The sequence below is a fragment of the Sedimenticola selenatireducens genome, assembly GCF_007625115.1.
GTDB classification, from domain to species: domain Bacteria; phylum Pseudomonadota; class Gammaproteobacteria; order Chromatiales; family Chromatiaceae; genus Sedimenticola; species Sedimenticola selenatireducens_A.
Window position 1 is genome coordinate 1 of the sequence record NZ_VMNH01000006.1, and the last position, 57,671, is coordinate 57,671.

Here is a 57,671-nt window from a genome sequence, read left to right on the forward strand (position 1 = left end):
CATTCGCTGGTACAACGAAAAACGGATCAAAATCTCCCTTGGTTATCTCAGTCCCATCGAGTACCGTGAAGGCTTGGGGTTAGTGACGTAAATCTGTCCAAGAAATTAGCCGCATCCCCCCTGGGTCAGTTTTAAATGCAAATCAACATTCAAGATTAGTCTTCCCCACGCCCGTGGGGGTGTTTCCAGAGAAAAGGGGAAAAAAGATGCCTTTGTTAAGTCTTCCCCACGCCCGTGGGGGTGTTTCTAATGAAGCGCGATGATATACACCCAGAGGATAGTCTTCCCCACGCCCGTGGGGGTGTTTCCGCGCCCGTACCAGTGATAGTGCCGGGGATATAGTCTTCCCCACGCCCGTGGGGGTGTTTCCCTTCAGAGACAGGATTATCTGGTGGAGCGCCAGTCTTCCCCACGCCTGTGGGGGTGTTTCCCGAGCGACTGTCTGGGCTGAAGGCTGAGGTGCGTCTTCCCCACGCCCGTGGGGGTGTTTCTGGAGATCCATTTTTGATAGCTTGCGCCTTCCCGTCTTCCCCACGCCCGTGGGGGGTGTTTCTACCGCCTTTTGTTAAACATGACCATATCTTGTGTCTTCCCCACGCCCGTGGGGGTGTTTCCATGGCGTTTTTAGATTAGCGGCGAGAATAAACGTCTTCCCCACGCCCGTGGGGGTGTTTCCGAGATCCAGAGGGCGAAGCAGTACACCAATCAGTCTTCCCCACGCCCGTGGGGGTGTTTCTGGCTCGATAGACAAAGGGCTATGAGAGAGGCGGTCTTCCCCACGCCCGTGGGGGTGTTTCCGCATCGGGTCGACATCCTGTGAAGCGAAACGCGTCTTCCCCGCACCTGCGGGGATGAACCTAAGCAAGGTATCGAGGGCATTTATTGATGAAAATGTGCTTATTGTATTCAAGGGCCCTCACTCCCAACAGCCTGGGCGGGCGGGTCATTGGTACTATTGTGGGGCTGTCACAGTGCCTTGACCGAATCTAAACTTTAGCTGATTACAGATATTGCAGGCAAGATGGCCAGCTACTTAACTTAATAGGTAGTAGATGAACTTAACACTCGCTATGAACATGAGTGTGATGACCAAGCCCCAGGCGAGTGGATGCATGGTGAGCAGGGTAGGGAATGAAGCAAAAAGCAGAAGATTGGTTTTATTCATGACATGATTGTAGTTGATGGTCTGTATTGAATCGATGTTCAGATCACCGTTGTTGTTTTAAAGTAAAAAAACCGGACGATGGTGGTCGTCCGGTTTTTTTTTGTTTGCCTCAATTCTAATCTGTTTAGTCGGCTTTCTGACCCGCCATGAAGAGCCAGGTATCAATTACCGTGTCGGGATTCAGCGAGACACTGCTGATACCCTGCTCGAGCAGCCACTTGGCCAGATCAGGATGATCGGAAGGGCCCTGGCCACAGATGCCAACGTACTTGCCTTTGGCGCGACAGGTGGAGATGGCCATGCTCAGCATTTTCATCACAGCTGGATCCCGCTCATCAAAGCTGTGGGCAATGAGGCTGGAGTCGCGATCCAGACCGAGTGTCAGCTGGGTCATGTCATTGGAGCCGATGGAGAATCCGTCAAAATATTCGAGGAACTCTTCTGCCAGTACAGCATTGGAGGGGAGTTCGCACATCATGATCAGGCGCAGGCCGTTTTCACCGCGTTTCAGTCCATTGGCTTCCAGTGCTTCAACGACGCCCCGTGCTTCGTCCAGTGTGCGCACGAAGGGGATCATGATCTCGACATTGGTGAACCCCATCTCTTCACGCACATACTTCAGCGCTTTGCACTCCATCTCCCAACAAGGGGCGAAGCTTTTTGATATGTATCGAGCGGCACCGCGGAAGCCGATCATCGGATTCTCTTCTTCTGGCTCATAGCGGGTGCCACCGATCAGGTTGGCGTATTCATTGGACTTGAAGTCAGACATGCGCACAATGACCGGACCTGGGAAGGCTGCAGCCAGGGTCGATACGCCCTCAACAATCTTACTGATATAGAAATCCGTTGGGCTCTTGTAGGCAGCAATATAGGGTTCAATCTCCGCTTTAAGCTCCAGTGGCAGGTTGTCATATTCCAGCAGCGCCTGGGGATGAATCCCAATCATATTGTTGATCACAAACTCAAGGCGGGCGAGACCGATTCCGGCGTTAGGAATGCCGGCAAAGTCAAAGGCACGGTCCGGGTTGCCCACGTTCATCATGATCTTGGTGGGGATCTCTGGCATCGCATCCAGTTCGATGGTTTTATACTCGAAGTCGAGCTTTCCATCGTAGATGAAGCCGGTATCGCCTTCTGCACAAGAGACGGTAACCTCTTGGCCATCTTTGATATGTTGCGTGGCATCGTTACAACCCACCACGGCCGGTACGCCCAGTTCACGGGCAATGATGGCGGCATGACAGGTGCGTCCACCGCGATTGGTGACAATGGCTGCCGCCCGTTTCATGATCGGTTCCCAGTCCGGATCGGTCATGTCGGTGACCAGTACGTCACCGGGTTGTACCTTGTCCATGTCGTCCAGACTCATGATGACTTTGGCTGTTCCGGCGCCAATGCGTGAACCAATGGATCGACCCTCGGTTAGAATGGGACCCTTGGTCTTCAGTTCATAGCGTTCCATAACATTGCCGGTGCGGCTTTGAACGGTCTCTGGCCGCGCCTGAACAATATAGATACGTCCATCCAGGCCGTCACGGGCCCACTCGATATCCATGGGGCGCTGATAGTGCTTCTCAATGGTCACCGCCTGACGAGCCAACTCTTCCGCCTCGGCATCGGTAATGGAGAATAGGTGGCGCTGGTCTTCATCCACATCGATGATCTTAACCGGGCTCTCGCCCCCTGGGTTATAGACCATCTTGATTGCTTTGCCGCCAACATTTCGACGAATAACGGCAGGGCGGCCTGCTTCCAGGGTGGGTTTGTGGACATAAAATTCATCGGGGTTAACGGCGCCCTGAACGACCATTTCACCCAGGCCGTAGCTGGATGTGATGAATACAGCATCACGGAAGCCGGATTCGGTATCCAGTGTGAACATCACGCCAGAGGCGCCAATGTCAGAACGGATCATTTTTTGAATGCCGGCGGAGAGCGCAACGAGCGAATGCTCAAAGCCCTGGTGTTCGCGATAGGCAATGGCCCGATCGTTGAACAGCGATGCAAACACCTCATGGATCTGGCGCTTGATGTTATCCAGTCCTGAAACATTGAGGAAGGTTTCCTGTTGTCCTGCAAAGGAGGCGTCCGGCAGATCTTCAGCAGTTGCAGAGGAGCGTACCGCCCAGGTCACCTCTTCGCCATACTCTTTGATCAGTGCTGTATAGGCTTCATCTATGGCTTCGTTCAGTGCGGGCTGGAAGGGTGTTTCCATGATCCAACTGCGAATTTTTGCACCGGTCTCAGCGAGAGCCTTGACGTCGTCCACATCAAGGCTGGCCAGCGCGGTATTGATCCGATCGGCTAGGCCATCGGTAGCGAGGTACTCACGATAGGCATAGGCGGTTGTGGCAAAACCACCCGGTACCTGTACACCCAAATTGGACAGGTTTTGGATCATCTCGCCCAGGGAGGCATTTTTTCCGCCGACATGCTCGACGTCACCCATCCCCAGTTCACTCAGCCATTGGACATAGTTGTTCATGATCTTCCTCGGTATATTGCTGCAAACATAATTCATTTAAAACGTCGATGTGCGAACGCTGATATCCTTGACCCAAACGAGTTCGCAGGCACCATTGCCACTGTCTTCCCGTGTCAGTGAGCTGACCCAGTGCCAACCATCTTTGGCATCGGCGCGCACCAGGTAACCCTCCAGTTCCACGATGTCTCCCTCGCGCAAGCGTTTGAGCTTTTGCTTGATGCGCGAGTCAGCCGGAACCATGTGCATGTTGGCCGAATGACGGGTAATTTCTTGCACTGGCAACGGCGGCGTCCTGTAAGACCAATGATAGAAACGGCCACTTTGACTGATGGAGAGCTCAGAGAGCACGCTACTGTCAGACATGGGCCCCCAGCCCAGCGCCAGATCAATGGGTGAGAGATCGGCCTCTCTGCCTAAACTGTAGCGTTCAGTGCCCAATATTCGGGCCTCCAAATTGAACTCAGCCAGTGGTGTTAACCGATAGCCATTGTGATCAAAAGGAGGGGCATTAGCTAAATTATTTTGACTTGGGATGGTCTCTACAAGTACCCCCGGAGCATGATCAATAGAGCGAGCCGTGTACGACACATAGGCGCCATATGCAATGATGGCGACGAAGATCAGGCGCTTGAGCATGGCGTTCCGGATCGGGCTGATATTTTGGGTTCAGTACCGTGCTTTAGTAAATTGGTGCCGTGCGTGGACTTTTGGGCGAATTCAAGAACTCTCCTGTATGCCACGCGACTTGCTTCAGGTGGGGCTGAAGTGTACGGATTTTGGCATGTTTTGCAAACAAAAAGGGCCTATGTGGTGAGGGTTGGCACTGAATGGTTGCTCATATTTTCTTTATATATGTATAAATATGTTTAATTTAAAGTGAATATTGATACTAAATTTCGCCAGATCTTGAAATTGGCCCGTTAACCCTCAATATCAGCCAATGGCCGATTACCCCAGATTTCATTAGGTATTTTGGCGACAGGTTTTTGATCGTATTCGTTCAGTTATATGGAGGCAGCTACACCATGACAGTCGATGGGCATAAAGAGACATTGGAATTTCAGGCAGAGGTGAGCCAGGTACTCAATCTGGTTATTCGTTCTCTGTACAGTAATAAGGAGATCTTTTTACGTGAGTTGATTTCCAATGCATCGGATGCAGCCGAAAAGCTTCGCTTTGAGGCACTGACTGATGATGCACTGTACGAAGAAGACCCCAGTCTTAATATCAGGGTCTCTTTTGATAAGGAAAAGAAAACAGTCACCATTGAAGATAATGGTATTGGTATGAGTCGTCAGGAGGTAACTGAGACCATTGGTACCATTGCCAGCTCAGGGACGAAAAAATTCCTCGAAGCACTGGGCAACAAAGGTGATGATTCCGCAGCCAGTCAGAGTCAGTTGATTGGTCAGTTTGGAGTCGGCTTCTATTCCGCCTTTATTGTGGCTGACAAGGTGACCCTGCAAACCCGCAGGGCCGGTCTTGGCAAAGAGCATGGTGTTCGCTGGGAGTCCACAGGGGAGGGTGCCTATACCATTGAAACGACGGAAAAAGCCGGGCGAGGGACTTCAATAACCCTGCACCTGCGTGAGGATGAGGGTGAGTTTCTTGAAGGATATCGACTGCGCAGTATCATCAGCAAGTTTTCCGATCATATCTCCATCCCTATCGAGATGCTGAAGGAGCACTACGCTACTGAAGAGGATGACAAGGAAGAGGAGAAAGCACCTGAGTGGGAACAGGTGAATAAAGGGACTGCACTCTGGATGCGGAATAAATCAGATATCACCGACGAAGAGTACAACGAATTTTACAAACATATTGCCCATGACTTCGAAGACCCGCTGGATCAGGTGCATAACCGGGTTGAGGGTACCAATGAATATACCGCATTGATGTATATCCCCAGTCGCGCCCCCTTTGATCTCTGGGAACGTGATCAGAAACATGGTGTAAAACTCTATGTGCGGCGTGTGTTTATCATGGATGAGGCCGAGAAGCTGATGCCTCACTACCTGCGCTTCGTGAAAGGTGTGGTTGATTCAGATGCGCTGCCCCTTAACGTCTCCCGTGAGATCCTGCAGCACGACAAGAAGATTGACAGCATTCGCACGGCCAGTACCAAACGTATACTCGGTCTGTTGGAGAAGATCGCCAAGAATGATGGTGAGAAGTACCAGAAATTCTGGAAAGAGTTCGGTCGGGTAATGAAAGAGGGACCCGCAGAGGACTACGCCAACAAGGAGAAGATCGCTGGGCTGCTGCGTTTTGCCACGACCAAGTCCGAAGGCAAAGAGGAGACGGTATCACTGGATCAATATATTGAGCGGATGCAGGAGAAGCAGGATAAGATTTATTACATTACGGCTGACAGCTATGCCGCCGCCCGTCATAGTCCGCACCTGGAGGTATTCAACACCAAGGATGTTGAGGTGTTGTTATTAACCGATCGCGTGGATGAGTGGCTGGTTTCCCATCTGCATGAATACAAGGGTAAGTCACTGCAATCCGTTGCCAAGGGTCAGCTTGACCTGGGTGATATCGAGGATAAAGAGGCGCTGGAGAAAGTCGCTGAGGAGCACAAGGGATTGCTTGATCGGGTCAAGGCCGTCCTGGGCGATGATGTTAAAGAGGTTCGGGTCAGTAGTCGTCTTACCGAGTCGCCGGCTTGCCTGGTTGCAGACGAGCATGATATGGGCGCGAATCTTCAACGCATGTTGAAGCAGTTAGGACAGGAAGCGCCTACTACTAAGCCAATTTTCGAGCTGAACTTGAAACACCCACTGGTTGAGAAAATGGATCAGGAGCCAGATGAGGATCGTTTTGCCGATCTCTCTCGTGTGCTGCTGGATCAAGCCACGCTTGCAGAGGGCGGACAACTGGAAGATCCAGCTGCCTTTGTTCATCGTCTTAATAAACTGATGCTGAGTCTCTCTGCCTGAACTCTGAAAAATAGCGGCAAAGGACAAAGAATAACCCGTAGTGGCTTGGCCACTGCGGGTTTTTTAATGAGCTGGAATTGCTTTTGTAGCAAAGGTTTATGCAATCTATGTGCAACTGCAACATAAGTCATTTATATTCCTATATTGACATACTCGAGTGGTGATTAGTGCTGCCCTGTGGCAGACTTCGGGCCAATGAAAAATGTTAATATCATCTGACTGAAGGAGTATTTGAATGCGAGTGATTCTGCTAGGAGGTCCCGGCGCGGGAAAAGGTACCCAGGCAAACTACATCAAAGAGCGGTACAACATTCCGCAGATCTCCACTGGCGATATGCTGCGCGCTCATGTGAAATCGGGTAGTGAACTGGGTAAGGCCGCCAAGAAGATCATGGATGAAGGTGGTCTGGTTTCTGATGACATCATAATGGGCATGGTGAAACAGCGCATTACCGAAGATGATTGCAAGAACGGCTTTCTGTTTGACGGTTTTCCTCGCACCATTCCCCAGGCTGAAGCCCTCAGAGATGTGGGCGTCATGGTGGATGCTGTTGTCGAAATTGACGTGCCGGACGAAGAGATCATCAAACGTATGTCTGGACGTCGGGTGCATCTCGCTTCAGGTCGTACCTATCACGTGACATTCAATCCACCGAAAGAAGAAGGGAAGGATGATGTGACGGGTGAACCCCTGATCCAACGTGATGATGATCAGGAAGATACGGTAAAGGCTCGTCTCAAGGTCTATCACGACCAGACTGAACCTCTGATTGACTTCTATTCGTCCTGGGCTTCAAGTGGTCAAAGTGGAGCACCTGTCCACCATAAGATTGCTGGTGTGGGTGGGGTGAATGATATCCGCGACAGTATTTTCAAGGCGCTTGGCTAATTTTCAAATCTGCCGATAAAAAAGCCGGGGATTCCCTGGCTTTTTTTATGCAAGGACAAAAATAGTATACATTAGAAATTAATGATATTATGCATAGATGATGAATTTGGTTGAGAGGATCTGCCTGTGGCTGTTATAGAACTGACGAAAGACAATTTTGAAGAGACCGTGACCGGTAACGACTTTGTTGTTGTTGATTTTTGGGCGCCCTGGTGTGGTCCTTGCCGCTCATTTGCACCAACCTATGAGAAAGTTTCAGAAGATCATCCGAATGTGGTGTTTGCCAAGGTCAACACCGAGGAAGAGCAGGAGATTGCCGGTCATTTTCAGATCCGGTCCATTCCTACCCTAATGATTTTCCGTGAGAAGGTGATCATCTTCAGTCAGGCGGGTGCGTTGCCTGAGAGTGGTTTCCGCGATTTGATCCAGAAAGCTTCTGAACTGGATATGGTTGAAGTGCATCAACAGATGGAGCAGGAGAAGGCGGGATAGGTTAATTATCCATGATCTCTCCAAAGGCCGGCAATTTGCCGGCCTTTTTCGTGCAAAAGAAAAAGCGATGCAGACCTGTTTGCTATAGTGTCAGAGAGGGCTGTGATTCAATCGAGCATGAAAAATCACGCATACAAGCACGTTTTTTAATTGCCCCAGAGGGTGCTATATGGTGTGACGGTATCGAACGAGGTTGGGACATTGGGTTAGTAAAAAAGTAAAAGATTATTTAAAACCTCTGTTTCAATACCTATTCGATTCGATAGTAGCCGAGCATACCGACTAAAAAGTCGTCTTCAGTATGCTGTGATCAAGTCGATACAGGTAATAGGGCCAAGAGGCGTGAGCTATAACGGATCAAAACAAGACTTCAACAGGTGCGGCCGACCAGAGCGGGAAGGGGGGCCATCGAGTTGTCGTATTGGCGAGACTAGCAATCCAGCCAACTCGTTTTCTGGAGAAGTAGGATCAACAGCTTCAGGCGGGTTTGGTAAAGTCTGATTTGATTCATTGAATGTGGTTGTTTAAATGCAGATAAATGATTATTTTTTACGATCTTGTTACCCCTGGAGCTTAAGGGCACTGATTTCAGGTAAACCGACAGTCGGGTGGGTAATGGATCTCTCCGAACAAAACTACCGCCATCTTATGCGCTTAGCCCCTGATATGCGGAAATTGCAGGGTACCTATCTGTCACGCTTGGACGGCACCATGGATCTTTATTTAGAGGTGCTGGAGCAGACTCCTTACACAAGCCTATTACATTTGACCTATTATTTTGCGCATGAAACCGGTCAACTTCCGGACCCGGACGCGACAATTCGGATCTATCACGATTCTCAACAGGCTGAAGTGCTCACTCTTAAGCAGAGTAGTCTGCCTCTGAATCGTGGTTTTATAAGACCGGCTCTGGTTCAGAAGTGGAAAGTGGGGTTGTTTCTCTCCAAGTGGCTCTCATACTGTGTCCACCAGGGGCACTGTTTTAGACCTGAGCACACGCACGTTTCCTCCAATAAAGAACCCTTGACCCCTGCCTGATGTAACTTCTTGACAATTTACCCATTTCTACTGAATAGCCAGATTCCCTCTGTTTTACACAGTTAACAGTTTTTAACAATTCTTGTAACAGTTTGTTAAATATAAGAATTATGTTAATTGTTCGGGGGATGTTGCATTGTTACATTGAAACCAACCCAATAACTGTTGACAATTTCCTTAGGAAAATGATAGTTTTTAAACCTAGTAAATAACTAGGTAATTATCTACCGGGCGAGATGAGACTATGAGACTATCAACCAAAGGGCGTTACGCCGTAACCGCAATGCTGGATCTTACTCTTAATGGGAGTGATGGTCCGGTGACACTGGCCGAGATTTCTGAAACCCAGGGCATCTCACTCTCCTATCTGGAGCAACTGTTTGCAGCGTTAAGAAGTAAACAGCTGGTGAAGGGTGTGCGCGGACCTGGTGGTGGATACTATCTAGGTCGCGAAGCTGATGAAATATCGATTGCAGACATTATCTGCGCCGTTGACGAGTGGGTGGAGTTTACCCGTTGCGGTGGAAATCGCGATTGTCAGGATGGCAAGCGTTGTCTTACCCATAATCTATGGGATGATTTAAGTAATGAAATTTTCTCATTTCTACAAAGCATCACACTGGCCGAACTGGTAGAGCGTGGTGGGCTTAAGGAGCATGGCTGCAGAAAAGAGAAAGAGCGCGAGAGCATTATGCCGCGGGCGGATACGGCTGCTGCATAATCTAATCGCTGTATGTCTCACGCTACTAAGGTCGCCACAATGGCGACCTTTTTTATGCCTGGGGAAGTTGCAGGGTAATCGTGGTGCCCTGTTTCTGAGTAGAAGTGATTTCAATATCGCCACCATGACCATCGACAATGCGTTTTACAATGCTTAAACCAAGACCTGTACCATTGGTTTTGGTGGTGAAGAATGGGTCGAATAATTTTTCCAGATGATCATTGGGAATCGGTTCGCCCCTGTTATTAACTGATATCACGATAGAACGTGATAGCGGCTCTCTGGTTAAATGCCAGTGAATTGTGCTTCCTTCTGGGGCGGCATCACAGGCATTTCGAGCAAGATTCAGGAACACTTGAGTCAGCCTGTCTGGATCGGCGAGTATGTTCAACTCATCATCTGTTGCTGCGCACTCAAAATGTTGCTGCTTCTGTTGAGGAATCTCTTGGTGCGTTTCGAAGAGTTGCAGTAACAGTTGCTTAAGATCGAGGAGTTGCAGTTGAAGTTGTAGCGGTTTGGCGTAGAGCAGGATCTCTTCCAAGAGCCGAGCCATGCGCTCGGCTTCCTTATGAGCCAGATTGGCCCGTTTACTGGCGGCCCCCGGCAGTTCTGAACTTCTAAAATAATCCAGCGCCATGCTGATAGTAGAGAGTGGGCTGCGAATCTCGTGGGCAATTCCGGATGCAAAACTGCCAATCGCCGCGAGTCTACTATGCTCTGCAAGGCGTACTGTTTTTCCAAAGCTGTGAGTAATCAACCCTGCGATATTGGCCAGCAGTTCCAGGTGTTCAGGGGTATAGGCATTTTCTTGACGGGTGGCAAAAGCCAAGACACCCGGAATTGGACTTAAATCCTTTATGGGTAAAAAGATGGCGTCCTTTAATCCCGCATTGATCAAATAATTAAGAAATTGAAAATCCGCATTTTCATTACCGGTGGCTGGCATGTTCGGTATATGCAGCGGCTCACCGGATTCAAGTGCCTTTAGCAGTAATGTATTGCGCAATGGATAGCGTGTGCGCTGGGCTACCTCAGGTTTTCCGTTTCGGTAACTTCCTTCCAGAACAATAGTGTTGTTGTCACAGGTGACGAATAGTCCCCCGACCCAATCCAGTGGAAGCAGAGCAGAAAATTCTTCAGCGACAAATCCCAGCGTCTCATTGAGATCTGAGCCTTGTTGAATTTTATCAATCAGCCGAAAGATTGCATACAGTCTGATGGATAGGGCGTTAAATGAGTGCGTCATTATAGCCAACTCATTTTCGCTGGCTATGGGGACTTGATAGCCAAAGTCACCTTGAGCAACTTTTTGGAAACCGCTCACTGCATTTTTCAAGGGTTTCAATACCACAAGATAAAACCATCCAAATACACCCAAAGTGATGATGACGGCGGTAAATAACAGGGCCAGGTGTACTTGGTATACTTGGTTTAATTGTTGTTCTGTTTGTTGCTGAATCTTAGTCAGCAGTATATCGATCGAGGCAGCAAGCGGGGCGTGAAAACGGGCGATATACTCTGCGGCTGTATCAAGCCTGGGCATTCCGTTGTTGTTGCCAAGGGCATCAATAATACCTTCCCTGAAACTTTTCCAGATCTCCTCAACGGCTAACACCGCTTGCTGTGCAGCGGGTGTCAGGTGGGGGTGATAAGGGTCACCCGCGTTGGTGAGAGCAGGGGAAAACTCATTTGTCATGAAGCTGTTTGTGATGTCATCAATCATCTCTATCTGACCGAGCATCGCGCGATAGTAGAGTTTTACATCCCGATCATAGCTACTGCTGTCCTGGGGAACATTCATGGCGTAGTTCATGCCAAGCGTGACCAGGTTTTGTGCGGTTTGCTCAAGACGAGTGGTGATGTTGAGTAGGAGGTTGTAGCTCTGTTGTTCATTCAGTGCCACCATGCTCAATGTAAAGATAGTTCCAAATAACAGCATGATCAGTACGAGCGCCGCCGCAATTTGGGTTTTTAACATTTTCAGCAATTTCATTGAATGATGCTGGCCTGGTCTGTATGGATGAACACCAGACTACAGATTACAGAAGGGGGTTGGCTATTGAAAGCCTGACAAGGACTCAGTTGCCTTCTAGTAACTCTTCGATTGCGCTAATCTCTTTCTCCGCTTCATTAATAATGGATATCGAGAGTAGCGGATTGAGTTTGCCACCGGCAATCTTGTGAAAGGCAGGTGAAAGATCGGGTGGTGGGAGATTTTGCATCTCATGGGTGCCAACATACGAGAATAGTTGGGCAACAATAATCAGGTCTGTGTAATCGGCTGCTTGCTCGTTGAAGCGAAACCATTCGTCACAATGCAGTACGGCGTCAATATCACTTTGTGGAAAACCCCAGGTCCTTAGTATGAGTGCGCCTACTTCACCTTTCAGCGATTGAACCAGTCTGTCAAGCTTCTTAGGGTCTGCCATTAGTTCGGGGTATTCAGATGCGGCAATCAGTATGGGTATTGCGCCAATGTCATGAATAAGGCCAGTCAGTATTGCGCGGTCAGAAATAAGTCCAGGTGACATGCAGGCCAGCACATGTGAAATGGCGGCTACCCGTCGGCTGTGATTCCAGAGTTGTTTCATCCGCTTTTGAATCAGTGGAGAATCCGTTTTAAAGAGATTTTTCAAGACAAAGCTGGTGACCAGGTTGCGTGTATTACCGTAACCGAGTCGGGTCACTGCATCACGGCAGTGTGTAATGGATTTTTCGCCACCAAATGCCGGACTGTTTGCCGTTCGTATCAGGCGTGTTGCGAGTGGTGGGTCGGCGGTTATGATGCGGGCCAGGTCATCACTGCTGCTATTGGGGTTTTCGACGGCCTTGCCAATTTTAATGGCAATATCCGGCATGCTGGGTAGTTCATAATCGCCAGCCTGAATCTGCTGGTAGAAATTCATATAGATCTGATCTTCGAGGTTGTCCTCTTTCAGTTCAATCCCATCTGATTGCTTTTGTTCTGTCGCCCACCAGCTGATGTAAATGCTGGCAATCAGGTCTCGAGGTAGGCAAAGCAGTTCTACTTCGCCGTCACAAACAGCGCGTACGGCATGATCGGGCTTTGGGGCGACCAGTGGTATATTGGCTGCTGGAGTACCAAATTCAATCTGTCGGGTGTTGCCATTTTCCAGGGTCAATGTGACTTTGCCGCCGATCAGATAGGCACTTTCCTTCGGTCCATCAAGTGCGTAGAGGTCTTCGCCGGGACTGGCGTGCTCGCTCCAGGCTTGTTGGGCGATGTAGTCAAGAACGGGCTCTGGCAATCCGCGCAGTGGGAGTAAGTGTCTGATTTGAGAAGCTTGAGTTGGCACGTTGATATTATTTACCGACGAATGATTTATAGCAATTTCATTGTGAAAGGACCGTTAATAGTATCGGCAGTCGACTAATTCCCTTTAGCTGTAACCAAACAATATTACGTTGTAACAAGTTTAGCTGCGTCGTTAAATACGTTATCATTCAGCTTACTATCTTCCTGGCCCAAACCGATGATTGAAGCAACCCAAAACCTGCACTCCCTGAGGGACTTTATCCGCTGGGGTGCCAGTCGTTTCCATGAGGCGGGACTCTATTTTGGCCACGGCACTGATAATGCCTTCGATGAAGCTATCAGGCTGGTGTTGTATGGGCTCTATCTCCCTTCAGAGATACCGCCTACCTATTTGGATGCTCGTCTGACCCCGGAAGAGAAGGTGCGGGTGGTCGAGCTCTTCCAGGAACGCATTGTTCGGCGTGTACCTGCTGCCTATCTGACCCATGAAGCTACTTTCGCTGGCCTGAACTTTTATATCAATGATCAGGTGTTGGTTCCGCGTTCTCCTATCGCTGAACTGATCGAATCACGCTTTGAACCCTGGATTATGCCCGAGACGGTTACGCGTGTGCTGGATCTTTGTACCGGCAGTGGTTGTATCGCAATCGGTTGTGCCTACGCCTTTGAAGAGGCTGATGTAGATGCTGTGGATATCTCGCCTGAGGCGCTGGAGGTGGCGGCAATTAATATTGAACGTCATGACCTGGAGGGCCGGGTGGAGGCAATTCAGTCAGATTTGTTTAACGACTTGCGAGGGCGGCATTATGACATCATTGTCAGTAATCCTCCCTATGTGAGTTTTGATGAGATGGCCTCACTGCCCGATGAATACCACCAGGAGCCTGTACTGGGGCTTGAGGCGGGGGAAGACGGTTTGGATATTGTTTGCCGGATTCTTAGAGAGGCATCGGACTACCTCGAACCGGATGGCATACTGGTGGTCGAAGTAGGCAATAGTGAATATGCCCTGTGTGAGCGGTTCCCGGATGTACCTTTTCTGTGGCTTGATTTTGAGCGCGGTGGGCATGGGGTTTTTCTGCTTACCGCAGAGCAGTTGACCGAGTACCAAGAGATTTTTGATGAAGGGTAAGCGTTAATATGGCGATCCAACGTGCGAGAACCGCGCAAGAGTATGCGGAATGGGTTAAGCAGGCCCACTTTGAAGTGGGTGACTTGAAAGAGTGTCTGCTCTACGAAGCGGAAGAGATGGCGACCTTTCCCGCCTATCTGGAGCCCTTGGAGAAAGGGATTGGTGATCTCTATGCGGCTATGTGCAATGGTACATATTCGTTCGGTCGGGAAGACCTCTCTTTCATGGAAGTAGCCAATCGTCATGGCGATGAAATCCCCTTCCATATTTTGCTGCAACAGATCAATGAGACCCATCGTCGCGGTCTTGATGTGGGTGAGGATTAATTATTATGGATCAATCGCTGGTTTTTGATCTGGAGCTGATCAATAAATACGACTATTCGGGGCCGAGGTATACCTCTTATCCAACGGCGCCACAGTTTCACGAGGCCTTTGGTGAGGCAGAGTATCGGCAGGCTGCTGAGGCAACGAATGAGTCGGGTGGGCCGCTATCGCTCTATTTTCATATTCCATTCTGCGACACCATTTGCTTTTATTGCGCCTGTAATAAAATCGCTACCAAAGATCGCAGCATGGCAGCCGATTATCTTGATCGTGTGCACAAAGAGATCGCCATGCAGGGTGCTATCTTTGATAAGAGTAGGGTGGTAGAGCAGTTGCACTGGGGTGGTGGAACGCCAACCTTCATCAGCCTCAAAGAGATGCAGGATTTGATGCGTGTCACCAGTGAGCACTTTACCCTGGCGGATAATGATGCCGGAGAGTACTCGATTGAGATTGACCCAAGAGAGGCCACGGCAGAGACCATAAAGACCTTGCGTGAGGTCGGATTCAATCGATTGAGCTTGGGTGTCCAGGATCTGGATGCACGGGTGCAGAAGGCCGTAAATCGTATCCAGTCAGAAGCCGAGACAATGGCGGTGCTTGATGCAGCGCGTGATAATGGGTTTCGCTCGGTCAGTATAGATCTGATCTACGGACTGCCATTTCAGACGGTTGAGAGTTTTACCAAGACCCTTGACCGGGTTATCGAAGTGGGACCGGATCGTCTCTCTGTCTTCAACTACGCCCATTTGCCTGAACTTTTTAAACCACAAAGAAGAATCAACACAGATGAATTGCCTGCTGCCCAGGTTAAGTTGGATATCCTGCAGATGACGGGCGAGCATCTGTCGAAGGCGGGATATGTCTATATTGGCATGGATCATTTTGCCCGCCCGGATGATGAACTGGCTATCGCACAGCGGGAAGGGACGCTCTATAGGAATTTCCAGGGCTATTCCACCCACTCTGATTGTGATTTGGTGGCCATGGGTGTGACCTCCATCGGAATGGTGGGTAACACTTACAGCCAGAATGAGCGGGGTCTGGATGAGTATTATCAGGCCATCGACAATGGCAAACTGGCGGTATTCAGGGGTATTGAACTGACCCGCGATGACCTGATCAGGCGTGATGTGATTACCCGGCTCATCTGTAACTTTGTACTTGACTATGCCTCGATTGAGCAGGCCTGGGGTATTCGCTTCGCGGAATATTTTGCTGATGAGTTGGCTCGGTTACCCAGCATGGCGGCAGATGGGCTACTGGAAATAGATGCTACGGGTATGAGGGTCTTGCCCAGAGGTCGTCTGCTGATCAGAAATGTCTGTATGGCATTTGATCGTTATCTTTCGGCCGGTGTGCAACAGAAACATTTCTCGAAGGTCATCTAACTTAACCTGCTGAACAAACAACTGTCCGGAGTCAATTGCTCCGGACAGACTCCTGCATTGCATCCTGCGTAATCTGGTTTTATCCTGCCCTATCTCATTTCAGCAGGAACAGCGACTATGATCTTTTCAGCGACACCCTCAATTCCGGAAATGCTGCGCAGCACTGCACAGCGTTTCAGCGATCATCCTGCGATCCTCTTTGCCGATAAGAATGTTACTTTTTCTGAGGTCGATGCCCGCTCGGATGCCGTGGCAGCTTCATTGGCTGAGCAGGGGATCAAAAAGGGCGAGCGTGTTGCACTATACTGTATTAACTCCGCTGAATTTGCCTTCGCCTATGCGGGTATCGTTAAGGCCGGAGCCGTGGTTGTGCCGGTTAATCTTCTGCTCAATCCCCGTGAAATTATCTATGTTCTAAAGGATGCGGGTGTTCGTGGTCTGATCTATCACCAAATGATGGAGGCGGGCGTTAGCGCATTTCGCAATGAACTGGCAGATCTGCAATTTGCCGTCTGTATCGGGGATAATCGCTCCAGCAAGGATGATTTATCGTTTGATGCTTTCAGTACCAATACGGCCCCTGTGCCACAGCCTGAATTTGATACACTGAACGACCTGGCCGCCATCCTCTATACATCCGGTACCACCGGTCACCCCAAGGGTGCCATGCTCACTCACAGTAACTTGGTTTCCAACACGCGCAGTGTGCTGAGTGCACTGCAGTTGCGGCCGGGTGAAGACAGGCTGTTAGTGGTTTTGCCCATGTTCCACTCCTTTGCCGCCACCGTTGGAACCCTGACCCCGCTAATGCACGGCGTCAGTTTTGCGCCGGTTCCCAAGTTTGATCCCGTGGCGGTCTCAGAGGTAATAGAAGCGGTCGGTGCAACGGTCTTTTTGGGTGTGCCCAGTATGTATAACGTGTTGTTGCGTCTGCCGGAAGAGCACCTGAGTCGCTGGTCATCTATCCGCTATTGTGTGTCCGGAGGCGCGGCTATGCCGGAAGCGATTATGCAGCAATTTGAAGCCCGCTTCGGTGTGCCGATTTGTGAAGGTGACGGACCCACAGAGTGTTCGCCGGTTACCTGTGTTAATCCGATTCAGGGTATTAGGAAGCCTGCGTCAGTTGGCTTGCCGATACCTGAAGTAGAGATGGCCATCTATGACGATGATGGCAAGCCAATCGGCATCGACAAAATCGGCGAAATCTGTGTGCGAGGACCCAATGTCATGAAGGGCTACTGGAATCTGCCAGAGGCTACGGCAGAGAGCTTCTTTGGTGAGTGGGTACGAACGGGTGATCTCGGCTATAAAGATGAAGACGGTTATCTCTATATTGTCGATCGTAAAAAAGACATGATTATCGTGAATGGAATGAACGTTTACCCGCGAATGGTCGAGGAGTTGCTTTATACACACCCGGCTATTCTTGAGGCGGCTGTGGTTGGAGAGCCCAGTGAGTTGCATGGAGAAATCCCCGTTGCACATGTCGTGTTGAAAGAGGGAGAAGCACTTTCTGCGGCGGATATCAGGGCCTTCTGCCGAGAAAACCTGGGGCGCCATGAAGTGCCCAGAAAGGTTGAACTCTCTACTGCCCTACCTAAAAATGCGGCGGGAAAGATACTTAAGCGTGAACTGCGTAAGAGCGGTGAACTAGAGCGAGGAATTGACAGCAGGAACAAACAGTAGGCGCCCTGCATTTGATGAATATGTTCCCTCATGCAGGGCAATCTTTTGATTAAAGAAAAAATGGGTTAGACATGGTATGGGCTATCGGTATAATGCGCAGCTTCTCGTACAAGGGCTGATGGGCAGTGTAATGCTCAGAAACGGAATACTAGGAGGGAAGGAGTCAATTGACCACTCCCTTATAGCCTCTCTATAATCAGTCCTCTATGCCGTCCTGGTGGAATTGGTAGACACGCCAGATTTAGGTTCTGGTACCGCAAGGTGTGGGAGTTCAAGTCTCCCGGACGGCACCACTCTTCAATGTAATCGCTCAATGAGCGGTTACATTACCAACGTTTTTAAATCCATTAATTCTCCTGAATGCACTTTATTCCAAGCCGATTCGCTTTTCGGGCCTCAAAAAGCGTCTATTGGATGATGCCTGGGTCAGAGGGGTATCAAACAATACGCTTTAATAAAGGTTGTTTTTAGGTACAATAGCCGGCTTATTTGCAGGTAGTGGTGTGTCACTCCATTCGGTACAAAGTGGCTTATAGGCCAAATATTTGACGAATAATGATCGCCATATAGAAGAACAGCGGATTCAGAATGGATCTGCATTTGAACAGGGTTAGCCCATCATTGGGTTATGTTTCGGCAGCTGCTGAGGCAGTTACCACTTTTATTTAAAGACAGAGGAATGGCAGTAATCCCTGCCAGAAGAGGTTTTCATGCAAGTTTCGGTTGAATCGAGTGAAGGGCTTGAGCGTCGTATGACAGTTGAACTCCCCGCTGAGAAGGTAAATGAAGCGGTGGAAAAACGGCTGAAAGAGATTGCACGAACTGTCAGGTTGGACGGCTTCCGTCCCGGTAAGGTTCCGCTGTCTGTTGTCCGTAAGCGCTTCGCGAATGACGCGAAACAAGAGGTGTTTGGTGATCTGGTACAATCCAGTTACTTTGAGGCCTTGATGCAGGAAAAGCTTAATCCTGCCGGTGAACCATCCATTGAGCCTCTGGATAAAGGTGCTGACACGGGAATGGCCTATGTCGCTGTTTTTGAGGTTATGCCAGAAGTCGTTCTTAACTCGCTGAGTGATGCGACTATCAAGCGCCCGGTTGCTGAAGTAACCGATGAAGATATGGCTGAAATGGTTGAAAAACTGCGCAAGCAGCGCACAACCTGGAACGAAGTAGACCGTGAAGCTCAAGACGGTGATCAGATCACCATTAACTTTAAGGGCTTTATCGACGGGGAGGCATTCGACGGTGGTAGCGCAGAGGGTGTGCCGCTTGAACTGGGTTCCAAAGGGATGATCGCAGGATTTGAAGAGGGACTTGTTGGAGCCAAGGCCGGAGAAAGTCGCACGCTGGAGCTGACATTCCCCGAGAGCTATCATGCTGAAAGTCTGGCCGGTAAGCCCGCCACCTTCGAAGTGGAAGTCACCAAGGTATCCGAGGCTGCGCTTCCAGAGGTCAATGATGAGTTCATCAAAGCCTTTGGTATTAATACAGAAGAGGGTGTTGACGGGTTCTATAAAGAGATTCGCGGCAATATGGCCCGTGAACTACAGGATAAGATTCGTGGTCTGGTTAAAGAGCAGGCTATGGATGTGTTGCTGGAAGTCAATCCACTGGAAGTGCCCAAGGCATTAGTTCAACGTGAAGCGCGTGTCCTGATGGAGCAGACCAAGAACAATCTGGCACAAGGCGGTCAGGGCAGTAATATCAATCTGCCTGTGGAACTGTTTGAAGATCAGGCCAAAAAGCGGGTCAGTCTTGGGCTGATCATTGCTGAAGTGCTAAGCACCAATAACATTGAACTGGATGAAGGTCGGGTGCGTGAAAAGATTGAGCAGTTTGCGCAATCGTATGAAGACCCACAGCAGGTTATTGATTATTACTACAATAACAGAGAACAGCTGGCTGGAATTCAGAATCTTGTTCTTGAGGAGCAGGTTGTAGATTGGGTTTTGGATCAGGTCAAGGTTGAGGACAGCGAGACAGGCTTCAATGCGGTCATGAATCCCGCGCCAAAAGAAGCCGAAGCTGCTGACGAATAAGGTAAAACTAAAGGATTTACTCAGAATGACCGATATAAGAAATATGGGCGGATTAGACGCAAAAAATCTAGGACTTATCCCGATGGTGGTTGAACAGACCTCCAGGGGGGAGCGTTCTTACGATATCTACTCTCGCCTGCTAAAGGAGCGCGTTATCTTCTTGGTCGGTCAGGTGGAAGACAACATGGCCAACCTGATTGTGGCCCAGTTGCTTTTCCTGGAATCAGAGAATCCGGATAAGGATATCCATATCTACATCAATTCACCGGGTGGCTCTGTTTCAGCCGGTTTAGCCATTTATGACACTATGCAGTTCATCAAGCCGCATATTAGTACGATGTGTATTGGCCAAGCGGCCAGTATGGGGGCTTTGTTGTTGGCAGGTGGTGAGAAAGGAAAGCGTTACTGTTTACCTAACTCGCGGATGATGATTCATCAGCCGCTCGGTGGTTTTCAGGGGCAGGCAACGGATATAGAGATTCATGCCAAAGAGATTTTGTTGCTGCGTGATCGGTTGAATACCATTATGGCCACACATACCGGGCAATCCCTTGAGACTATCGGTAAAGATACCGATCGTGATAACTTCATGAGTGGAGATGATGCCGTTGCCTATGGCTTAATTGATCAGGTGTTAAGTCGCCGTCCCGAGGCGCCGGCTAAATAAAATATATAACTTATTGAATTTATTGATTATTGGTTAGAGTATTACGAAGCCTCAAGGCGATATTTATCGCTCGATTGTGTGTTTGGGGTTGTATTGAAGTGTGATCGGCCTTATACCTTAGTGGTAACTGATAACGGCTGACAGATATGTGAGGAAGGCTGCATGGGTGATGACAAGACAAGAGGTGATGACGGCAAATTGCTGTATTGCTCGTTCTGTGGAAAGAGCCAGCATGAAGTGCGTAAACTCATCGCCGGTCCTTCTGTGTTCATCTGTGATGAATGTGTTGAACTGTGCAATGACATCATTCGTGAAGAGATGCAGGAAGGCAGCGCCGAAACTTCTGGTAAATTGCCTAATCCTCATGAGCTGAGTGCGTTGCTTGATCAGTATGTGATTGGCCAGGCTCGGGCAAAAAAGGTTCTTTCGGTAGCCGTTTATAATCACTATAAGCGACTCGATACCAACAAAAACAAAGACGATGTCGAGATTGCCAAGAGCAATATCCTGCTGATTGGGCCGACGGGTTCTGGTAAGACACTGCTGGCGGAGACTCTGGCAAGAACGCTTAATGTGCCTTTCACTATTGCGGATGCTACAACCCTAACCGAAGCGGGCTATGTCGGTGAGGATGTTGAGAATATCATCCAGAAATTATTGCAGAAATGCGACTACGATGTGGAGAAGGCTCAGACGGGTATCGTCTATATCGATGAGATTGATAAGATCTCGCGAAAATCAGACAACCCCTCTATTACTCGCGATGTCTCTGGCGAAGGTGTACAGCAGGCGTTACTGAAGTTGATTGAAGGGACTGTTGCCTCTGTACCTCCGCAAGGTGGGCGTAAGCATCCCCAGCAGGAGTTTCTACAGGTAGATACTTCGAATATCCTGTTCGTAGTGGGTGGTGCCTTTGCTGGATTGGATAAGGTAATCCGAAACCGCTCTGAAAAAGGGGGTATCGGCTTTTCTGCCGAGGTTCATAGCAAGGATGAGTCCCAGCGTGTCGGTGAAGTGCTCACAGGTGTTGAGCCAGAGGATCTGATTCATTATGGATTGATCCCTGAGTTTGTCGGCCGTTTACCAGTAGTGGCAACCCTGGAAGAACTGGATGAAGAGGCGTTAGTACGCATCTTGACCGAACCCAAAAATGCGTTGGTGAAGCAGTATCACCGTCTGTTTGAGATGGAAGACTGTGAGCTCGAGTTCAGAGCAGATGCCTTGGCTGCAATTGCACGTAAGGCTATGGAGCGAAAGACTGGCGCACGTGGACTTCGGACTATCATGGAGCAAGTGCTCCTGGATACGATGTATGATCTTCCCTCCCAAGAAAACGTATCCAAAGTGGTTGTTGATGAAGCCGTAATCACGGGTGAAAATGCGCCCTATATCATTTACGAGGGTGGCGAGAAGAAGCGGGTAGCTGCTGACTGACCCGCGTAGTCTTATAGGGACGGCCCCCTGATCATGCGCAAGATAAACCCGCAGGTTATTACTGACTTGCGGGTTTTTGTTTTTGTGGAAAAGATTTTGCTATCAGTTTCTCCGTCTGGTCGCTATGAAAGTCAGTATAAGTCTATGAAAGTCGGCTTCCTTTTTAGCTAGGACACTGAAAACCCTATAAACCCAACTGATTTCTAACTTGAAATCTTCCAGACAAACCCCCACCATCACTAGAACGGTGAATTATTCATGCACCGCAACCTATTCGAACTATTGGTCAAAGATTGATGCAGATATGCTCAGTTGCCAGTAGGGCGCGACAGAAGGAGAACCCGTAATGGGTCAAGACGTTAAGAGTAAATTGCAGATCGAAAACAGTGCTGCACAGATACCGGTCCTTCCCTTACGGGATGTGGTGGTCTATCCGCACATGGTTATACCGCTCTTTGTAGGCCGCGAGAAATCGATAAAGGCACTTGATGCGGCAATGAAGGAAGATAAGCAGATACTACTCGTAGCACAAAAAAGTGCTGAGACTGATGAGCCTGAAGTAGGCGATATGCATAGCGTTGGAACGCTCGCGAATATACTGCAGTTGCTGAAATTACCTGATGGAACCGTCAAAGTGTTGGTTGAGGGTGGTTCAAGATCGAAGTTGTCTGATTTTGCAGAAACAGAAGGCTATTTTACGGCCAAATACACAACCATACAGGACGTTACACCCGAGGATGATAAAGAGATCGAAGTCCTCATGCGCTCAGCAATTGCGCTATTTGATCAGTATGTGAAACTCAACAAGAAGATTCCACCTGAGGTTTTAACCTCTCTCTCCAGTATTGATGCACCCAGTCGATTGGCCGATACCATGGCTGCGCATATGTCGCTGAAACTGGATGAGAAGCAGGGTGTGCTCGAGATGGCCAATATTGGTGATCGGCTTGAGCATCTCATGAGCCTTATGGAGGCTGAAAATGATCTGCTGCAAATGGAGAAGCGCATTCGTGGTCGGGTCAAGCGTCAGATGGAAAAGAATCAGCGCGAGTATTACCTGAATGAGCAGATGAAGGCCATTCAGAAAGAGTTGGGCGAGATGGACGATGCGCCTAACGAGATCGAAGATCTTGAGAATCGCATCGAGTCTGCGGGAATGCCTAAAGAGGCAAAAACCAAGGCACAGGCTGAGCTGAATAAACTGAAACTGATGTCGCCCATGTCGGCTGAGGCGGCCGTGGTGCGTAACTATATCGATACCCTGGTTAATGTGCCTTGGAAGAAGCGCAGCAAGATCCGTAATGATCTGAAGATTGCTGAGGATGTGCTGGAGAAGGATCACTACGGACTGGAGAAGGTCAAAGAACGCATTATTGAGTATTTGGCGGTACAGCAACGCGTCAGAAAATTAAAAGGCCCTATTCTCTGTCTGGTGGGACCTCCAGGCGTGGGTAAGACCTCGGTTGGGCAATCTATTGCCAGGGCAACCAATCGCAAATTTATCCGCATGGCGTTGGGTGGTGTGCGTGATGAAGCTGAGATTCGTGGTCATAGACGAACCTATATCGGCGCACTGCCAGGAAAAATCATTCAAAATCTTTCTAAGATAGGGACTCGTAATCCGCTGTTTCTGTTAGATGAAATTGACAAGATGGCGATGGATTTTCGGGGCGACCCGGCCTCAGCACTTTTAGAGGTACTGGATCCAGAGCAGAACCATACCTTTGGGGATCACTATCTTGAAGTTGATTTTGATCTTTCCGAAGTGATGTTTGTGGCGACCGCTAATACCTTGAATGTCCCGGCGGCGTTGCTTGATCGTATGGAAGTGATTCGTCTATCGGGTTATACGGAAGATGAAAAGGTCAATATCGCGATGCGATACCTGGTGCCAAAGCAGATTGAAAACAATGGTTTGAAGGCCTCTGAAATTGTCTTTAAAGAAGAGGTTATTCGAGACATTATCCGATACTACAATCGTGAGGCCGGTGTGCGTAACCTGGAGCGCGAAATATCCAAAATCTGCCGTAAGGTAGTGAAAGATATTTTGTTAACCAAGTCGGTTAAAAAGATTGCTGTTACTTCCGCAAATCTTGAAAAGTATCTGGGTGTTAAGCGGTTCCGCTACGGTGAAGTTGAGGACTATGATCAAGTGGGTCAGGTGACCGGGCTTGCCTGGACTGAAGTCGGCGGTGAGTTGCTCAAGATCGAAACCGCACTGGTCCCTGGTAAAGGGCGACTGACCCATACTGGGCAACTAGGCGATGTGATGCAGGAGTCCATTCAGGCGGCCATGACGGTTGTTCGGAGCCGTTCTGAAGCCTTTGGGATAGAGAGCGATTTCTACCAGAAGCTGGATGTGCATGTTCATGTGCCTGAAGGGGCCACGCCAAAAGATGGTCCGAGTGCGGGTGTGGGTATGTGTACCTGTCTGGTATCGGCCTTGACGGGGATACCGGTAAGAGCTGATGTGGCGATGACGGGAGAGATAACGCTGCGAGGTGAGGTACTACCCATTGGTGGCCTTAAAGAGAAGCTCCTGGCGGCTCATCGGGGGGGGATCAAGACTGTGATCATACCTGAAGAGAATGAGCGTGATCTGGTTGAGATACCCAAGAACATCAAACAGAATCTGGATATTCGCCCGGTGCGTTGGGTTGAGCAGGCGTTGGAGATTGCGCTGGTGCATATGCCAACACCGATGCAGACGGCAACAGATGTTCCTGAGGTGGAGAAGCCTAAACCAAGAACTGCAAAGAAAGCGGCCAAAAAAGGCGGTGGCTTGACAAGACATTGACCGCATGTAAGAAATGCTATTGGTTGTCACGGGAGAAATGTAATTATTTTTTTGTGGCAGCCGATGCATGATCAAGCTATTAGGTTCTATTGTGAAAAGAAACAACGGGTTGTCAAAGATACTGAAGTGTGTGTATTAACAATTGACTTTTAGATAGTGTTGCCTAAGTCAAGAAATGCCTTGAAAACCGCATAAAATTAGGCTTTTGAGGGCTACTTAGCTTGACACTTCTTCTACGCCACTGGTATAAATTGACCCCGTTTCGCACACCAATAGCGATGCCAGATAAACTAAATTTTACCCAACGCTTTATTTAGCGTTTTTTAATAACCATTAGGGGAGACGATTAATGAATAAGACAGAACTGATCGATGCGATGGCAGATTCTGCAGATATTTCAAAAGCAGCCGCTGGACGTGCACTCGATGGAATGATTGCGGCCATTACTGATGCGTTGAAAAATGGGGATCAAGTCTCAGTCATCGGATTCGGTTCTTTCTCTGTACGTGAGCGGGCAGCACGTACTGGTCGGAACCCACAGACTGGTGCAACCATTGAAATCAAGGCTTCAAAAAATCCTGCTTTCAAGGCTGGTAAAGCATTAAAGGATGCCGTAAACTAGCGCGCCTTCATCGGGTGCTTAGCTCAGCTGGGAGAGCATCGCCCTTACAAGGCGAGGGTCGGGGGTTCGATCCCCTCAGCACCCACCATATTTGGAGCGGTAGTTCAGTTGGTTAGAATACCGGCCTGTCACGCCGGGGGTCGCGGGTTCGAGCCCCGTCCGCTCCGCCAAAGGTGAGAAGATGCGGGGTATCCTTGGATACCCCGTTTTTTTTAGTACTTTTCAGACATCGGATTTCAGGTACGTCATGCTTCAATCCATTAGGGAACGCGCCCAGGGAGTGGTCGCATGGTTCATTGTCGCACTCATCAGTGTGCCATTCGCGCTCTTCGGTATTAACTCCTATCTAGGCGGTGGTTCAGAATCTGTTGCTGCCGTTGTAAATGGTGACGAAATATCCCAGCGGGATTTTGAAAATGGTTATAGGGATTTTCGCCAGAACCTGCGTCAACGATTGGGTGAAAACTATCGTCCAGAGATGATTGATGAGGCGCAACTGAGGCAGGAAGTGCTTCAGATAATGATCCGTAATAGATTACTGGTACAAAAATCCAAAGACTTAGGCCTTCGTGTAGGTGATGAGCAGGTTAAACAGGTTATCGCATCCTTACCCGGTTTTCAGGTCGGGGGGCGATTTAACCAGGAGGCCTTCGAAAGAGGTGTCCGTTTACAAGGACTGACCCCGGCCGGTTTTGTTGAAGAGGTCAGGCAGGGATTGGTGAGTGAGCAGATCTCTAAGGCGGTGGTGAATTCTGAATTTACTACCCGTTCTGAGCTTGAAAGTCTGGTCAGTCTTAGGCTGCAGCAGCGCGAGTTTGAGTATCTGACAGTCCCCGCTGCAACGTTTCTCGCTAATGTCCAGGTTTCAGATGAAGCGGTAGCAACCTACTATGCTGCCCACCAGAACGAATACATGGCTCCTGAGCGGGTTAAGATCCAGTATCTGGACCTTGACGTGGCAAGCATTGCCAAGACCCTCAAAGCTGACGATGAAGCCTTACAGGCCTATTATGACCAGAATCAAAGTCAATACCGTACGGCCGAAGAACGTCGAGCCAGCCATATCCTGATTCCGCTTGAAGAGGGTGCAGATGAGGCGACGGCACAAAAGGCTGAAGCTGATGCAAATGCTGCGTTGTTGCGGGTCAAGAGTGGTGAAGATTTTGCAGACCTGGCCAAGGCTTTGTCGAAAGACCCGGGATCCGCAGAAGAGGGGGGCGATCTGGGCTATTTTGAAGCCGGTGTCATGGAAAGTACATTTGATGAGTCGGTATTCTCCCTTGCTGTTGGTGAAGTAAGCAATCTGGTTCGTACACCCTTTGGTTTTCATATCATCAAATTGACTGATATCCGTGAGTCCACAGGAAAGTCATTTGAGGATGTACGGCAAGAGATAGAGCAGGCGTACCTCAAGAGTGAGGCAGAGCGCCTTTTCTATGAGTATGCCGAACGATTGGGCAATATTGCCTATGAGGAGCCTGATAGTCTGCAGCCCGCTGCGGATGCACTGGGCCTCCAGATCAAGGAGAGCGACTGGCTAAGCCGTGACGGCGGTGAAGGCATACTGGCAGCGCCTAAAGTGATCAATGCGGCATTCAGTGAAGATGTCATGGTCTCTGGCAATAACAGTGAAGCGATTGAGTTGAATGCAGAACACATTATGGTGCTGCGTGTTGTTGATCACGAAGAATCTGCTATCAGACCGCTCGAAGAGGTTTCGTCGACCATTAAGGATCAGCTACGCATATCACAGGCAATAGAGCAGGCCAGGAAGCAAGGCGCTGAATGGGTAGCCAAACTCAATCAAGGTGAGACGCTGGAAACTGTAGCCGCCGAACTAGGTGTGTCGGTTGCTCCGCGCAAGCAGATTAATCGTGATGAGCAGACGATCCCTGCTGAATTGGTTAAGCACGTGTTTGTGATGCCTCGTCCTGAGTCTGATGCACTGATCTATGACCAAGTGGCTCTCGCCAGTGGTGACCTAGCGCTCTTGGCGCTACATACCGTAACGGATGGCAAGCTTGAGCAAGCCAATGATCTTGGTGGAGATGCTGCACTCAACGAGGCCCTGCAGAGATCGCGTGGAAAAACATACTTCCAGCATATGCAAGGCAATCTTCGCGCTTCAGCCGATGTGAATATTACGGCCCAAACAGAGCGTTAATTTATTTTTCAGTCAAAAAAAGCCGCTCATCGAAAGTGTCGATGAGCGGCTTTTTTATTGCATGTCTAGGTTAGGCCATACCAACGATATGATAGCCGGAGTCGACATAGAGGATGTCACCGGTAATGCCCGAAGCCAGATCAGAACAGAGGAAGGCGGCTGCATTACCGACTTCTTCAATGGTGACGTTACGGCGCAAGGGGTTTTTCTTCTCTGCTTCAGACAGCATACCCTTGAATCCACTAATACCGGATGCGGCCAGTGTCCTGATCGGACCCGCTGAAATCGCATTGACGCGAGTACCCTCTGGACCGAGTGAATCGGCCATATAGCGGACACTGGCTTCCAGGCTGGCTTTGGCGACACCCATTACGTTGTAATTCGGTATGGTGCGCACGGCGCCAAGGTAGCTCATGGTGATCAGTGCGCCATTCCGCCCCTGCATCATAGAGCGTCCTGCCTTTGCCAGCGCGGCGAAGCTGTAGGCGCTTATGTCGTGAGCAATACTGAATCCTTCCCGAGTGACTGAGTCCACATAGCTTCCTTCTAGCTGATCACGGGGAGCAAAGCCTACCGAGTGTACGATAGCGTCCAGCCCATCCCACTGTTTGGCAAGTTCAGTAAATACACTCTCGATCTCTTGGTCTGAAGTGACATCGAGTGGTAAGACAATGTCAGAATCCAGTTCGGCTGCCATTTTCGTTACCCGTTCGAGGAGTTTGTCACCCTGAGCGGTAAAGGCGAGTTGCGCCCCTTCGCGGTGCATGGCCTGGGCTGTACCCCAGGCGATTGAGCGATTGCTGGCAACGCCGACAATTAGAATACGCTTGTCTTGTAGAAAACCCATGTAAAATCCTTGAGTGTTCGAGTGATTGAATAAAGGGTGGGCCATTTTCATGGCAGTGAATCAAGCCCTAAGTTACCGGAAAACCATCAAATGGAAAAGAACCCAACGGTTTTTTGTTGGTCTGTTCTAATATATGCTGCCTTTGTGTGGTTCAATGATTTGAGAATAATAGTTACCGGAAGGGCTTGTCGAGCCTACGTCGATTAAAATCCGGTACGTAACTGGCTCATCGGACAATCAATAATAAGTAATGAGAAATCTCTGGCAACAGGCTGTTAATCGAACAGATTGGAAAAGGGCAGGTAGAGCGCGTCTTGTCCTCGGCCTTGCTCTGATACTGTTGCTGGGGGGGTGTGGGGAGCGTGCATGGAATGCGCCCTATCCAAGCAGTGAGTCGAAGGCTAATACGCTTTATAGCTCGTTTGATGAACGTCCCAAGCACCTGGATCCGGCGCGATCCTATGCGGCCAATGAGTATGCTTTTATCGCGCAGATTTATGAACCTCCCCTGCAATACCATTTTTTAAAGCGCCCCTATGAGTTGGTACCACTTGCGGCTACCCAGGTACCTGTACCCCGGTTTCTGGATAAAGCAGGGAATCCATTACCTGAGGATGCACCGGCAGATGAGGTTGCATTCAGTGAATATGAAATTGTCTTGAAAACCGGTAGTCGCTATCAACCGCACCCGGCACTGGCGACCCGTGCAGATGGCAGTTTCTATTACCATCAATTGCCGACCGAGTTTATTGAGAAGATCAACACGCTGGCTGATTTTCCTGAGACAGGTACCCGTGAGGTAACGGCAGATGACTATATCTATCAGATAAAGCGTATAGCGAATCCAAAATTGCATTCTCCCATCGCCAGTATTATGTCAGAGTACATTGTCGGTTTTTCTGAATTTAGTAAAACCTTGGCGGCGGCCACATCAGGCGAAAGTCAGGATAAGGTTGGGGCGAACGGCTTTGTCGATTTGCGACAGTATCACATGGAAGGTGTTACCCCGCTTGATCGGCATCGTTTTAAAATCCGCCTGCGTGGTAAATATCCACAATTCGTCTACTGGTTGGCGATGACCTTTTTTGCCCCCATGCCGTGGGAAGCTGATCAATTCTATAGTCAGCCGGGATTGGACAAGCGCAATATCAGCCTTAACTGGTATCCCATTGGCAGTGGACCTTTCATGCTGACTGAGAATAACCCTAACTTGCGCATGGTGCTGAGTCGGAATCCAAATTTTCGTGGTGAGACCTATCCCGATGAGGGTGAAGCGGGTGATCTTGAAAAGGGTATGTTGGTTGATGCGGGCAAGCCGTTGCCACTGATTGATAAAGCGATCTATAGCCTTGAGAAAGAGGTGATTCCCCGTTGGAACAAATTCCTGCAGGGATATTATGATACCTCAGGCGTCAGTTCAGATAGTTTTGATCAAGCGGTCAAGTTTGGTTCTGGTGGTGAAGCCAATCTGACTGATGAGATGCTTGAGCGAAATATGAAGTTAGCAACGGCTGTTGAAACGTCCATCTTCTACCTGGGTTTCAACATGGCAGATCCAGTGATTGGTGGTGAATCTGAAGAGAACCGCTCTTTGCGTCAGGCCATTTCAATAGCGGTTAACTTCGAAGAGTTCATCTCTATCTTCAGAAATGGCCGAGGTGTGGTTGCACAAGGACCACTACCTATAGGGATCTTTGGTAGCCGTGATGGTTTGGATGGAATTAATCCCATCGTATTTGATATTGAGAACGGCAAACCCAAACGTAAATCACTCGAGAAAGCCCGTGCTCTGATGGTTAAGGCGGGTTATCCCAATGGTACAAGCGCCAAGACCGGTAAACCGCTGGTGCTGAACTACGAGTCGGCTTCTGCAGGACCTGACAGTAAGGCTCAGCTCAACTGGATGCGCAAACAGTTTAAGCAGTTAGGCATACAGCTTGTGATTCGAGCGACCGACTACAATCGTTTTCAGGAGAAACTGAGAAAAGGTACCGGACAGTTATTCATGTTCGGCTGGAATGCTGATTACCCGGACCCTGAAAATTTTCTGTTCCTGCTTTATGGCCCTAACGGTAAGGTGGAGCATGCTGGCGAGAATGCGGTCAATTACGATAACCCGGAATTCAATGCCCTGTTTGACCAGATGAAAAATATGGATAACAGTCCGGAGCGGCAAAAGATTATCGATCAAATGGTGGATATCCTGCGTAAGGATGCACCCTGGATCTGGGGTTTCTATCCCAAGGCCTTCTCGCTTTATCATGATTGGTATAAGAATGTTAAGCCCAATCTGATGGCCAATAACACCCTCAAGTATAAGCGCGTTGAACCTGATATGAGAAATCAACGTCAGCAGTCATGGAATCCCCCTATTGTGTGGCCACTTGTGCTGTTGTTTGTGCTGCTGATAGCAACAGCGGTACCTGCTGTAATAGTCTATAGACGGCATGAAAGGAGTGCGGCACGTTGATTGCCTACATTATTCGAAGGGCCTTGTACGCCATACCTATTCTGCTAGGGGTTAACATCCTCACCTTCGTGTTGTTTTTTGTGGTTAATTCGCCGGATGATATGGCGCGTATGCATCTCGGCATGAAACGGGTAACACCCGAGGCGATTGAAACCTGGAAAGCGGAGCGCGGTTATGACAAACCCCTACTGTTTAATGAATCCAGTCAAGGCGTCGATCAGTTTACTGATACCATCTTTTTCCAGAAGTCCCTTAAGCTTTTTCAGTTTGATTTTGGCTCTTCAGACAGCGACCGGGACATCGGCTATGACATTTCCCAACGCATGTGGCCTAGTTTGGCAATTGCGATACCAGTCTTGATTGTCGGATTGATGGTTAATATTACCTATGCCTTGTTGATCGCCTTTTTTCGGGCCACTTATATCGATATCTGGAGTGTGGTGCTGTGTGTGGTGATGATGTCTATCTCGGGGCTTTTTTATATCATCGGCGGACAATATCTTGTCAGTAAGTTGTTACATCTGGTGCCCATCTCTGGCTATGACACAGGTTTCAGTGCAGTGAAATTTTTGATACTTCCCGTACTGATTGGCGTAGTGGGTGGTATCGGCGCGGGTACGCGCTGGTATCGCACACTGTTCCTTGAAGAGATTAACCGTGACTATGTACGAACGGCGCGGGCAAAGGGACTTTCAGAGGTTGTAGTGCTCTTCAGGCATGTGTTGAAGAATGCCATGATACCTATACTAACCGGTGTGGTGGTGGTATTGCCGCTGCTCTTTATGGGGAGCCTGATAACAGAATCTTTCTTTGGTATTCCTGGTCTGGGTAGTTACACCATTGATGCCATCAGCCGGCAGGATTTTGCCATTGTTAGGGCTATGGTGTTTCTGGGTTCAGTGCTCTATATCCTGGGTCTGCTGTTGACCGATATCTCTTACACGCTGGTCGATCCCAGGGTGCGATTGTCATGATCGGAGAATGGGTCATCTTGTGGACGGACGCCCTGATTTTTTTGTTGCTGCTGTTCTCAACGGCCTTTGGCATCTATGCAGCACGAAAAGAGCATCTTCGTGGTCCCTGGCGGTTGGTGGTGCGCAGTCGTGTCGGCGTAAGTACACTCGTTATTCTCAGCTTTTATGTCATTGTTGGGCTGCTGGATTCTGTTCATTTTTACCCGCTTGTGAACTCCGTGGAAAAAGGTGGCGCGCAGACACAATCGGCAGAGGTTATCAGCCTGTTTGATCATCTGGTAACGCCCCTTAGGGAGCGTCAGGAGAAGACTTATTCCGCGCCTTTGGCAACCCATCTCTATGCCAAAGAGAACATTGAACTGCCAAACGGTGAGGTAATACGTGATTATCCTCGGCTTGAATTTGGTGGTGCGCACTTGACCATGCCTGAAGTGGAGTGGTCCGAGGATATCCTGCGCTTGAGTGCGATGGGGGTTATAAAAGGGTTACTGGTAAGTATTGTTATAACCAACATTCTTATTATGCTGTTGGCGGCGCGCTGGAATGGCACATATGGTGATGCAGCCAAGTTACTCATAACGGGTAAGACGGTCATTCCCTGGCGAACGGCACTGATTACACTTATGTTTGTGATCCTGATACTTTTTTGGTCGATCGAGCTCTCTTCTCATTACCACATCCTCGGAACAGATAAAGTGGGGGAAGATGTTTTCTATCAGGCACTCAAGAGTATCCGAACCGGTCTTTTAATTGGAACGCTGACTACTCTTGTTATGCTTCCGGCGGCTATTCTTCTTGGCATTATGGCGGGTTATTATCGGGGTTGGGTGGATGATCTAATTCAGTATGTCTACACCACGCTTAACTCTATTCCTGGTGTATTGCTGATTGCGGCAGCCATACTCATGCTACAGATCTACATGAGTAATCACGCTGACGAGTTTAATAGTTTGGTTGAACGAGCCGATCTGCGGTTGCTGTTTCTCTGTATCATTCTTGGCGTCACCAGTTGGACAGGGCTCTGCCGCCTCCTGCGTGGTGAAGCGATGAAACTCCGTGAAGTGGATTATGTCCAGGCTGCCGTCGCATTTGGGGTGGGGCATTTCCAGATTATCGTGCGTCATATATTACCGAACGTGTTACACATCGTGCTGATTACAGTGGTCCTCGATTTCTCCGGACTGGTTTTGGCAGAAGCCGTGCTCTCTTATGTCAATATCGGTGTTGACCCTACTATGAACAGTTGGGGCAATATGATCAACAGCGCCCGTCTGGAGATGGCGCGGGAGCCGGTGGTCTGGTGGTCACTGCTGGCCTCAATGATCTTTATGTTTGTGCTGGTGTTATCAGCCAATCTCTTTTCGGATGTGGTGCGTGATGCCTTCGATCCTCGCCTGCGCAGTTCGCGTTAACAGCGCCACCAGGGAATAATTGCTGTCATGAGTGACATTCTGCTCAATGTTAAAAAACTGGAGACCTGGCTAGGCGATGGTGAGCGGCCTGTGCGAGCTGTTGATGGCGTTGATCTGAAAATCAGAAAAGGTGAGACGTTTGCACTGCTGGGTGAGTCCGGCTGCGGTAAATCGATAACGGCCTTGTCACTTATGCGCCTGCTACCTCCCTCTGGGCGAATCAAAGGCGGGCAGGTTTTATTGGGTGATACCTCCTTGTTAGATCTTCCTGAGTACGCCATGCGCGAAGAGCGCGGCGGCCGGATGGCTATGATTTTTCAAGAACCAATGACCTCACTCAATCCCGTCCTCACCATCGGTCAGCAGATCGGTGAGGCCGTGAAGATAAGAGAGGAGGCAGATTCAAGTTCACTAAGACAACGCATTATCGAGTTGCTTGATTCTGTCGGTATTCCTGATCCAGAGCGCAGGGCGAGCGAGTATCCACATCAACTGTCTGGTGGTATGAAACAGCGTGTGATGATTGCCATGGCACTTGCTGGCCGACCCGAGCTACTGATCGCCGATGAACCGACCACGGCACTGGATGTGACCATTCAGGCGCAGGTACTCAGTCTGCTGAAAGCGCTGCAAAAGCAGACCGGGATGGCTATTCTGTTGATCACCCATGACTTGGGTGTAGTGGCGGAAGTGGCAGACAGAGTGGCGGTCATGTATGCAGGCCAGATTATCGAGTTGGCAGGTTGCGAACACTTTTTCCGGAAGCCTCAGCACCCCTATAGTCAGAAGTTGTTTAAGTCACTACCGGACAGTAAAAAGCGCGCCCAACGTTTGGCGGTAATCAACGGCACTGTTCCTGCTTTAAATCAGGTGTTCACAGCCTGTCGATTTATCGATCGGTGTCATCGTGCCTTTGAGGCTTGTGAGCAGGCACCAGAGTGGACACAGCTTGAATCAGATGAGGGGGTGCGCTGCCATTTGGCGGGTAGGGCTGATCAGTGGCTTAGGGAAGCGCCGGCAGAAGAGCCGGATCATCTGGCAGGGCAGGCAGAGGGCATGGCTTCGTTATTGGAGGTTAAGGGATTAAAGGTTCACTTCCCCATTCACAAGGGCGTATTTAAGCGCACGGTGGGTTATGTGAAGGCGGTGGATGGTGTCTCGCTTGCCATTTCACCGGGTAAAACATTAGCGCTTGTTGGCGAATCCGGCTGTGGCAAGACAACGGTTGGAAAGGGCATTCTACAACTGATTAAACCCACTGCAGGTTCGGTTAGCTTTGCTTCGGACGAGTTGACACAACTCTCTGGCTCGGCCCTGCGCAATCGGCGTTCGGAGTTGCAGATCATTTTTCAGGATCCAGTGGCCTCGATGAATCCTCGTATGCTGGTGGGCGATATTATTGAAGAGGGTATGAAGGCACAGAAGATTGTTCGCAACAGTGAGCAAAGAAGATCTCGAGTAGCGGAGTTACTCGAGCAGGTGGGCTTGCCGTCTGACGCGGCCAGTCGCTATCCCCATGAGTTTTCTGGTGGGCAGCGTCAGCGTATCTGTATTGCCCGTGCCTTGGCGGTCGATCCGAAACTGATTATCTGTGATGAGCCAACCAGTGCGCTGGATGTATCGGTGCAGGCACAAATACTGAACCTACTGAAGAGCCTGCAAAGCAGTCGAGGTCTCGCCTATCTGTTCATCACACACAATATCTCTGTGGTGGCCTACCTCGCAGATGAAGTGGCGGTGATGTATCTCGGCAGGATTGTTGAGCGGGGTGCGGTGGATCAACTGCTGGCATCACCCCGGCATCCGTATACTCAGGCGTTGCTCTCGGCGGTACCCGTGGCAGATCCAAATTTAAAACGGAAGGTGATCCGGTTAGAAGGGGATATGCCATCGCCGGCGAATCCGCCTGCCGGTTGCCACTTTCACCCGCGTTGTCCGGTCGTGATGGATCAGTGTCGATTAGCCTGCCCGGAGCTGCTTGAGCAGTCAGACGGCCGTCATGTAAGTTGTTTCAGGGTGGAGAAAGGACTTTAGATTTATTGCACTTATAGGGTCTGTTCTGTCACATCGACAAACAGCTGCAATCGCTGACCTGGTTGCAGGTAACCTTCATCCAGTGTATTCCATTTCCTCAGGTCTGCTACAGAGACTTTGAAGCGTTGCGCGATCAGTGCCAGTGAATCCCCGCGTCGAACCTGATAGCGTAAGCTGCTTCGGCTGTTAATGGGCGGAGCTGCGAAGGGGCTTAGTTGGGCTATTGTATTACTTGGCTTGCCTTTGGGTTGCCAGATCACCAGAGTTTGACCCAAGCGAAGTGTATCTCTCGGTGAAATGCCATTCCAGCGTGCCAGGGCTTGGTGACTCACATTGTAGCGTCTTGCAATATCCCACAGTGTGTCACCTGACTGGACCTGGTGGGTGATCCGGTTTCCACTGCGCTTGGTGTTTTGCTTTCTGGCCAGCCGTGCATCTGCTGTGTGAGTGTATTGATCAAGCTGCTTTGTCGATACAGGGATTAGCAGGTGTTTTCCTGCACGTATATTATTTCCCTTGAGTTTATTGATCTGTTGCAGCAGTGCTGTCGTGGTTCTATGTTTTCTCGCTATGGCGCCCAGACTGTCGCCAGAGCGAATCTTGTAGCGGGTCCAGCGCAGGCGCTTTTCGGGATCCAGTTCAGCAAGTGCCTGAGTGAAGTTGTCTGTTTTCTCAATTGGGATGATCAGCCGATGAGGCCCTTCGGGTGCCGTCGCCCAACGGTTAAAGCCGGGATTAAATCTGTACAACTCTTCAATGGATATATCAGCCATATCGGCTGCCAGAGCTATATCAAGTTGTGACTCAATATCAACTTGCTGAAAGACCGGCTGGTTGGGAATCTCGCTAAGTGTGAGTCCGTACTGGTTAGGATTTCCTACTACTTTGGCAGCCGCCAGGAGTCGAGGGACATAATTCATAGTCTCCTTTGGCAGGGAGAGAGACCAGTAATCTGTCGGCTTGCCCTGTTTGATATTCCGTTTTATGGCACGCTGTACAGTCCCAGCACCCGCATTGTAACTGGCTAGTGCCAGTTCCCAATCGCCATCAAACTGCTGGGCCAGGCTGCTGAGATAATCCAAGGCGGCCTGTGTGGCAGCGACGACATCACGTCGGCCGTCGTACCACCAGTTCTGTTTTAATCCAAAATGCTTTCCCGTGGATGGGATGAATTGCCACAACCCTGCTGCCCTGCCAGGAGAGTAGGCAAAAGGCTGGAAACCGCTCTCAACTATGGGTAAAAGAACCAGTTCAGTAGGCATGTTGCGCTTTTCTGCCTCTTCGACAATAAAGTGAAGATAGGGCGTGGCGCGCTCCTGCACTCTCGTGAGGTATTCCTGATGGCTTGCAAACCATTTGATCTGCGTGTCAATCCTAGCATTGCTGGGAATGGTGAGTTGATAGCCGGCACGCAGACGCTCCATGAGGTCTTGGGAGGGTCTTTCGCTTTCTACCCCTTCTGTTTCCGGTGCAAGAAGCGTTTCGGTTTCTAACGAAGTTTCAGTTTCAAAGGTGTCAGGTTGGGTGGGTTTTGCTATAGGTGACTCAGAAGCCTGGATAGACTCGGGTTGATGGCTTGCTTTAACAAATGTGGCTTCAGTGGGCTTGTTAAGTGTATTGCAACCCGTCAGCGCCAAGGCGAGAAGTAGGATCAGGTTGTATGCTCTTTTCTGCATGGATCAATCCGCGGCTGAGTCTGTGCTTTGGGAAAAATTATTCGGGACTATACGTAATTAACCTGCATTTTGCCAGGAAACAGGTCATGTTATGGTTACGATGTTGTTCACAACTGAGGCGTGACCTGATCCGGTGATATAGGTTATAAACGTTTCGCGTTTGCTAGGGTCTACGGTATTTGGTTGTGCGCTTCGGCTATTCAGCGGGAAACTGGATCCGGAATGAGTTAAGGTGGTTTTTTAATTTCATACAAACTGACTCATGAAAAGAGTTCTTAATCGCATCACCATCCCTCCCTCTCCAGAACGGTTGAGGCGGTGGTTTAGCTCGACGCCGGGAAAAGAGCTGCTGGCGCAGGAGCAAATTGTTCTGGAGCGCCTGCTGGGTGAGTGCTTTGGTTACTATTTGCTGCAGGTGGGTTGCATCGGGCAGCAGATGGAGCCCTTGTCCATGAGCCGAATAAAATCCCAGATTGTATTGCTGTCACATGAAAGTGATTCGATTGGCACTACCAGTGGTTGTGTTGTCGGTGATCCGCTGCATATTCCGCTGGCGGCGGATAGTGTAGACGCTGTGTTGCTCATGCATACCCTGGACTTTACTCAGGATCCGCATCAACTGTTGCGTGAGGTGGAGCGTATATTAATTCCTGAAGGCCATTTGATTATTGCCGGATTTAATCCGTTCAGCTTATGGGGGTTATGGCAGTTTTTCAGGTGGCGAAGCAAGCGTGTCCCCTGGTGTGGGCATTTTATCTCATCCTGGCGTGTCCATGATTGGCTCTCTTTGCTCGGTTTCGATGTGAGAGAGGAGCAAGCGTTAATGTTCCGCCCGCCGTTGCAGCATGACGGATTGATGCAGCGGCTCGACTTTATGGAGAGGATAGGTGGCCGCTTCTGGCCACTGTTCTCGGGTGCCTACGTGATACTGGCGGTTAAACGGGTCTCCAGGCTTACGCCAATTAAACCTGCTTGGAAATTGCGGCCCAAGTCAATTCGAGGGCGTGTGGTGGAACCCACGGCAAATAACATGAAACACGGTAGTGGTGATTGAGTGACTGAGCGGATAGAGATTTTTACTGATGGTGCCTGCAAAGGAAATCCAGGTCCGGGTGGTTGGGGGGCTCTGATGCGTTACAAAGGGAAAGAGCGCGAATTATATGGCGGTGAGCCTGATACTACCAATAACCGAATGGAGTTGCTTGCGGTTATAAGTGCGCTGGAGGTGTTAACGCGTCCGGCCAAGGTGCGTGTTACCACAGATTCCAGGTATGTGCAGAATGGCATTACTGACTGGATTATAAACTGGAAGCGCAACGGCTGGAAAACCGCCGCCAGGAAACCGGTGAAGAACAGCGATCTCTGGCAGAGGCTGGATCAACTGGTTGCACTCCATGATGTGCATTGGGCGTGGGTCAAAGGCCATAGTGGCCACCCTGAAAATGAATTGGCCGATTGCCTGGCTAACAAAGGTGTTGAGGAGTTTGGCGCATGACCGGTACAAGGCAGATTGTTCTGGATACGGAAACGACAGGCCTGGAGCCTAGCTTGGGACACCGCATCATTGAGATTGGCTGTGTTGAGATGGTAGATCGTCGTCTCACGGGCAATAATTTTCATCAATACCTGCAACCAGATCGGGAGATCGACCAGGCGGCTATCGAGGTCCACGGTATAACCAATCAGTTTTTGTCAGATAAACCACGATTTGGCGATCTTGTTGATGACTTTATCGCCTATGTTCAGGGTGCTGAGCTGATTATTCATAATGCCCCTTTTGACATGGGCTTCCTGAACCATGAGTTGGGGCTGCTGACCAAGGTGTATCCGCAGCTTGAGACTCTCTGTGGTGTGACGGACACCCTGGTGATGGCCAAGAAGATGCATCCTGGGCAGCGTAATAGTCTGGATGCGCTCTGTAAGCGCTACGACATCAATAATAGTCATCGTGAGTTGCATGGGGCATTGCTGGATGCGGAGATTTTGGCCGACGTCTATCTGATGATGACAGGGGGGCAGGGCGCCCTTTCACTGGATGTTGGTGGTGTTGAGGGGAGCGCAGGCGGCGAGACGATTATTCGCCTGTCCGAGGATCGCCCGCGCCTGAAGGTGGTGAAGGCCTCGCAGGATGAGTTGTCGGCGCACGATTCAAGATTGGCGGTTATCGATAAGGGTTCAAACGATGGCGTCTTATGGCGACGTTTGGATGGTTAGCTAGAATATGGTGCAGAGCATAGAACTGAATAATCAGGTGGCATGCTGCTCTTGTATTCCGTCCTGGTCGGATCGGAGTATCTGATTAAGGCGCTCAATATCCAGAAGTTGAATATGTTTTCGCTCGACGATGAGTAGCCCTTCGTCCTGAAAACGGGTAAACAGACGGCTGACAGTCTCCACAGCCAAGCCCAGATAGTTACCGATTTCATGGCGTGACATACTCAGGTAGAAGTCTGAGGGTGAGAAGCCGCGTCTCTGGAAGCGACTGGAGAGGCTTAGCAGGAATGACGCAAGGCGCTCTTCAGCATTACGTTTCCCCAATAGCGTCAGCATGTCCTCATCATGACCTATTTCCCGACTCATCAGTCGGTACATTTGATGCTGTAGGCTGGGAATGATGCTGCTGAGATGTTCCAGTTTACCGAAGGGAATCTCACATACCGCAGTGGTTTCCAGGATTTTGGCCGAGCAGTGATGATGTCCGGATTCAATGGCATCCAGGCCGATCAGCTCTCCTGGGAGGTGGAACCCCAGTACTTGCTCACTACCGTCCTCACCGGGATCAAAACTCTTGACGGTTCCGGTTTTAACCACATAAATATACTGGAATTTGTCGCCTTGGCGGAACAGATGATCACCCCGATGTAGAGGACGATTTCGCCTGACAATGGCGTCCAGCTGGTCTACATCTTCTGGTGCGAGCCCCATTGGAAGGCAGAGGGAAGTAAGGCTACAGTTCCTGCAAGCAACCTTGATATTATCGAAAGAGATGATCTTGTGTTCGCTCACGTGACAACCTTACTTCTCCATAGGTCGGACTATTTTGCAGATTGCGTTGCTCTGGATCAAGTTTCTTTTCAAATCATTTGAAAATTCCAGTACTGATGGCGTTTGATTCAGCACCCCTGCACAAAGGCAGAGGGGGGTATTTTGCGGTTAATTAAGCGTGCTTGACCCGCTTTTGCCTACCCAGAGACGAGCTGCTGCAGGGCATTAGGATGTTTTTAATCAGGATGTGGCTCAATTCCGGTTTATTTGATGATCAAAGACGAATATATTAGCCGCGTTCCGATTGAGGCTGGGCCCGTAATCGCGTACCATTAAACCCCGTCCTGAGTTATTTCTTTCCTCCACCAATTAGACGTAGAGTCAATGACTAAATTCGTATTTATCACGGGCGGTGTTGTTTCATCATTAGGTAAGGGTATCGCCTCTGCCTCACTGGCTGCACTCTTGGAAGCACGCGGCCTAAAAGTCACCATGATCAAGTTGGATCCCTACATCAACGTGGATCCCGGGACGATGAGTCCCTTTCAGCATGGTGAGGTCTTTGTGACCGAAGATGGGGCCGAAACCGACCTTGATCTGGGTCATTACGAGCGCTATATACGCGCCACCATGGGCCGGAATAACAATTTTACCACGGGTCAGATCTACGAAAGTGTCATCCGCAAGGAGCGCCGCGGTGATTACCTGGGCGGTACGGTGCAGGTTATTCCCCATATCACCAATGAGATGAAAGACAGTATTCGCTTGGGTGCGGGTGATGCCGATGTGGCGCTGGTTGAGATAGGCGGAACGGTCGGCGATATTGAATCACTCCCATTTCTAGAGGCTATTCGTCAGATGGGTGTGGAACTGGGTCGACAGAATGCCCTGTTCCTGCACCTGACATTGGTGCCTTATATTCCTACTTCGGGCGAAATCAAGACTAAGCCAACCCAGCACTCGGTAAAAGAACTGCGTTCTATTGGAATACAGCCGGATGTACTGCTGTGTCGTTGTGAGAGTGCACTCCCTGATGGTGAACGCAAGAAAATTGCACTCTTCACCAATGTCCCCGAAGAAGCCGTAATCACTGGTGTTGATGCCGACCATATTTATCGTATTCCACTGCTGCTGCATGAGCAGAATATGGATGAGATCGTTGTCAGGCAGTTGGGGCTGAATGTCCCTGCCGCCGATCTGTCTGAGTGGCGTGCAGTAGTGGATGGACTGGAGAATACCGATGGCAGCGTGACCGTAGCCATGGTGGGCAAGTATATGAATCTGACGGAGGCGTACAAGTCACTGTCAGAGGCGCTGATTCATGCCGGGATTCATACCCGGACCAAGGTCAAGATCAAATACATTGACTCTGAACAAGTTGAAAAAGAGGGGGTCGATTGCCTGAGTGGTGTTGATGCCATTCTGGTTCCAGGTGGTTTTGGCGAGCGTGGGGTCGAAGGTAAGATTGAAACCGTACGTTATGCCAGAGAGCAGCGCATTCCTTATCTGGGTATCTGTCTAGGGATGCAGGTGGCTGTGATTGAGTATGCACGTAATGTGGCGGGAATGCCCGATGCCCACAGTACTGAGTTTAATCGTGAGACCCCTTATCCTGTGATCGCTTTGATTACCGAATGGCTGAACGCGGATGGTCAGCTGGAGGTTCGAAATGAGCAATCCGATCTTGGCGGTACCATGCGTCTGGGTGGTCAGGAGTGTAAACTGGCCGAGGGGAGCTTGACGCGAAAACTGTATGACAGTGAGACAATTATCGAGCGTCATCGTCACCGGTATGAATTCAATAATCAATATCTTGCCGCACTTGAGAAGGCCGGCTTGAAGATTGCCGGGCGTTCCATGGATGATAAGCTGGTTGAGATTGTTGAGATCAGTGATCACCCTTGGTTTGTGGCGTGTCAGTTCCACCCAGAGTTTACCTCGACGCCACGTGACGGCCACCCACTGTTTTCCGGTTTTGTGCAGGCTGCTCGGAAGCACAAATACGATACAAGCAGGGAGGCAGTGCAGTCATGAAACTTGCGGGCTTTGAGATAGGGCTAGATCAACCGTTGTTTCTGATTGCCGGGCCATGCGTTGTCGAGAGTGAGCAAATGGCCATGGATACGGCCGGAGCGTTGCAGGCATTAACTGCGAAACTGGGGATTCCTTTCATCTATAAGTCTTCATTCGATAAGGCCAATCGCTCTTCGGGTCAGAGTTATCGAGGTCCAGGCCTGGAAGCTGGTCTGAAGATTTTAGAGAAGGTTAAGAAAGAGATCGGCGTGTCGTTGTTGACCGACGTACACGAAGATACACCGTTGAATGAAGTGTCTGCTGTAGTTGACGTGTTGCAGACCCCGGCATTTCTTTGTCGTCAGACCAACTTTATCAAATCTGTTGCCAGTCAGGGATTGCCAGTCAATTTAAAAAAGGGCCAGTTCCTCGCTCCCTGGGATATGAAGCATGTGGTCGAGAAGGCCCGCAGTACAGGAAATGATCAGATCATGGTCTGTGAGCGTGGAGCCTCATTTGGTTACAATAATCTGGTTTCGGATATGCGCTCGCTTGCAGTGATGCGTGAGACTCAGGCACCAGTGGTTTATGATGCGACACATTCGGTTCAGTTGCCTGGCGGTCAGGGGAGTTCTTCGGGCGGTCAACGGGAGTTTGTCCCCGTTCTTGCACGCGCGGCGGTCGCTGCGGGTATCGCCGGACTGTTTATGGAAACGCATCCCAATCCTGAAAAGGCATTGAGTGATGGACCTAATTCCTGGCCGCTCAATCGGCTTGCAGCGTTGCTGGAGACTTTGATGGAGCTTGATCAGGCGGTAAAACGCAGTGGTTTTATTGAGGCCGATCTGTAACTCAACTAGTTTCGTAATATTTATAAAACCTACCACCCAATAAGATGGAGTGACAATGTCTGAAATTGTAGATGTTAGAGGCCGTGAGATCCTGGATTCCCGTGGCAATCCCACAGTAGAGGCGGATATCATTACTGCAGATGGCGCGATTGGTCGTGCCGTGGCCCCATCCGGTGCTTCAACCGGTTCTCGCGAGGCGCTGGAGTTAAGAGATGGCGATAAGCATCGCTACCTGGGCAAGGGTGTACTCAAGGCAGTCTCTAATATTACGGGAGAGTTGAAGGACGCATTGCTAGGTGTTGAAGTGCAGGATCAAGTCGCGCTGGATCATAAGATCATTCAGCTGGATGGCACAGAAAACAAGGATCGGCTTGGGGCTAACGCCTTGCTCGCGGTATCGCTAGCCGCCGCTCACGCAGCCGCTCAGGAGAAGGCGCTTCCGCTCTACCGTTCGCTCTCTGATGGTCCTTTCAGAATGCCCGTGCCCATGATGAATATCATCAATGGTGGCTCCCATGCCGATAACAGTGTCGATATCCAGGAGTTCATGATCCTACCTGTTGGTGCGGGTTCTATTCGTGAGGCGGTACGCTATGGTGCGGAAATCTTCCATGCCCTGAAATCTGTACTGAAAGCCCGCGGACTTAACACTGCCGTGGGTGATGAAGGTGGTTTTGCCCCTGATCTGCCTTCCAATGTGGCGGCGATTGAGGTGATCCTGGAAGCGATCGAGAAGAGCGGATTTAAGACCGGAAGTGATATTTTTCTCGGGCTGGATGTGGCCAGTTCTGAATTCTATCATGATGGCGTCTATGATTTGGCGTCCGAGGGACGGAAATTCAACTCGGCTGAGTTTACTGACTACCTGGCGGGTATCGTGGATCAATATCCGATCATCTCGGTTGAAGATGGTATGGATGAAAGTGACTGGGATGGTTGGAAGTTATTAACTGAAAAGCTGGGTAATCGCGTGCAATTGGTAGGCGATGACTTGTTCGTGACTAATACCAAGATACTGGCGCGTGGCATCGAGCAGAATATTGCCAACTCAATTTTGATTAAATTTAATCAGATTGGCACATTAACCGAGACTCTGGAGGCGATCAGTATGGCGAAGAAGGCGGGTTATACTGCTGTCGTTTCGCATCGGTCGGGTGAGACAGAAGACACTACTATCGCTGATTTGGTGGTGGCGGCAGACACAGGACAGATCAAGACCGGTTCTTTGAGTCGCACTGATCGAGTCGCAAAGTATAATCAATTGATGCGCATCGAAGACCAGCTAGGCGGTGATGCCGTTTATGCCGGTAAAGGGGCATTTAACTGCCTTTAACGTGTAAGCCATGATTAAGATGGGGCGCGACTTACCGCTGTAACCAGTGAAGTTCGCGCCCTTTTTGTTTTCTGGGGTCGTATATCATCATGATCCAGTTTGTGTAAGCAGCCAGTAGAACGCATATCGAATGATAATAAGGACTCTAATTTTACTGCTCATTGTCATGCTGATGGTGCTCCAGTATCGGCTCTGGGTGGGTGAAGGAAGTTTGGCAGAATTGTATCTGTTGAAAGAGGATATCGAACTGCAGAAGGCTGAATTACAATTGATGCGCCGCCGCAATCAGGCGCTTCAGGCTGAAGTAAATGATCTAAAAAAAGGCCTGGAGGCGATTGAGGAGCGGGCGCGAAATGATCTGGGAATGATTAGGGAAGGGGAGATTTTTTACCAGATTATTGAGTCTGATAAGAGGGCTAGAAAGTGAAAGCTGAGCCGCGTTATTGGGCGGTGGTTCCTGCGGCAGGAATAGGCACTCGGATGGGCTCCGATGTGCCGAAGCAGTATCTGCTTTTGAACAATCGACCGGTCATCGAACATGCGCTACAGGCACTGCTGAAGCACCCTAAGATTGTAAAAGTGATTGTAGCCATTGCGGATTCCGATCACTGGTGGGCCAACACGTCTGCATCAAGACACAGCCGGGTACAACGTGTGCTCGGTGGTACAGAACGTGCCGATTCCGTGCTGAATGGGTTGTTGTCTTTGCAGGGTGACGCAGATGCTGACGATTGGGTTTTGGTGCATGATGCAGCACGGCCCTGCCTGCATAGGACCGATCTTGAGAATCTCATTGAAACACTACGACATCATGCCGTCGGGGGCCTATTGGGCTACCCGCTGAGTGACACGATAAAGCGCGTCAATGATCAAGCATCGGTGTTGGAGACATTACCCAGGGAGCAGCTATGGCGTGCGTTCACACCACAGATGTTTCGATATGGGGCCTTACAGGCTGCCTTGGAGTGTGCCCGAAGTTCTGCACTGCAGGTGACGGATGAGGCGAGCGCAATCGAGCTGGCTGGTTTGATCCCACAACTGGTGGAAGGCCGCAGCGACAATATAAAGATAACCCGCCCAGAGGACCTTGAGTTGGCCCATTTCTATTTAAATCAACACAGTCGAGACCAGGAATAGGAACCGTTATGCGGATAGGACAAGGCTATGATGCGCATCGATTTGCCCCAGGTCGGCCGCTTGTTCTCGGCGGTGTAACGATTGATCATCCACTTGGGCTGGAAGCCCACTCAGATGGTGATGTTGTTATCCATGCACTGTGTGATGCGTTATTGGGTGCCGCTGGATTGAGAGATATTGGCTACCATTTTCCAGATTCCAGTAATGAGTTCAAAGGGATCGACAGTAGAAAGCTGCTCGTACGGGTGATGGCGCTCCTGCTAAATACCGGATGGGTGCTGGGGAATGCTGATATTACGGTGGTTGCTCAAGCACCAAAACTCAAGCCCTACATTGAGTTGATGTGTCACAATCTGGCGACCGATATGAATGCAGACTGTGGCAGCGTCAATGTAAAGGCCACTACGACTGAAGGGATGGGCTTTGCTGGGCGCGCTGAAGGGATTGCCTGTTACGCTGTCGTATTACTCACAAGGTCAACCTAATAGCCATTACTCCAGTATCCTGATTGGCTGCCGCTGAACAGTTGTTACTGATTCACGGTCACGGCCGAATAGCGCCGGTCCTTTTCCTGTGGAGCGCGGGTGGAGATAAAACGCAGAAACAGCCTATCTTTCAAGCAGGCGATGATCACCATATTGGCGGTGTTCATCATTGGCCTGGTGTTTTCGCTGTACCAAATTACTACGGACTTGAAGCAAGAAAAAAAGCGCATTGACCAGACGGTCAATCAGGTCCTGAGACTGCTTGAGTTTCCGGCTGCTCAAGCGGCCTTCAATCTGGATAATAATCTCGCAAAACAGGTTGTACAGGGACTGTTTGAGTATGCACCAATCTATCAAGCTGAGCTTAAGGATGATCTCGGTGGTGTCTTGGCCAGTGCCGAGCGTGCACCGGCCAGTACCCGTCTGCGCTATCTGGCCAATCTGTTGGTGGGTAGCAGCAAACAGTATCAGTGGCCCCTGATATGGAAGGAGCGCACGAAGCCAGTGGGTATGGTGACTGTTCTGGTGGATCCTTACCTGGTTACTAAAGGTTTTTTTGACCGTGCGGGGTTGCTACTGACATTTGATATTGTGAGTAATCTGATATTGGCGTTGCTGTTGAGTGTTATTTTTTACTTCACTTTAACCAAGGCATTGATAAAGACCGCCGCTTCCTTTGCTGGAATCAACCCGGCCGATTCAGCCGATAGAAAGATCCGCATGCCCCAAGGGCATCGTCAGGATGAAATCGGTCAACTGGTGAATACAGGTAACCGGGTGATCAATGAATATCGACTGCATATTCGCCAACAGGAGGAGTCAGAGGCGGAATTGAATAGATTGCGCAATCTATTCAGCAATGTGGTTGATTCCATGCCATCTGCACTCATTTGTGTGGATGTGGAGTTAAAGGTGATTCAGTGGAATCATCAGGCGTCAATCATTTCAGGATGTACTGCTGAGCGTGCTATTGGGCAGCATCTGACAGTGGTTTACCCCTTGCTGGCACAGGAGGTTGGATCTGTCAGAGATGCCATCCTGAAAGGCACCTCGGCTCACGATAGGCGCTTGATATCTAACGAGGAAGAGGAGGCGCGACTCTATGATTTGACCATCTATCCATTGACGACAAATGGCATTGATGGTGCCGTTATTCGTATCGATGATGTGACTGAGCGAGTGCGAATCGAAGAGATGATGATTCAGTCAGAGAAGATGCTCTCAATTGGTGGCTTGGCGGCGGGTATGGCCCATGAAATCAACAACCCTCTGGCAGGTATTCTGCAGAACATTCAGGTGATCGAAAACAGAATAAAGGTCGATTTGCCTGCTAACAGAGATGCAGCAGCGGCCTGTGGTACATCCATTGAAGCAGTGACTCACTATCTTACTGAAAGAAAAGTCTACGACATAATAGGGCGAATCAAGGAGTCGGGTAAGCGTGCGGCAAAGATAGTTGAGAACATGTTGAATTTCAGTAGAAAGAGCAATCGAAAATTTGAAGCTCAGGATATGGCTGAGCTTGTTGAGGGTTGTATTGAGTTGGCTGCGAATGATTATCGTGCAGATCAAAACATAAACTTTAAACAGATTAAAATTATCAGGGAATATGCTGATTCATTGCCTTATGTATCCTGTGAAAAGAGCCAGATTCAACAGGTCATACTGAATCTGCTAAAAAATGGCGCACAAGCGATGGCCTCAAGCCGTGAAAATCAGCTGCCGCCTCAATTTATTATTCGTCTGCAGCCTGAAAGTGAATTTTTCAGGATTGAGATTGAGGATAATGGTCCAGGTGTTGCTCCAGGATTGGCAAAACGTATCTTTGAGCCATTCTTTACTACGAAACCTATCGGTGTAGGTACCGGCCTTGGGTTGTCAGTCTCTTATTTTATTGTTACGGAAAATTATGGTGGCGCGCTTTCTGTTGAAACAGCCAACTCGGGTGGAGCTCGGTTTATACTCCGGCTCCCTTATAAGCCGTCTGAGTCGTGTCGTGTTTGATTCAGATAGACGGCTATCACCGCGTGGTTAAGTTACAATGCCCGCTTTATCAAATCTGGATGACTTAAAGTGGCAGACACAGAAAACGATATCCTCCCCTTTGCTTATGGAATGCCGCAGTGTTCGGGTGTAATTCGATCCGTTCCAGAAGATTTCAGGGTAGATGAGATACCGGCCTTTGAACCGGATGGTGAAGGCGAACACATTCTTCTGCATATCGAGAAGCGCGACAGTAATACGGACTGGATAGCCGGTCTACTGGCGCGTTGCGCCGATGTCTCCCGTGCAGATGTCAGCTATGCAGGACTCAAGGATCGGCATGCGGTTACCCGGCAGTGGTTCTCCATCCGATTGGCCGGCAGGCCAGAGCCGGATTGGCAATCTATTGAATCTGATGAGTGTCGAATACTCGACAGCGCTAGGCATAGCCGAAAGCTCCGAATTGGCGCGCTCAAAGGTAATCGTTTTAATATTCGAGTCAGATCATTTCAGGGCGATGTGGATGGATTGCAGGCAACATTGAATGCCATCGCTTTGTATGGGGTGCCTAATTATTATGGTGAGCAGCGATTCGGTACCCGTGACTCTAATCTGGATTCTGCCCGTGCGCTTTTTTCAGGTGAGTTGAAACGTGTCAAACGCCAGAAGCGGGGGTTCTATCTCTCCGCCGCGCGCTCTTTCTTGTTCAACCGGGTTTTGGCGGCTCGGGTTGCCGCAAGCAATTGGAATAAGCCCCTGGCAGGTGAGCGAATGATGCTGGATGGCACCCGTAGCAGTTTTCTGGCCGAGGAGATTGATGATCTTCTGCTGGATCGTCATGACCGTATGGATATTCATGTCTCAGGACCACTCTGGGGGCGAGGAGAATCTATGGTAACTGGAGAAGCGGCCAAACTTGAACAAGAGGTGCTGGTTAATCTGGGCTTCTGGTGTCAAGGGCTGGAGCAGTTTGGTCTCAAAATGGAGCGGCGTGCGCTGCGTATGCCGGTCTCTTCGTTAGAGTGGTCGCTTGAGGGGGATCTGTTGGATCTGGCGTTTACTCTACCTAAGGGTTGCTTTGCCACCACGGTACTTAGAGAGTGTATTAACTATCGCCAGTGATCCTCTCTGAATCCCTTGCGAGAGAGCAGAACATAGACCGCACCTGTTCCCCCATCAAAGTGGGGCGCTGAGCAGAATGCCAATACCTCATCGCGTTGTCGGAGCCACTGATTGATTTTCTGTTTAAGAATCGGTTGCTGATCTTCAGAACGGGAGCCCTTGCCGTGAATGATCTGTATGACACGCAGGCGGTAGCGTATGGCATGAGCGAGAAATCCGGCGAGGGCTTTACGGGCCTCGATTACCCGAAGACCATGCAGATCAAGGATTGATTCGGGTGGTATCCTACCGCGACGCAATTCTTGAAAAAGTCGGTGCTGAATGCCCGGTCGAATGAACTCAAGTTCTTCTCCTGTTTCAAGATTGAGGTCAACAAAATGATCGCTTAAATCATCACCCATTGCTTTTGGATTGAGCGGGAGAGGAATGGGTTTTAGTTTGGGCTTATAGGGTGTGGTTTTGTCATGTTCATGCGGCACTGCATCTTCCATCTCTTTTTGGAAAAGTGCATCCACTGTCTCGTGATTGTCTGGTTCTTCGCTGTTCATGGCGGGATTTAGTATATCAATAGTTTGGAGATAGTGCCGATATAGGATGAATGCTGGTCGAGTAGTTGGGGCATTTCCAGTATAGTTTGACCTTTGATCCAGTGAATCGGACACTTTGATTCTGTATGAAGATTTTATTGAGTAATGACGACGGCTATTTGGCACCAGGCCTGAGGATTTTGGCGGCTGAATTATCTGCCTTGGCAGAAATAACAGTGGTGGCGCCTGAGCGCAATTGCAGTGGTGCGAGTAATTCTCTGACCTTAGAGTATCCGATACGGGCAGAGCTTGCTGATAATGGCTTTATCCGGGTTGATGGTACCCCTACTGATTGTGTGCATCTGGCGATCACCGGGCTTTTGGATGATGAGCCGGATATGGTCATCGCGGGTATCAATGCGGGCGCTAATCTGGGTGATGATGTGCTCTATTCGGGTACTGTTGCGGCCGCTACCGAAGGGCGCTTTCTGGGCTTGCCTGCGATTGCCCTGTCCATGAATGCGCATGATCCAAAACATTTTGCTTCTGGAGCCCGTGTTGCGCGTGAATTGGTTGAGCACCTTCAGGCAGAACCATTGCCATCAGATACCATCATTAACGTGAATATCCCCGATCTGCCGTATGAAGAACTGAAGGGGTACCAGGTGACGCGTCTGGGTCACCGCCACCGGGCTGAACCGGTAATTCGGGATACAGATCCTCGAGGTCGCGTGATTTACTGGGTCGGTCCAGCGGGCCTCGAACAGGATGCCGGTGAGGGGACAGACTTTTATGCCATTCGGGAGGGTTATGTCTCTGTCACACCGCTCCAAATAGATTTGACGCGACACTCGGACATCGATCGATTAAACGGCTGGCTCAGCAGGATGGCGCGATGAGTAGTTCAGTGCATCGTGGTATCGGGATGACCTCTCAGCGCACAAGGGAGCGACTTATACAGCGTTTGCGGGATGAAGGTATTCAAAATCAGACAGTGCTGGAGGTGGTCAGAAATACCCCGCGACACATCTTTGTTGATGAGGCCTTGGCCAGTCGGGCATATGAAGACACGGCGTTACCCATTGGTCAGGGGCAGACGATATCTCAACCCTTCATTGTCGCCAGAATGACGGAGCTGTTGTTGGAAGGCGGACCTTTGGAGACCGTGCTAGAGGTTGGCACTGGCTCTGGTTATCAGACGGCTATTTTGTCAAAGCTGGTAAAGCGGGTATACAGCGTTGAACGCATCAAATCACTGCAGCTGGCGGCCCGAAAACGATTTCAAGAACTTCATCTGCGAAATATTCGCTTACATCATCGAGATGGTGGCATGGGATTGCCCGAATACGCCCCCTTTGACGGCATTTTGGTAACCGCTGCCCCTGAGGGGATACCGAGAGCCCTGGTAGATCAACTGAAACTGGGTGGGCGTATGATATTGCCTATTGGAAGCCGTTCTGAACAAGTGCTGGTACGCGTGACACGAACAAAAAACGGTTATGACAAGGAGTTGCTGGAACAGGTCGTGTTTGTCCCGTTGTTGGGAGGAACCCTCTAATGAAGCTGTTTTCGTCGCTCTATAAGCGTGTTATAGCCTGGTCACGTCATCGCCATGCTCCACGGTATCTTGCCGGACTCAGTTTTGCCGAGTCCTCCTTTTTTCCTATTCCTCCCGATGTGATGTTGGCACCGATGACCCTAGCCAATCCAGGCAAGGCATGGAACCTGGCGTTTATTACAACAATTGCGTCTGTGCTGGGTGGATTACTGGGTTATTTCATTGGACTGTTTGCCTTCGATTTTGTTGAGCCGTTGCTGCAGTCAGCGGGCTATTACCCCAAATATCTGGTGGCAAGGGAGTGGTTTTCTGAATGGGGCTTTTGGGCCATCTTTATTGCCGGTTTCTCTCCTATACCCTACAAATTGTTTACCATTACTGCGGGGGTTATTTCCATGTCCCTGCTGCCATTTGTACTGGCTTCATTCATTGGCCGTGGCGCCCGTTTTTTTTTGGTCGCGGGCTTGATGGCCTGGGGTGGCGAAAGAATGGAAGATGCCTTACACAAGTATATCGATAGAATCGGTTGGGCAACGGTATTGGTACTTGGGGGAGCAATCGTTTGGGTTAAAACTCAAGGGTAATGATTACTTATTGATAGCGTAAGTCATCGAGGAACAGCATCAAACAGGGGGAAAGAGTGGAGAGCGATGGTTGGCACTGAGGCCTTTGGTCTAAATCAAAAGGTAGCCACTTATGCGCTGACCAGATCTTTCTGGCCCCGTTATGCCTGGGTGATTATTCTACCATTCCTACTGTTCCTGTCAGGATGTACTGCCCCGGTACGTGCGCCCGTAGTGTCCAGAGAAGCCCCCACTGTGAGTCGTCCAACTGTAAGGCCGTCTACCTATCGCGTACAACGTGGCGATACACTCTACTCAATTGCCTGGCGTTTTGGCATCGACTACTCCTCGATTGCTCGCTGGAACGGTGTTCGTTATCCCTATACGATTTATCCAGGCCAACGGCTCTCGCTTAGACCCATAACAAAAGCCAGGCGAAGCGCTCCGCAGATTGCCCCTTCCACAAAAACCTCAAAAACCCTAAAAACTCAGGGTGCCACCGCTACCCATAAGTCTGTAGTATCAGATAAAAGGGTATCTGACGCGGCCACAAAGGGCGTAATATCTAGATCGAATAATGGGAAAAAGACGACTGATTCCCTAAAGTTACAGTGGTTGTGGCCGACAAAGGGTTCATTGGCGGAACGCTTTGTAAAAGGCGATCCGGTACGAAAAGGCGTAAAGATCAACGGGCGATACGGAGCCTCTGTCAACGCAGCGGAATCAGGGAAGGTGGTCTATGCAGGCAATGGCTTGATTGGCTACGGACGGCTGGTGATTATTAAGCATAATAAAAACTATTTAAGCGCCTATGGATACAATAGAAAAATACATGTAAAAGAAGGTGATACGGTTGAGAAGGGAGTGCGTATTGCTGAAATGGGCAGTGATGGTAACGGAAAGCCAATGCTTCATTTTGAGATCAGGCGCAATGGAGCGCCAATCGATCCTCTGAAGCTGTTACCTCGCCACCCCTGATTTGCAGATCGTTGGATCAGCAAGAATTCATCAGGAGGGATTGTATGGTAAAACATCAGGTAGGTAAGGAGAGCGAAGAGGATGCTGCCGTTAAAAATTCCTCTGACAAAAAATCACGGATGAGGAAAAAAGCTGATTCTGATGTGAAACTGATCACTGAAAATGATGGAGGCGCCTCTTCATCTGCCCAGATGGATGCCACACGCCTCTATTTGAGTGAAATAGGCGGTTCGAAACTGCTCACTGCAGAAGAAGAGGTCACTTTAGCGAGATTAGCGCAGAAAGGTGATGTTCCTTCTCGCCAAAGGATGATCGAGAGTAATCTTCGGTTAGTGGTGAAAATAGCGCGTCGCTATATGAATCGGGGGTTGGCGCTACTCGATCTGATTGAAGAAGGCAATCTGGGCTTGATTCGAGCGGTTGAAAAGTTTGATCCTGAACGCGGATTCCGATTTTCCACTTATGCAACCTGGTGGATTCGTCAAACCATCGAGAGAGCCATAATGAACCAGACGCGTACCATTCGTCTGCCGATTCATGTAGTTAAAGAGATCAATGTTTACCTGCGTGCTGCCAGGAAGCTAACCCAGCAGCTGGATCATGAACCGACACCGGATGAAATCGCCGATCTGTTGGATAAGCCGATTGATGAAGTTAAGCATATGCTCGGATTAAATGAGCGTATAACTTCTGTGGATACACCCTTTGGTAAAAATGCAGATAAACCTTTACTGGATACCATTCCGGATATCCAATCGGAAGATCCCTCGGATAGTCTGCAAACTGAAGGAATGACGGCCAACCTGGATGAGTGGCTAAATAAGCTGAATGACAAACAACGTGAGGTGGTTGAAAGACGGTTTGGTTTGCACGGATATGAAAATGCCACACTCGAACAAGTGGCTAATGAGTTGGGTGTAACCCGCGAACGGGTCAGGCAGATTCAGATGGATGCGCTTAAACGGCTGCGTAGCATTTTGGAGAAAGATGGGTTTTCTGTCGACGCCTTGTTTAAATAAAGGTTTCTTCTGTAATCATCTGAGCGCCCTGCCAGGGTCATACTGGCAGGGCGTTTTTTATAGTGTAGAGGCCTGGAGGTATCCCAAGGTAATAATTTTGTTTGGTTTTTTTATAGTTTGATGGTTAAACTCTGTTCGTGAATGAGAATTGATGCTAGAAGGCGTATAGATCCCATTGGGTGATGAAATGGGATTATAAATTGTAACTAACACCAAATTGAATTGAATGATGGATAGACTGAGAAAACATATTCCGCAAATTGGCCGTAATAGAGTTCCAGAGCGACCCGCTCCAGGTGAGGTGGCCTGTGAGGACTGTGGTCTGGATCCAATGTGCTCAATCCTGGATTATGCCGATGAGCAGAGTAACGTGCCTGAGGGCGTGCTGTTGCGGCGTCGCCATGTTGCGCGTGGAGAGACTATTTTTCTCAAGGATGATCCATTCCGTTCGGTTTTTGCGGTTAAGTCTGGATCGTTTAAAACTTATATACCCAAAGCATCAGGTGTTGATCAGGTTGTCGGATTTCATGTGATTGGTGAGTTGGTTGGTATCGAGGGTCTTTCCGGTCAGCGTTACCCCTATACTGCCAGGGCGTTGCAGGACAGCAGCGTCTGTGAGCTCAGATTGGAATCACTCTCCAAGAGCGGCCGTGAGCGTGAAGAGCTACAGCAAGGCATTATTAAGATGTTGAGTGCGGAGGTAGCGTTCAATCATCAACTGATTACCGCATTGATTCATCAAAGCGCCGATCAGCGACTCGCAGGCTTTCTGCTCAGTCTCACCAAACGCTTGCATACTCGTGGGATGCGTCAGATCGAATTTCAGATCGGTATGTCGCGCAGTGATATCGGCAGCTATCTTGGTCTGGCCAGTGAAACTGTGAGTAGAGTACTGACACGGTTTCAGAAGCAGGGCTTGATCCAACTGCGTCACAAGCGTCTACAAATACTCGATGCCGATGGTTTGAGTGAAGTGGCTGAACACTGAGAACTGCACAGTTAGTGCAACAGGTAATTCCAGGGATAGACCATCCTTGTCAGTGCGACTGAAACGATATAACCGACGCATGCAAGTGCCATCAATCCAAAGTAGAGCCTGATCTGACGGCTTCTGGCCCACTTCAGGGCGTACATTCCCAGTATGATATAAACCAGTAGTGCAATCAGTTTGGCGGTCAGCCAGGGTGCTGCAAACGGGTATTGCTGGCTGAGTAGGGCCAGTCCAATACCGGCAATCAGTAGCAACGTGTCATTAAATTGGGACAGCCGGCGGACCCAGGGTCGATTCACTCGTCCTGACCGGTTCATCATCCAGATCAAGCGTAGGGTAAAAAAACTGATTGTGAAGATGACCGTGCCAATGTGCAGGGATTTAATCCAGTAATAGATCATGGGTACTCGTTGTGAAAAGCCCTATATCGCGCTGGAGGATACCCAATAGCGGTGATTAAACCAAGTGATGTCGTTGGTATAGACTGGGTAAATACCCATGCGAATTAGGGGTTGTTTGTCTCCTGCTTCGGAAGGGATAATTACCCGATATTGTTGCAGGAAATTAGATGCAAGCTGTTAATGCACTCATTTGTCTAATTGCGCACATAACAGTGGCTTGCCTCGCTATGAGAGGTTTCCTGCCCCGAATGACACGAAAGAGTGACTGAATGATGGAATTAGTATGTCCTGCCGGTAATCTTCCTTCGCTTAAGGCCGCTGTAGATAATGGTGCGAGCGCGGTTTATTTTGGTTTTCGGGATGATACCAATGCACGTCATTTTGCAGGTTTGAACTTTGGACCCGCCAAGATTGCGGAAGGAATCCGCTATGCCCACCAGCGGGGAGTGAAAGTATTTCTCGCGCTCAATACCTATCCCCAGCCTGATGGGTGGTCGCGCTGGCAGAATGCTGTGGATCAGGCCGCAGATCTTGGTGTGGATGCCATGATTGCCGCTGATATTGGTGTGCTGGATTATGCCGTCAATCAATACCCGGATTTGAAATTGCACCTCTCAGTGCAGGGCTCTGCGACAAACTACGAAGCACTTCAGTTCTACAAGGATAATTTTGGTATCAGAAGGGCTGTATTGCCGCGTGTACTCTCGCTGGGACAGGTTGAGCACGTGGTGAATAATAGCCCGGTAGAGGTTGAAGTCTTCGGATTTGGCAGCCTTTGTGTGATGGTCGAAGGGCGCTGTATTCTCTCATCCTATGCAACGGGCCGCTCGCCCAATACATACGGTGCCTGTTCACCCGCCAGTCATGTAGAGTGGCGGGAAACGCCGCAAGGCCTTGAGACCCGGCTAGGCGGTGTTTTGATTGACCGTTTTGCTAAAGGAGAAAATGCCGGCTATCCAACGCTCTGTAAAGGGAGTTTCCGGGTGGGTGATAATACCTACCATGCAATGGAAGAACCCACCAGTCTGAATACATTGGCGCTGTTGCCTCAACTGCAGGCAGCGGGTGTTGCTGCAATCAAGATAGAAGGGCGCCAACGCAGTCCGGTCTATGTTGAACAGGTGACTCGGGTTTGGCGTGCTGCGTTGGACGCCTGTCAGCGCGACCCTGAAAACTACGCGCCACAGGCGGAATGGATGGCTGAGCTGGGTAAGGTCTCGGAAGGGACGCAAACCACGCTCGGTGCCTATAGTCGTCCCTGGCAGTAAGGTCTGTTAACTATGAATGCTAAGCCGAAACTCTCACTCGGTCCTGTCCTCTATTATTGGGCAAAGGATCAGTTGCTCGACTTCTATGAGGAGATGGCTAGCTCTCCCGTGGATATTATCTATCTCGGAGAAACCATCTGCTCAAAGCGAAGTTTAATGCGGACGGATGATTGGTTTTCCCTGGCTGAGCGCTTGTCAGCCGCAGGCAAGGAAGTGGTTTTCTCCACCTTGGCACTGCTGGAGGCTGAGTCTGAACTGAAGCGATTACGTCGTCTGTGTGACAACGGTAAGCATCTGGTTGAAGCGAACGATATGGGCGCTGTGCAGATGATGCGCGGTAAGCCATTTGTCGCGGGTCACAGCGTCAATATATACAACGAACGCACTTTAAATCTGCTGGCTCGACAGGGTTTAAAGCGCTGGGTCTTTCCGGTGGAGCTCTCCAAGCAGACTTTGAAAGTAATGCAAGAGCTCAGGCCGGAAGGGGTGGAGACAGAATTATTTGCATACGGTCGTCTGCCGCTGGCCTATTCAGCGCGCTGTTTCACCGCTCGTGCTTACAATTTGCCGAAAGACGACTGTCAGTATCGGTGTCTGGATTTTCCGGATGGACTGACACTTTCTGCGCAGGACGACACGCGTTTTCTGGCACTGAATGGTATCCAGACCCAGTCTGCGCATACTTTCAATCTGATATCAGAGATTGATCAGATTCGTGAGTTGGATGTTGATGTCCTGCGAATAAGCCCACAGGCCCATCACACAGGAAAGATTATTGCGCTGTTTGATCAGTGCCTGAGAGGGGATCTATCTCTTGAGTCAGGTGGTGAGAAACTCGATCGTCTGATCCCAGTGGGTTCATGCAATGGCTACTGGTATGGAGATGCTGGCATGGAAAACAAGGCTCAGGCGGCGGCTCAGGCGCTGCTATAAACCTGTTTTCCAATCATGATCAGTTCAGAATCAACTGCGGCGTAGTAACTTTGGTATAGGCAGTTTAAATGCCGGTTTTGGCAGATTGGGTACACGTCCGATGAGGGTTGTCACACCATTAAGCATTTTTAGGAATGGACCAATTCTCCCTTCCAGTTCCAAAGCATCTAGAAAATTCTTCACATAAAGCCCTAGCTCCGTATCACCACCAAGCCGCAGGCGGCGGTTGAAGAACAGCGTGTCGGCATCTTCACGCCGTGTAGCGAGCAGTAAGAAATCGTAGATGGTCCCTTCGATGCTGAGATTGTGAGGTTGCTTTTTATCGGCAGCCTGTAAAACGCCGTCGCGGAGTGTAATGCTAAAACTCAAGCGAGCATCAATGACATCCACCCGCATCACCTTGTCACTGAGAAAGTCCAGCTCACCATCCGCCAGCTCTGGAGCGAATAGCTTGTTCAGTATCTTCACCATCATAAGGCTATATGAGGTACTGGACACGAGACTGAGTGGGAGTGCCAGCGGTGCCGGTAGAAAAGGATTCTCAGGTAAGGTGGATGAGTTTTTCATAAGCTGTCTCTAACCCGCGTATGTTTTCATATGTGTACCCTGAAAAGTAACTGCACGTCGAAACTCGATCAGCTATCTTCCCGGATTATAGGAGAAGTTGCGCCCGTTCTAGGTGTTTCGGGTGCTTTATACCAACTCAGTTTTTCCTGTAGCTCTACGACTTGCCCGACAATAATAAGCGTCGGTGGTTTGGGTTGCTCCCGTTCAACAATCGCTTGGATATTACTTAAGGTGCCTGTGAATACCCGCTGTTTCTCGGTTGTGCCCTGTTGAA

Annotated in this window: 51 protein-coding genes, 3 tRNA genes and 1 CRISPR repeat array (1 of these 55 running past the window's edge); of the genes, 42 read left to right on the forward strand and 12 right to left on the reverse strand. The window is 49.7% G+C overall.

The features are described from left to right. The coding region (locus tag FHP88_RS06635) for an IS3 family transposase (protein ID WP_144358252.1) at positions 1-91 on the forward strand (91 nt) is incomplete at its 5' end. Between the two features lie 67 nt (positions 92-158). Beyond that, a CRISPR array of direct repeats spans positions 159-797; the repeat unit is 28 nt; unit sequence GTCTTCCCCACGCCCGTGGGGGTGTTTC. Positions 798-1,033: 236 nt separating this feature from the next. On the opposite strand, the gene FHP88_RS19330 is transcribed toward FHP88_RS06635, so the two are convergent. From FHP88_RS19330 to FHP88_RS06645, 3 genes are all read right to left on the reverse strand, one after another. Next, positions 1,034-1,165 (reverse strand): hypothetical protein, encoded by a 132-nt coding sequence (locus FHP88_RS19330; protein WP_260843190.1) that lies wholly within the window; start codon positions 1,163-1,165, stop codon positions 1,034-1,036. A 124-nt stretch (positions 1,166-1,289) separates the two neighbouring features. Next, a complete protein-coding gene (gene ppsA, locus FHP88_RS06640) occupies positions 1,290-3,653 on the reverse strand; it encodes a phosphoenolpyruvate synthase (protein WP_144358253.1) in 2,364 nt (787 codons plus the stop codon). Between the two features lie 36 nt (positions 3,654-3,689). Next, positions 3,690-4,289: a hypothetical protein gene (locus FHP88_RS06645; RefSeq protein WP_144358254.1), complete on the reverse strand. Its 600-nt coding sequence runs from the start codon at positions 4,287-4,289 to the stop codon at positions 3,690-3,692. A gap of 389 nt (positions 4,290-4,678) precedes the next feature. Between FHP88_RS06645 and htpG the strand changes: the two genes are divergently transcribed. From htpG to FHP88_RS06670, 5 genes are all read left to right on the forward strand, one after another. Beyond that, positions 4,679-6,595 carry a molecular chaperone HtpG gene (gene htpG / locus FHP88_RS06650; RefSeq protein ID WP_144358255.1) on the forward strand — a complete coding sequence of 639 codons (1,917 nt, stop codon included), beginning with the start codon at positions 4,679-4,681 and terminating at the stop codon, positions 6,593-6,595. Between the two features lie 235 nt (positions 6,596-6,830). Beyond that, the gene (gene adk / locus FHP88_RS06655) at positions 6,831-7,484 is read left to right on the forward strand and encodes an adenylate kinase (RefSeq protein WP_144358256.1); all 654 of its coding nucleotides are present in this window, start codon (positions 6,831-6,833) and stop codon (positions 7,482-7,484) included. Positions 7,485-7,610: 126 nt separating this feature from the next. Then, on the forward strand, positions 7,611-7,976 hold the full coding sequence (gene trxA / locus FHP88_RS06660; protein WP_144358257.1) for a thioredoxin: 366 nt from the start codon (positions 7,611-7,613) through the stop codon (positions 7,974-7,976). Positions 7,977-8,591: 615 nt separating this feature from the next. Beyond that, the gene (locus FHP88_RS06665) at positions 8,592-9,014 is read left to right on the forward strand and encodes a DUF1249 domain-containing protein (protein WP_260843191.1); all 423 of its coding nucleotides are present in this window, start codon (positions 8,592-8,594) and stop codon (positions 9,012-9,014) included. 244 nt (positions 9,015-9,258) lie between these two features. Next, a complete protein-coding gene (locus FHP88_RS06670) occupies positions 9,259-9,735 on the forward strand; it encodes an Rrf2 family transcriptional regulator (protein ID WP_144358259.1) in 477 nt (158 codons plus the stop codon). A 52-nt stretch (positions 9,736-9,787) separates the two neighbouring features. Here the strand turns inward: FHP88_RS06670 and FHP88_RS06675 are convergent, their stop codons facing one another. Then, positions 9,788-11,713, reverse strand: coding sequence for a sensor histidine kinase (locus FHP88_RS06675; protein WP_186297639.1), 1,926 nt, complete (start codon positions 11,711-11,713; stop codon positions 9,788-9,790). A 100-nt stretch (positions 11,714-11,813) separates the two neighbouring features. Beyond that, entirely contained in the window at positions 11,814-13,052 is a 1,239-nt protein-coding gene (locus FHP88_RS06680; RefSeq protein ID WP_144358261.1) for an HDOD domain-containing protein, read from the reverse strand. Between the two features lie 177 nt (positions 13,053-13,229). Between FHP88_RS06680 and prmB the strand changes: the two genes are divergently transcribed. The 13 genes from prmB to FHP88_RS06745 all read left to right on the forward strand — a co-directional run bounded on the left by prmB (position 13,230) and on the right by FHP88_RS06745 (position 27,270). Beyond that, complete coding sequence (prmB, locus tag FHP88_RS06685) at positions 13,230-14,144, forward strand: 50S ribosomal protein L3 N(5)-glutamine methyltransferase (RefSeq protein WP_144358262.1); 915 nt, start codon at positions 13,230-13,232, stop codon at positions 14,142-14,144. Positions 14,145-14,152: 8 nt separating this feature from the next. Further along, positions 14,153-14,470 carry a general secretion pathway protein GspF gene (locus FHP88_RS06690; protein ID WP_144358263.1) on the forward strand — a complete coding sequence of 106 codons (318 nt, stop codon included), beginning with the start codon at positions 14,153-14,155 and terminating at the stop codon, positions 14,468-14,470. Positions 14,471-14,475: 5 nt separating this feature from the next. Then, positions 14,476-15,861 (forward strand): oxygen-independent coproporphyrinogen III oxidase, encoded by a 1,386-nt coding sequence (gene hemN, locus FHP88_RS06695; RefSeq protein WP_144358264.1) that lies wholly within the window; start codon positions 14,476-14,478, stop codon positions 15,859-15,861. 117 nt (positions 15,862-15,978) lie between these two features. Beyond that, positions 15,979-17,547: a long-chain-fatty-acid--CoA ligase gene (locus FHP88_RS06700; protein ID WP_144358265.1), complete on the forward strand. Its 1,569-nt coding sequence runs from the start codon at positions 15,979-15,981 to the stop codon at positions 17,545-17,547. 208 nt (positions 17,548-17,755) lie between these two features. Beyond that, positions 17,756-17,840 (forward strand) — tRNA-Leu (locus FHP88_RS06705). Positions 17,841-18,257: 417 nt separating this feature from the next. Continuing rightward, the gene (gene tig, locus FHP88_RS06710; protein WP_144358266.1) at positions 18,258-19,586 is read left to right on the forward strand and encodes a trigger factor; all 1,329 of its coding nucleotides are present in this window, start codon (positions 18,258-18,260) and stop codon (positions 19,584-19,586) included. Between the two features lie 25 nt (positions 19,587-19,611). Beyond that, positions 19,612-20,253, forward strand: a complete 642-nt coding sequence (clpP, locus tag FHP88_RS06715) for an ATP-dependent Clp endopeptidase proteolytic subunit ClpP (protein WP_144358267.1) — start codon at positions 19,612-19,614, stop codon at positions 20,251-20,253. Between the two features lie 162 nt (positions 20,254-20,415). Then, positions 20,416-21,687 (forward strand): ATP-dependent Clp protease ATP-binding subunit ClpX, encoded by a 1,272-nt coding sequence (gene clpX, locus FHP88_RS06720; RefSeq protein ID WP_144358268.1) that lies wholly within the window; start codon positions 20,416-20,418, stop codon positions 21,685-21,687. Positions 21,688-22,033: 346 nt separating this feature from the next. Beyond that, the gene (lon, locus tag FHP88_RS06725; protein WP_144358269.1) at positions 22,034-24,484 is read left to right on the forward strand and encodes an endopeptidase La; all 2,451 of its coding nucleotides are present in this window, start codon (positions 22,034-22,036) and stop codon (positions 24,482-24,484) included. 349 nt (positions 24,485-24,833) lie between these two features. After that, positions 24,834-25,106, forward strand: a complete 273-nt coding sequence (locus tag FHP88_RS06730; RefSeq protein ID WP_144358270.1) for an HU family DNA-binding protein — start codon at positions 24,834-24,836, stop codon at positions 25,104-25,106. Between the two features lie 12 nt (positions 25,107-25,118). After that, positions 25,119-25,194: transfer RNA gene (locus tag FHP88_RS06735), tRNA-Val, on the forward strand. 5 nt (positions 25,195-25,199) lie between these two features. Then, positions 25,200-25,276: transfer RNA gene (locus FHP88_RS06740), tRNA-Asp, on the forward strand. Between the two features lie 77 nt (positions 25,277-25,353). After that, positions 25,354-27,270 carry a SurA N-terminal domain-containing protein gene (locus tag FHP88_RS06745; protein ID WP_186297640.1) on the forward strand — a complete coding sequence of 639 codons (1,917 nt, stop codon included), beginning with the start codon at positions 25,354-25,356 and terminating at the stop codon, positions 27,268-27,270. Positions 27,271-27,340: 70 nt separating this feature from the next. Here FHP88_RS06745 and FHP88_RS06750 read toward each other — a convergent pair whose 3' ends face one another. After that, on the reverse strand, positions 27,341-28,117 hold the full coding sequence (locus tag FHP88_RS06750; RefSeq protein WP_144358272.1) for an enoyl-ACP reductase FabI: 777 nt from the start codon (positions 28,115-28,117) through the stop codon (positions 27,341-27,343). A gap of 250 nt (positions 28,118-28,367) precedes the next feature. Here FHP88_RS06750 and FHP88_RS06755 point away from each other — a divergent pair, with 250 nt between their 5' ends. From FHP88_RS06755 to FHP88_RS06770, 4 genes are read left to right on the forward strand one after another with little or no spacing between them, the layout of a single operon-like run. Continuing rightward, a complete protein-coding gene (locus FHP88_RS06755) occupies positions 28,368-30,587 on the forward strand; it encodes an ABC transporter substrate-binding protein (protein WP_144358273.1) in 2,220 nt (739 codons plus the stop codon). Then, entirely contained in the window at positions 30,584-31,561 is a 978-nt protein-coding gene (locus tag FHP88_RS06760) for an ABC transporter permease (protein WP_144358274.1), read from the forward strand. Before FHP88_RS06755 ends, FHP88_RS06760 begins: the two co-directional genes overlap by 4 nt. After that, positions 31,558-32,973 carry an ABC transporter permease gene (locus FHP88_RS06765; RefSeq protein ID WP_144358275.1) on the forward strand — a complete coding sequence of 472 codons (1,416 nt, stop codon included), beginning with the start codon at positions 31,558-31,560 and terminating at the stop codon, positions 32,971-32,973. The genes FHP88_RS06760 and FHP88_RS06765 overlap by 4 nt, the downstream gene beginning before the upstream one ends. Positions 32,974-33,000: 27 nt before the next feature. Next, positions 33,001-35,007: an ABC transporter ATP-binding protein gene (locus FHP88_RS06770; protein ID WP_144358276.1), complete on the forward strand. Its 2,007-nt coding sequence runs from the start codon at positions 33,001-33,003 to the stop codon at positions 35,005-35,007. Positions 35,008-35,018: 11 nt separating this feature from the next. Here FHP88_RS06770 and FHP88_RS06775 read toward each other — a convergent pair whose 3' ends face one another. After that, complete coding sequence (locus FHP88_RS06775; protein WP_144358277.1) at positions 35,019-36,683, reverse strand: lytic transglycosylase; 1,665 nt, start codon at positions 36,681-36,683, stop codon at positions 35,019-35,021. 262 nt (positions 36,684-36,945) lie between these two features. Here FHP88_RS06775 and FHP88_RS06780 point away from each other — a divergent pair, with 262 nt between their 5' ends. The 3 genes from FHP88_RS06780 to dnaQ are packed head-to-tail and all read left to right on the forward strand — an operon-like array spanning position 36,946 to position 38,897. Then, positions 36,946-37,737: a class I SAM-dependent methyltransferase gene (locus FHP88_RS06780; RefSeq protein WP_144358278.1), complete on the forward strand. Its 792-nt coding sequence runs from the start codon at positions 36,946-36,948 to the stop codon at positions 37,735-37,737. Then, on the forward strand, positions 37,738-38,178 hold the full coding sequence (gene rnhA / locus FHP88_RS06785; protein WP_144358279.1) for a ribonuclease HI: 441 nt from the start codon (positions 37,738-37,740) through the stop codon (positions 38,176-38,178). Beyond that, positions 38,175-38,897 (forward strand): DNA polymerase III subunit epsilon, encoded by a 723-nt coding sequence (gene dnaQ, locus FHP88_RS06790; protein ID WP_144358280.1) that lies wholly within the window; start codon positions 38,175-38,177, stop codon positions 38,895-38,897. The genes rnhA and dnaQ overlap by 4 nt, the downstream gene beginning before the upstream one ends. Before the next feature lie 33 nt (positions 38,898-38,930). Here dnaQ and fnr read toward each other — a convergent pair whose 3' ends face one another. Continuing rightward, entirely contained in the window at positions 38,931-39,689 is a 759-nt protein-coding gene (gene fnr, locus FHP88_RS06795; protein WP_144358281.1) for a fumarate/nitrate reduction transcriptional regulator Fnr, read from the reverse strand. A 363-nt stretch (positions 39,690-40,052) separates the two neighbouring features. Between fnr and FHP88_RS06800 the strand changes: the two genes are divergently transcribed. From FHP88_RS06800 to truD, 8 genes are all read left to right on the forward strand, one after another. Next, the gene (locus tag FHP88_RS06800) at positions 40,053-41,702 is read left to right on the forward strand and encodes a CTP synthase (RefSeq protein ID WP_144358282.1); all 1,650 of its coding nucleotides are present in this window, start codon (positions 40,053-40,055) and stop codon (positions 41,700-41,702) included. Next, positions 41,699-42,532 carry a 3-deoxy-8-phosphooctulonate synthase gene (gene kdsA / locus FHP88_RS06805; RefSeq protein WP_144358283.1) on the forward strand — a complete coding sequence of 278 codons (834 nt, stop codon included), beginning with the start codon at positions 41,699-41,701 and terminating at the stop codon, positions 42,530-42,532. The genes FHP88_RS06800 and kdsA overlap by 4 nt, the downstream gene beginning before the upstream one ends. A 55-nt stretch (positions 42,533-42,587) precedes the next feature. Then, positions 42,588-43,865, forward strand: a complete 1,278-nt coding sequence (gene eno, locus FHP88_RS06810; RefSeq protein ID WP_144358284.1) for a phosphopyruvate hydratase — start codon at positions 42,588-42,590, stop codon at positions 43,863-43,865. A 130-nt stretch (positions 43,866-43,995) separates the two neighbouring features. After that, positions 43,996-44,292, forward strand: a complete 297-nt coding sequence (gene ftsB / locus FHP88_RS06815; RefSeq protein ID WP_313957285.1) for a cell division protein FtsB — start codon at positions 43,996-43,998, stop codon at positions 44,290-44,292. Further along, entirely contained in the window at positions 44,289-45,002 is a 714-nt protein-coding gene (ispD, locus tag FHP88_RS06820) for a 2-C-methyl-D-erythritol 4-phosphate cytidylyltransferase (RefSeq protein WP_144358285.1), read from the forward strand. The genes ftsB and ispD overlap by 4 nt, the downstream gene beginning before the upstream one ends. 8 nt (positions 45,003-45,010) lie before the next feature. Then, positions 45,011-45,487, forward strand: coding sequence for a 2-C-methyl-D-erythritol 2,4-cyclodiphosphate synthase (gene ispF, locus FHP88_RS06825; protein ID WP_144358286.1), 477 nt, complete (start codon positions 45,011-45,013; stop codon positions 45,485-45,487). A gap of 99 nt (positions 45,488-45,586) precedes the next feature. After that, positions 45,587-47,491 carry an ATP-binding protein gene (locus tag FHP88_RS06830; RefSeq protein ID WP_144358287.1) on the forward strand — a complete coding sequence of 635 codons (1,905 nt, stop codon included), beginning with the start codon at positions 45,587-45,589 and terminating at the stop codon, positions 47,489-47,491. A 69-nt stretch (positions 47,492-47,560) separates the two neighbouring features. Continuing rightward, positions 47,561-48,592 carry a tRNA pseudouridine(13) synthase TruD gene (truD, locus tag FHP88_RS06835; RefSeq protein ID WP_144358288.1) on the forward strand — a complete coding sequence of 344 codons (1,032 nt, stop codon included), beginning with the start codon at positions 47,561-47,563 and terminating at the stop codon, positions 48,590-48,592. Here truD and FHP88_RS06840 read toward each other — a convergent pair. Continuing rightward, positions 48,580-49,140: a Smr/MutS family protein gene (locus FHP88_RS06840; RefSeq protein WP_144358289.1), complete on the reverse strand. Its 561-nt coding sequence runs from the start codon at positions 49,138-49,140 to the stop codon at positions 48,580-48,582. The two genes, truD and FHP88_RS06840, sit on opposite strands and share 13 nt — an antisense overlap. Positions 49,141-49,265: 125 nt before the next feature. Between FHP88_RS06840 and surE the strand changes: the two genes are divergently transcribed. The 6 genes from surE (at position 49,266) to FHP88_RS06870 (ending at position 54,225) form a co-directional block, all read left to right on the forward strand. After that, positions 49,266-50,018: a 5'/3'-nucleotidase SurE gene (gene surE, locus FHP88_RS06845; protein ID WP_144358290.1), complete on the forward strand. Its 753-nt coding sequence runs from the start codon at positions 49,266-49,268 to the stop codon at positions 50,016-50,018. Further along, the gene (locus FHP88_RS06850) at positions 50,015-50,677 is read left to right on the forward strand and encodes a protein-L-isoaspartate(D-aspartate) O-methyltransferase (RefSeq protein WP_144358291.1); all 663 of its coding nucleotides are present in this window, start codon (positions 50,015-50,017) and stop codon (positions 50,675-50,677) included. Before surE ends, FHP88_RS06850 begins: the two co-directional genes overlap by 4 nt. Then, positions 50,677-51,261: a YqaA family protein gene (locus FHP88_RS06855; RefSeq protein ID WP_144358292.1), complete on the forward strand. Its 585-nt coding sequence runs from the start codon at positions 50,677-50,679 to the stop codon at positions 51,259-51,261. Before FHP88_RS06850 ends, FHP88_RS06855 begins: the two co-directional genes overlap by 1 nt. A 66-nt stretch (positions 51,262-51,327) precedes the next feature. Continuing rightward, positions 51,328-52,218 (forward strand): peptidoglycan DD-metalloendopeptidase family protein, encoded by an 891-nt coding sequence (locus FHP88_RS06860; protein WP_144358293.1) that lies wholly within the window; start codon positions 51,328-51,330, stop codon positions 52,216-52,218. A gap of 29 nt (positions 52,219-52,247) precedes the next feature. After that, entirely contained in the window at positions 52,248-53,237 is a 990-nt protein-coding gene (rpoS, locus tag FHP88_RS06865) for an RNA polymerase sigma factor RpoS (protein WP_420492992.1), read from the forward strand. 229 nt (positions 53,238-53,466) lie between these two features. Next, a complete protein-coding gene (locus FHP88_RS06870) occupies positions 53,467-54,225 on the forward strand; it encodes a helix-turn-helix domain-containing protein (RefSeq protein ID WP_186297641.1) in 759 nt (252 codons plus the stop codon). Positions 54,226-54,236: 11 nt separating this feature from the next. On the opposite strand, the gene FHP88_RS06875 is transcribed toward FHP88_RS06870, so the two are convergent. Continuing rightward, on the reverse strand, positions 54,237-54,629 hold the full coding sequence (locus tag FHP88_RS06875) for a SirB2 family protein (RefSeq protein WP_144358296.1): 393 nt from the start codon (positions 54,627-54,629) through the stop codon (positions 54,237-54,239). Between the two features lie 272 nt (positions 54,630-54,901). Between FHP88_RS06875 and ubiU the strand changes: the two genes are divergently transcribed. Then, positions 54,902-55,897, forward strand: a complete 996-nt coding sequence (gene ubiU / locus FHP88_RS06880) for a ubiquinone anaerobic biosynthesis protein UbiU (RefSeq protein ID WP_144358356.1) — start codon at positions 54,902-54,904, stop codon at positions 55,895-55,897. A 12-nt stretch (positions 55,898-55,909) separates the two neighbouring features. Then, entirely contained in the window at positions 55,910-56,830 is a 921-nt protein-coding gene (gene ubiV / locus FHP88_RS06885; RefSeq protein WP_144358297.1) for a ubiquinone anaerobic biosynthesis protein UbiV, read from the forward strand. Positions 56,831-56,860: 30 nt separating this feature from the next. Here the strand turns inward: ubiV and ubiT are convergent, their stop codons facing one another. Both ubiT and cysG read right to left on the reverse strand, forming a co-directional pair. Next, complete coding sequence (ubiT, locus tag FHP88_RS06890) at positions 56,861-57,397, reverse strand: ubiquinone anaerobic biosynthesis accessory factor UbiT (RefSeq protein ID WP_144358298.1); 537 nt, start codon at positions 57,395-57,397, stop codon at positions 56,861-56,863. Between the two features lie 68 nt (positions 57,398-57,465). Beyond that, positions 57,466-57,671, reverse strand: partial view of a siroheme synthase CysG gene (gene cysG, locus FHP88_RS06895; protein WP_144358299.1) — the end only. Its footprint extends 1,228 nt past the window's final position; only the last 206 of its 1,434 coding nucleotides appear in the window; the start codon falls outside the window, past its right edge; its stop codon occupies positions 57,466-57,468.

Coding starts and splice junctions, on each gene's coding strand:
- dnaQ (WP_144358280.1), top strand. CDS start 38,175: ATGACCGGTACAAGGCAGATTGTTCTGGATACGGAAACGACAGGCCTG.
- FHP88_RS19330 (WP_260843190.1), bottom strand. CDS start 1,165: ATGAATAAAACCAATCTTCTGCTTTTTGCTTCATTCCCTACCCTGCTC.
- lon (WP_144358269.1), top strand. CDS start 22,034: ATGGGTCAAGACGTTAAGAGTAAATTGCAGATCGAAAACAGTGCTGCA.
- eno (WP_144358284.1), top strand. CDS start 42,588: ATGTCTGAAATTGTAGATGTTAGAGGCCGTGAGATCCTGGATTCCCGT.
- hemN (WP_144358264.1), top strand. CDS start 14,476: ATGGATCAATCGCTGGTTTTTGATCTGGAGCTGATCAATAAATACGAC.
- clpP (WP_144358267.1), top strand. CDS start 19,612: ATGACCGATATAAGAAATATGGGCGGATTAGACGCAAAAAATCTAGGA.
- kdsA (WP_144358283.1), top strand. CDS start 41,699: ATGAAACTTGCGGGCTTTGAGATAGGGCTAGATCAACCGTTGTTTCTG.
- FHP88_RS06860 (WP_144358293.1), top strand. CDS start 51,328: ATGGTTGGCACTGAGGCCTTTGGTCTAAATCAAAAGGTAGCCACTTAT.
- FHP88_RS06755 (WP_144358273.1), top strand. CDS start 28,368: ATGAGAAATCTCTGGCAACAGGCTGTTAATCGAACAGATTGGAAAAGG.
- FHP88_RS06875 (WP_144358296.1), bottom strand. CDS start 54,629: ATGATCTATTACTGGATTAAATCCCTGCACATTGGCACGGTCATCTTC.
- ispF (WP_144358286.1), top strand. CDS start 45,011: ATGCGGATAGGACAAGGCTATGATGCGCATCGATTTGCCCCAGGTCGG.
- FHP88_RS06840 (WP_144358289.1), bottom strand. CDS start 49,140: ATGAACAGCGAAGAACCAGACAATCACGAGACAGTGGATGCACTTTTC.
- FHP88_RS06855 (WP_144358292.1), top strand. CDS start 50,677: ATGAAGCTGTTTTCGTCGCTCTATAAGCGTGTTATAGCCTGGTCACGT.
- ubiU (WP_144358356.1), top strand. CDS start 54,902: ATGGAATTAGTATGTCCTGCCGGTAATCTTCCTTCGCTTAAGGCCGCT.
- FHP88_RS06765 (WP_144358275.1), top strand. CDS start 31,558: ATGATCGGAGAATGGGTCATCTTGTGGACGGACGCCCTGATTTTTTTG.
- prmB (WP_144358262.1), top strand. CDS start 13,230: ATGATTGAAGCAACCCAAAACCTGCACTCCCTGAGGGACTTTATCCGC.
- ftsB (WP_313957285.1), top strand. CDS start 43,996: ATGATAATAAGGACTCTAATTTTACTGCTCATTGTCATGCTGATGGTG.
- clpX (WP_144358268.1), top strand. CDS start 20,416: ATGGGTGATGACAAGACAAGAGGTGATGACGGCAAATTGCTGTATTGC.
- FHP88_RS06850 (WP_144358291.1), top strand. CDS start 50,015: ATGAGTAGTTCAGTGCATCGTGGTATCGGGATGACCTCTCAGCGCACA.
- FHP88_RS06670 (WP_144358259.1), top strand. CDS start 9,259: ATGAGACTATCAACCAAAGGGCGTTACGCCGTAACCGCAATGCTGGAT.
- ppsA (WP_144358253.1), bottom strand. CDS start 3,653: ATGAACAACTATGTCCAATGGCTGAGTGAACTGGGGATGGGTGACGTC.
- FHP88_RS06665 (WP_260843191.1), top strand. CDS start 8,592: ATGGATCTCTCCGAACAAAACTACCGCCATCTTATGCGCTTAGCCCCT.
- htpG (WP_144358255.1), top strand. CDS start 4,679: ATGACAGTCGATGGGCATAAAGAGACATTGGAATTTCAGGCAGAGGTG.
- FHP88_RS06780 (WP_144358278.1), top strand. CDS start 36,946: ATGAAAAGAGTTCTTAATCGCATCACCATCCCTCCCTCTCCAGAACGG.
- FHP88_RS06750 (WP_144358272.1), bottom strand. CDS start 28,117: ATGGGTTTTCTACAAGACAAGCGTATTCTAATTGTCGGCGTTGCCAGC.
- adk (WP_144358256.1), top strand. CDS start 6,831: ATGCGAGTGATTCTGCTAGGAGGTCCCGGCGCGGGAAAAGGTACCCAG.
- FHP88_RS06770 (WP_144358276.1), top strand. CDS start 33,001: ATGAGTGACATTCTGCTCAATGTTAAAAAACTGGAGACCTGGCTAGGC.
- FHP88_RS06730 (WP_144358270.1), top strand. CDS start 24,834: ATGAATAAGACAGAACTGATCGATGCGATGGCAGATTCTGCAGATATT.
- FHP88_RS06745 (WP_186297640.1), top strand. CDS start 25,354: ATGCTTCAATCCATTAGGGAACGCGCCCAGGGAGTGGTCGCATGGTTC.
- tig (WP_144358266.1), top strand. CDS start 18,258: ATGCAAGTTTCGGTTGAATCGAGTGAAGGGCTTGAGCGTCGTATGACA.
- FHP88_RS06675 (WP_186297639.1), bottom strand. CDS start 11,713: ATGTTAAAAACCCAAATTGCGGCGGCGCTCGTACTGATCATGCTGTTA.
- FHP88_RS06690 (WP_144358263.1), top strand. CDS start 14,153: ATGGCGATCCAACGTGCGAGAACCGCGCAAGAGTATGCGGAATGGGTT.
- surE (WP_144358290.1), top strand. CDS start 49,266: ATGAAGATTTTATTGAGTAATGACGACGGCTATTTGGCACCAGGCCTG.
- FHP88_RS06870 (WP_186297641.1), top strand. CDS start 53,467: ATGGATAGACTGAGAAAACATATTCCGCAAATTGGCCGTAATAGAGTT.
- FHP88_RS06800 (WP_144358282.1), top strand. CDS start 40,053: ATGACTAAATTCGTATTTATCACGGGCGGTGTTGTTTCATCATTAGGT.
- FHP88_RS06775 (WP_144358277.1), bottom strand. CDS start 36,683: ATGCAGAAAAGAGCATACAACCTGATCCTACTTCTCGCCTTGGCGCTG.
- ubiT (WP_144358298.1), bottom strand. CDS start 57,397: ATGAAAAACTCATCCACCTTACCTGAGAATCCTTTTCTACCGGCACCG.
- ubiV (WP_144358297.1), top strand. CDS start 55,910: ATGAATGCTAAGCCGAAACTCTCACTCGGTCCTGTCCTCTATTATTGG.
- FHP88_RS06700 (WP_144358265.1), top strand. CDS start 15,979: ATGATCTTTTCAGCGACACCCTCAATTCCGGAAATGCTGCGCAGCACT.
- FHP88_RS06645 (WP_144358254.1), bottom strand. CDS start 4,289: ATGCTCAAGCGCCTGATCTTCGTCGCCATCATTGCATATGGCGCCTAT.